Annotated in this window: 54 protein-coding genes and 2 tRNA genes (2 of these 56 running past the window's edge); 23 read left to right on the top strand and 33 right to left on the bottom strand. The window is 40.2% G+C overall.

Annotation, left to right across the window (positions count from 1 at the left end):
* On the top strand, positions 1 to 295 hold the 3' portion of the coding sequence (locus tag BM192_RS04990; protein WP_037443467.1) for a winged helix-turn-helix transcriptional regulator. 92 nt of this gene lie to the left of the window's left edge; only the last 295 of its 387 coding nucleotides appear in the window; its start codon lies off the left edge, out of view; it ends in the stop codon at positions 293 to 295.
* Here the strand turns inward: BM192_RS04990 and BM192_RS04985 are convergent.
* From BM192_RS04985 to BM192_RS04965, 5 genes are all read right to left on the bottom strand, one after another.
* The gene (locus BM192_RS04985; RefSeq protein ID WP_070808224.1) at positions 278 to 2,371 is read right to left on the bottom strand and encodes an ATP-binding protein; all 2,094 of its coding nucleotides are present in this window, start codon (positions 2,369 to 2,371) and stop codon (positions 278 to 280) included. The two genes, BM192_RS04990 and BM192_RS04985, sit on opposite strands and share 18 nt — an antisense overlap.
* A 91-nt stretch (positions 2,372 to 2,462) precedes the next feature.
* Positions 2,463 to 3,059: a cupin domain-containing protein gene (locus tag BM192_RS04980; protein ID WP_037443468.1), complete on the bottom strand. Its 597-nt coding sequence runs from the start codon at positions 3,057 to 3,059 to the stop codon at positions 2,463 to 2,465.
* A complete protein-coding gene (locus tag BM192_RS04975; protein ID WP_051760156.1) occupies positions 3,056 to 3,496 on the bottom strand; it encodes an RNA polymerase sigma factor in 441 nt (146 codons plus the stop codon). Before BM192_RS04975 ends, BM192_RS04980 begins: the two co-directional genes overlap by 4 nt.
* An 85-nt stretch (positions 3,497 to 3,581) precedes the next feature.
* Complete coding sequence (locus BM192_RS04970) at positions 3,582 to 4,100, bottom strand: nuclear transport factor 2 family protein (RefSeq protein ID WP_037443469.1); 519 nt, start codon at positions 4,098 to 4,100, stop codon at positions 3,582 to 3,584.
* 160 nt (positions 4,101 to 4,260) lie between these two features.
* Positions 4,261 to 5,244 carry an aldo/keto reductase gene (locus tag BM192_RS04965; RefSeq protein WP_037443470.1) on the bottom strand — a complete coding sequence of 328 codons (984 nt, stop codon included), beginning with the start codon at positions 5,242 to 5,244 and terminating at the stop codon, positions 4,261 to 4,263.
* 204 nt (positions 5,245 to 5,448) lie between these two features.
* Here BM192_RS04965 and BM192_RS04960 point away from each other — a divergent pair, with 204 nt between their 5' ends.
* Positions 5,449 to 6,345: a helix-turn-helix domain-containing protein gene (locus BM192_RS04960; RefSeq protein WP_037443471.1), complete on the top strand. Its 897-nt coding sequence runs from the start codon at positions 5,449 to 5,451 to the stop codon at positions 6,343 to 6,345.
* Between the two features lie 134 nt (positions 6,346 to 6,479).
* Here BM192_RS04960 and BM192_RS04955 read toward each other — a convergent pair.
* From BM192_RS04955 to BM192_RS04945, 3 genes are all read right to left on the bottom strand, one after another.
* Positions 6,480 to 6,555 (bottom strand) — tRNA-His (locus tag BM192_RS04955).
* A gap of 120 nt (positions 6,556 to 6,675) precedes the next feature.
* Positions 6,676 to 8,196, bottom strand: coding sequence for a glycoside hydrolase family 43 protein (locus BM192_RS04950; RefSeq protein ID WP_037443473.1), 1,521 nt, complete (start codon positions 8,194 to 8,196; stop codon positions 6,676 to 6,678).
* Between the two features lie 170 nt (positions 8,197 to 8,366).
* A tRNA-His gene (locus BM192_RS04945) sits at positions 8,367 to 8,443 on the bottom strand.
* A 436-nt stretch (positions 8,444 to 8,879) separates the two neighbouring features.
* Here BM192_RS04945 and BM192_RS04940 point away from each other — a divergent pair.
* The 4 genes from BM192_RS04940 (at position 8,880) to BM192_RS04925 (ending at position 12,872) form a co-directional block, all read left to right on the top strand.
* On the top strand, positions 8,880 to 9,449 hold the full coding sequence (locus tag BM192_RS04940; RefSeq protein ID WP_037443475.1) for a UbiX family flavin prenyltransferase: 570 nt from the start codon (positions 8,880 to 8,882) through the stop codon (positions 9,447 to 9,449).
* Positions 9,450 to 9,569: 120 nt separating this feature from the next.
* Positions 9,570 to 10,892 (top strand): tRNA (N(6)-L-threonylcarbamoyladenosine(37)-C(2))-methylthiotransferase MtaB, encoded by a 1,323-nt coding sequence (mtaB, locus tag BM192_RS04935; protein WP_037443477.1) that lies wholly within the window; start codon positions 9,570 to 9,572, stop codon positions 10,890 to 10,892.
* A gap of 20 nt (positions 10,893 to 10,912) precedes the next feature.
* On the top strand, positions 10,913 to 12,064 hold the full coding sequence (locus BM192_RS04930) for a prolipoprotein diacylglyceryl transferase (RefSeq protein WP_037443479.1): 1,152 nt from the start codon (positions 10,913 to 10,915) through the stop codon (positions 12,062 to 12,064).
* 10 nt (positions 12,065 to 12,074) lie between these two features.
* Positions 12,075 to 12,872: an inositol monophosphatase family protein gene (locus BM192_RS04925; RefSeq protein ID WP_074591195.1), complete on the top strand. Its 798-nt coding sequence runs from the start codon at positions 12,075 to 12,077 to the stop codon at positions 12,870 to 12,872.
* Between the two features lie 96 nt (positions 12,873 to 12,968).
* On the opposite strand, the gene BM192_RS04920 is transcribed toward BM192_RS04925, so the two are convergent.
* The 3 genes from BM192_RS04920 to BM192_RS04910 form a co-directional block, all read right to left on the bottom strand.
* Positions 12,969 to 13,520 (bottom strand): NifU family protein, encoded by a 552-nt coding sequence (locus tag BM192_RS04920; protein WP_037441610.1) that lies wholly within the window; start codon positions 13,518 to 13,520, stop codon positions 12,969 to 12,971.
* Between the two features lie 87 nt (positions 13,521 to 13,607).
* Entirely contained in the window at positions 13,608 to 14,954 is a 1,347-nt protein-coding gene (gene purB / locus BM192_RS04915) for an adenylosuccinate lyase (protein WP_037441612.1), read from the bottom strand.
* A 98-nt stretch (positions 14,955 to 15,052) separates the two neighbouring features.
* A complete protein-coding gene (locus tag BM192_RS04910; protein WP_037441614.1) occupies positions 15,053 to 15,262 on the bottom strand; it encodes a hypothetical protein in 210 nt (69 codons plus the stop codon).
* 140 nt (positions 15,263 to 15,402) lie between these two features.
* Between BM192_RS04910 and BM192_RS04905 the strand changes: the two genes are divergently transcribed.
* The 4 genes from BM192_RS04905 (at position 15,403) to BM192_RS04890 (ending at position 18,206) form a co-directional block, all read left to right on the top strand.
* On the top strand, positions 15,403 to 15,978 hold the full coding sequence (locus tag BM192_RS04905) for an RNA polymerase sigma factor (protein ID WP_037441616.1): 576 nt from the start codon (positions 15,403 to 15,405) through the stop codon (positions 15,976 to 15,978).
* A complete protein-coding gene (locus tag BM192_RS04900; protein WP_074591191.1) occupies positions 15,975 to 17,069 on the top strand; it encodes a S1C family serine protease in 1,095 nt (364 codons plus the stop codon). The genes BM192_RS04905 and BM192_RS04900 overlap by 4 nt, the downstream gene beginning before the upstream one ends.
* 180 nt (positions 17,070 to 17,249) lie before the next feature.
* Positions 17,250 to 17,885 carry a peroxiredoxin gene (locus BM192_RS04895; protein ID WP_037441619.1) on the top strand — a complete coding sequence of 212 codons (636 nt, stop codon included), beginning with the start codon at positions 17,250 to 17,252 and terminating at the stop codon, positions 17,883 to 17,885.
* Between the two features lie 123 nt (positions 17,886 to 18,008).
* A complete protein-coding gene (locus tag BM192_RS04890) occupies positions 18,009 to 18,206 on the top strand; it encodes a cold-shock protein (protein ID WP_037441620.1) in 198 nt (65 codons plus the stop codon).
* A 64-nt stretch (positions 18,207 to 18,270) separates the two neighbouring features.
* On the opposite strand, the gene BM192_RS04885 is transcribed toward BM192_RS04890, so the two are convergent.
* From BM192_RS04885 to BM192_RS04865, 5 genes are read right to left on the bottom strand one after another with little or no spacing between them, the layout of a single operon-like run.
* Positions 18,271 to 19,452, bottom strand: a complete 1,182-nt coding sequence (locus BM192_RS04885) for a class I SAM-dependent methyltransferase (RefSeq protein ID WP_037441622.1) — start codon at positions 19,450 to 19,452, stop codon at positions 18,271 to 18,273.
* Complete coding sequence (locus tag BM192_RS04880; RefSeq protein ID WP_037441624.1) at positions 19,445 to 20,719, bottom strand: aspartate kinase; 1,275 nt, start codon at positions 20,717 to 20,719, stop codon at positions 19,445 to 19,447. The genes BM192_RS04885 and BM192_RS04880 overlap by 8 nt, the downstream gene beginning before the upstream one ends.
* On the bottom strand, positions 20,719 to 21,546 hold the full coding sequence (locus BM192_RS04875; protein WP_037441627.1) for a DUF3298 and DUF4163 domain-containing protein: 828 nt from the start codon (positions 21,544 to 21,546) through the stop codon (positions 20,719 to 20,721). The genes BM192_RS04880 and BM192_RS04875 overlap by 1 nt, the downstream gene beginning before the upstream one ends.
* Entirely contained in the window at positions 21,536 to 22,003 is a 468-nt protein-coding gene (locus BM192_RS04870; RefSeq protein WP_037441628.1) for a GNAT family N-acetyltransferase, read from the bottom strand. Before BM192_RS04870 ends, BM192_RS04875 begins: the two co-directional genes overlap by 11 nt.
* Positions 22,003 to 22,689: a YggS family pyridoxal phosphate-dependent enzyme gene (locus BM192_RS04865; RefSeq protein ID WP_037441630.1), complete on the bottom strand. Its 687-nt coding sequence runs from the start codon at positions 22,687 to 22,689 to the stop codon at positions 22,003 to 22,005. Before BM192_RS04865 ends, BM192_RS04870 begins: the two co-directional genes overlap by 1 nt.
* Before the next feature lie 127 nt (positions 22,690 to 22,816).
* Here BM192_RS04865 and BM192_RS04860 point away from each other — a divergent pair, with 127 nt between their 5' ends.
* The 5 genes from BM192_RS04860 to BM192_RS04840 are packed head-to-tail and all read left to right on the top strand — an operon-like array spanning position 22,817 to position 28,229.
* A complete protein-coding gene (locus BM192_RS04860) occupies positions 22,817 to 23,278 on the top strand; it encodes a DUF4296 domain-containing protein (protein WP_081857520.1) in 462 nt (153 codons plus the stop codon).
* A complete protein-coding gene (locus BM192_RS04855; protein ID WP_037441635.1) occupies positions 23,275 to 25,650 on the top strand; it encodes an endonuclease MutS2 in 2,376 nt (791 codons plus the stop codon). The genes BM192_RS04860 and BM192_RS04855 overlap by 4 nt, the downstream gene beginning before the upstream one ends.
* Positions 25,651 to 25,702: 52 nt before the next feature.
* Positions 25,703 to 26,800: a PQQ-dependent sugar dehydrogenase gene (locus BM192_RS04850; protein ID WP_037441637.1), complete on the top strand. Its 1,098-nt coding sequence runs from the start codon at positions 25,703 to 25,705 to the stop codon at positions 26,798 to 26,800.
* Positions 26,801 to 26,860: 60 nt separating this feature from the next.
* The gene (locus BM192_RS04845; RefSeq protein WP_037441639.1) at positions 26,861 to 27,580 is read left to right on the top strand and encodes a CoA transferase subunit A; all 720 of its coding nucleotides are present in this window, start codon (positions 26,861 to 26,863) and stop codon (positions 27,578 to 27,580) included.
* Positions 27,570 to 28,229 (top strand): CoA transferase subunit B, encoded by a 660-nt coding sequence (locus BM192_RS04840; RefSeq protein WP_037441641.1) that lies wholly within the window; start codon positions 27,570 to 27,572, stop codon positions 28,227 to 28,229. The genes BM192_RS04845 and BM192_RS04840 overlap by 11 nt, the downstream gene beginning before the upstream one ends.
* Here BM192_RS04840 and BM192_RS04835 read toward each other — a convergent pair.
* Together BM192_RS04835 and BM192_RS04830 are read right to left on the bottom strand one after the other, a co-directional pair.
* Positions 28,226 to 28,873 (bottom strand): uridine kinase family protein, encoded by a 648-nt coding sequence (locus BM192_RS04835; protein ID WP_037441644.1) that lies wholly within the window; start codon positions 28,871 to 28,873, stop codon positions 28,226 to 28,228. The two genes, BM192_RS04840 and BM192_RS04835, sit on opposite strands and share 4 nt — an antisense overlap.
* Positions 28,860 to 30,062, bottom strand: a complete 1,203-nt coding sequence (locus tag BM192_RS04830; protein WP_037441646.1) for a LysM peptidoglycan-binding domain-containing protein — start codon at positions 30,060 to 30,062, stop codon at positions 28,860 to 28,862. Before BM192_RS04830 ends, BM192_RS04835 begins: the two co-directional genes overlap by 14 nt.
* A 178-nt stretch (positions 30,063 to 30,240) precedes the next feature.
* On the opposite strand from BM192_RS04830, the gene BM192_RS04825 reads away from it, so the two are divergent.
* Both BM192_RS04825 and BM192_RS04820 read left to right on the top strand, forming a co-directional pair.
* Positions 30,241 to 30,720 carry a Dps family protein gene (locus tag BM192_RS04825; protein WP_037441648.1) on the top strand — a complete coding sequence of 160 codons (480 nt, stop codon included), beginning with the start codon at positions 30,241 to 30,243 and terminating at the stop codon, positions 30,718 to 30,720.
* A 144-nt stretch (positions 30,721 to 30,864) separates the two neighbouring features.
* Complete coding sequence (locus tag BM192_RS04820; protein ID WP_037441651.1) at positions 30,865 to 32,676, top strand: UbiD family decarboxylase; 1,812 nt, start codon at positions 30,865 to 30,867, stop codon at positions 32,674 to 32,676.
* A 122-nt stretch (positions 32,677 to 32,798) separates the two neighbouring features.
* On the opposite strand, the gene BM192_RS04815 is transcribed toward BM192_RS04820, so the two are convergent.
* Together BM192_RS04815 and BM192_RS20890 are read right to left on the bottom strand one after the other, a co-directional pair.
* Positions 32,799 to 34,355, bottom strand: a complete 1,557-nt coding sequence (locus tag BM192_RS04815; RefSeq protein WP_037438382.1) for an OmpP1/FadL family transporter — start codon at positions 34,353 to 34,355, stop codon at positions 32,799 to 32,801.
* Positions 34,356 to 34,370: 15 nt separating this feature from the next.
* Positions 34,371 to 35,351 (bottom strand): hypothetical protein, encoded by a 981-nt coding sequence (locus tag BM192_RS20890; RefSeq protein ID WP_051759621.1) that lies wholly within the window; start codon positions 35,349 to 35,351, stop codon positions 34,371 to 34,373.
* A gap of 106 nt (positions 35,352 to 35,457) precedes the next feature.
* On the opposite strand from BM192_RS20890, the gene proS reads away from it, so the two are divergent.
* From proS to BM192_RS04790, 4 genes are read left to right on the top strand one after another with little or no spacing between them, the layout of a single operon-like run.
* Positions 35,458 to 36,930: a proline--tRNA ligase gene (proS, locus tag BM192_RS04805; RefSeq protein ID WP_037438381.1), complete on the top strand. Its 1,473-nt coding sequence runs from the start codon at positions 35,458 to 35,460 to the stop codon at positions 36,928 to 36,930.
* Between the two features lie 31 nt (positions 36,931 to 36,961).
* Entirely contained in the window at positions 36,962 to 38,101 is a 1,140-nt protein-coding gene (locus BM192_RS04800) for a cystathionine gamma-synthase (RefSeq protein WP_037438380.1), read from the top strand.
* Positions 38,102 to 38,107: 6 nt separating this feature from the next.
* Complete coding sequence (locus BM192_RS04795) at positions 38,108 to 38,884, top strand: TIGR02757 family protein (protein ID WP_037438379.1); 777 nt, start codon at positions 38,108 to 38,110, stop codon at positions 38,882 to 38,884.
* Complete coding sequence (locus BM192_RS04790; RefSeq protein ID WP_037438378.1) at positions 38,881 to 39,396, top strand: YdeI/OmpD-associated family protein; 516 nt, start codon at positions 38,881 to 38,883, stop codon at positions 39,394 to 39,396. The genes BM192_RS04795 and BM192_RS04790 overlap by 4 nt, the downstream gene beginning before the upstream one ends.
* On the opposite strand, the gene BM192_RS04785 is transcribed toward BM192_RS04790, so the two are convergent.
* From BM192_RS04785 to BM192_RS04740, 10 genes are all read right to left on the bottom strand, one after another.
* Positions 39,381 to 40,109, bottom strand: a complete 729-nt coding sequence (locus BM192_RS04785; protein ID WP_037438420.1) for a polyprenol monophosphomannose synthase — start codon at positions 40,107 to 40,109, stop codon at positions 39,381 to 39,383. The genes BM192_RS04790 and BM192_RS04785 overlap by 16 nt on opposite strands.
* 188 nt (positions 40,110 to 40,297) lie before the next feature.
* Positions 40,298 to 41,833: a peptide MFS transporter gene (locus BM192_RS04780; protein ID WP_037438377.1), complete on the bottom strand. Its 1,536-nt coding sequence runs from the start codon at positions 41,831 to 41,833 to the stop codon at positions 40,298 to 40,300.
* Positions 41,834 to 41,892: 59 nt separating this feature from the next.
* Positions 41,893 to 43,554, bottom strand: a complete 1,662-nt coding sequence (locus tag BM192_RS04775; protein WP_037438376.1) for a peptide MFS transporter — start codon at positions 43,552 to 43,554, stop codon at positions 41,893 to 41,895.
* A gap of 146 nt (positions 43,555 to 43,700) precedes the next feature.
* A complete protein-coding gene (locus tag BM192_RS04770) occupies positions 43,701 to 44,876 on the bottom strand; it encodes an acetyl-CoA C-acyltransferase (protein WP_037438375.1) in 1,176 nt (391 codons plus the stop codon).
* Positions 44,877 to 44,916: 40 nt separating this feature from the next.
* The gene (locus BM192_RS04765; RefSeq protein WP_037438374.1) at positions 44,917 to 45,111 is read right to left on the bottom strand and encodes a type II toxin-antitoxin system antitoxin; all 195 of its coding nucleotides are present in this window, start codon (positions 45,109 to 45,111) and stop codon (positions 44,917 to 44,919) included.
* Between the two features lie 2 nt (positions 45,112 to 45,113).
* The gene (locus BM192_RS04760) at positions 45,114 to 45,971 is read right to left on the bottom strand and encodes an SPFH domain-containing protein (protein WP_037438373.1); all 858 of its coding nucleotides are present in this window, start codon (positions 45,969 to 45,971) and stop codon (positions 45,114 to 45,116) included.
* Between the two features lie 335 nt (positions 45,972 to 46,306).
* Entirely contained in the window at positions 46,307 to 47,374 is a 1,068-nt protein-coding gene (locus BM192_RS04755; RefSeq protein ID WP_037438372.1) for a M56 family metallopeptidase, read from the bottom strand.
* A 3-nt stretch (positions 47,375 to 47,377) separates the two neighbouring features.
* Positions 47,378 to 47,773, bottom strand: a complete 396-nt coding sequence (locus BM192_RS04750) for a BlaI/MecI/CopY family transcriptional regulator (protein ID WP_037438371.1) — start codon at positions 47,771 to 47,773, stop codon at positions 47,378 to 47,380.
* 45 nt (positions 47,774 to 47,818) lie between these two features.
* A complete protein-coding gene (locus BM192_RS04745) occupies positions 47,819 to 50,464 on the bottom strand; it encodes a hypothetical protein (protein WP_037438370.1) in 2,646 nt (881 codons plus the stop codon).
* Positions 50,464 to 51,357 carry a GLPGLI family protein gene (locus BM192_RS04740; RefSeq protein WP_037438369.1) on the bottom strand — a complete coding sequence of 298 codons (894 nt, stop codon included), beginning with the start codon at positions 51,355 to 51,357 and terminating at the stop codon, positions 50,464 to 50,466. Before BM192_RS04740 ends, BM192_RS04745 begins: the two co-directional genes overlap by 1 nt.
* Positions 51,358 to 51,566: 209 nt before the next feature.
* Between BM192_RS04740 and BM192_RS04735 the strand changes: the two genes are divergently transcribed.
* Together BM192_RS04735 and pdxR are read left to right on the top strand one after the other, a co-directional pair.
* Positions 51,567 to 52,019: a carboxymuconolactone decarboxylase family protein gene (locus BM192_RS04735; RefSeq protein WP_316930975.1), complete on the top strand. Its 453-nt coding sequence runs from the start codon at positions 51,567 to 51,569 to the stop codon at positions 52,017 to 52,019.
* A gap of 125 nt (positions 52,020 to 52,144) precedes the next feature.
* Positions 52,145 to 53,605 carry a MocR-like pyridoxine biosynthesis transcription factor PdxR gene (pdxR, locus tag BM192_RS04730; RefSeq protein ID WP_037438368.1) on the top strand — a complete coding sequence of 487 codons (1,461 nt, stop codon included), beginning with the start codon at positions 52,145 to 52,147 and terminating at the stop codon, positions 53,603 to 53,605.
* A 6-nt stretch (positions 53,606 to 53,611) separates the two neighbouring features.
* Here the strand turns inward: pdxR and BM192_RS04725 are convergent, their stop codons facing one another.
* The 3 genes from BM192_RS04725 to BM192_RS04715 form a co-directional block, all read right to left on the bottom strand.
* Positions 53,612 to 54,715: a DNA alkylation repair protein gene (locus BM192_RS04725; protein ID WP_074963906.1), complete on the bottom strand. Its 1,104-nt coding sequence runs from the start codon at positions 54,713 to 54,715 to the stop codon at positions 53,612 to 53,614.
* A 153-nt stretch (positions 54,716 to 54,868) separates the two neighbouring features.
* Complete coding sequence (locus BM192_RS04720) at positions 54,869 to 56,158, bottom strand: TolC family protein (RefSeq protein WP_037438367.1); 1,290 nt, start codon at positions 56,156 to 56,158, stop codon at positions 54,869 to 54,871.
* A 15-nt stretch (positions 56,159 to 56,173) separates the two neighbouring features.
* A protein-coding gene (locus tag BM192_RS04715; RefSeq protein WP_037438418.1) for a DHA2 family efflux MFS transporter permease subunit crosses the window boundary here: on the bottom strand, positions 56,174 to 57,671 show its 3' portion. It continues 83 nt past the right edge of the window; 1,498 of the gene's 1,581 nt are visible here — the last part of the coding sequence; the start codon falls outside the window, past its right edge — the gene reads right to left on this strand; it ends in the stop codon at positions 56,174 to 56,176.

The following is a 57,671-nucleotide window of genomic DNA, read 5'->3' as shown; positions in this document are numbered from 1 at the left end:
CTGGAAGCCAGCTATTCTTTGCCGGCTTGCTTACGGGACTATGCGTTATGGTGAGCTTAAAAAAGCTATAGATGGCATTTCGGAACGGATGCTTGTCGCACAGCTCAGAGAGATGGAAAAGGACAGGATTGTTCAAAGAATTGTCTACCCGGAAGTTCCACCAAGAGTCGAATACCAACTGACTGATCTTGGAAGAACTATGAAGCCTATGCTGGATGCCATGTCAGAATGGGGAAATAAATACCGCGATCAGATTGATGCCGGGTCTATCGAATTGTTAAGTGTTGGGGAATAAAGGTAAAGTAAACCAGAAAGTGCTGCCAGCTCCTATTTCACTTTCGACACCTATTTCTCCATCATGTCTTTTAATAATCTCTGAACAGATATATAATCCCAACCCTAGTCCAGTGTAATTCTGGCTGTCGTGGTTTACCCGGTAATACCGGTCAAATAGATGGGGTAAGACATGAGCTGGGATGCCGGGCCCTTGATCTTTCACTGAAATCCTTGCATATTGATCTATTTTATCTATTTTCAGATAGATTTTTTCGGAATCTGCGGCATACTTCACTGCATTATTCACAAAATTCACCACCACCTGGTCTATCCGGTGTTCATCGGCGTACACCTGCAGATCCTTGTCTCCTTCGACGATCAGTTCGAACTTTCCTTCCATACGCACATGGTTACAGCAAAGGTTTAACATCTCGGAGATAGTAAATGTGCTTTTCTGCAGTTTAAGGTTCCCTTCTGTCAAGCGGTTCATATTCAGTAGGTCGTCTACAAGAACACTCATTTTATCCATACTTCTGTTGGCCTGCTCAATGAGTTTGATATGCATTGGGGTAAAAGGTTTTTCCTTTATTCTGTCAAGTAATTGCAGTGCTCCTTTTAAACTGGTTACAGGTGTTTTTAGTTCGTGGCTGGCTATACTCAGGAAATCATCTTTACGTTGTTCAAATAATTTACTTTCGGTGATATCTGCTGTCATTCCGACCATACGGTTCGCTTTTCCATTTATATCATAACGGGCGCGTCCACGTGCGCTGATCCAGTGAATAGACCCATCCCGCCATTTGACTGGATATTCGGCACTGTAAACGGAATTATTATCGATTGCTTCCTGGACTAGTTTTTTTACCCCATCGCGATATTCCGGTATCATTGTATTAAAAAGGTCAGGGTAATTAAAAGATTCCTCCTTCGTATAACCGTAATTTGCCTTAAACTGATCGGTGCTCTGCATAATCCCGGTTGCCAGGTCAACCTCGGTTGAGCCTAATTTACTGGCGTCGAGTGCAATTTTAAGGCGTTCACTGAGATCTTCAGCAGCTTTTCTTGCAATAACCTGCTCTGTCACTTCATTGGCTACAATCATTAGGTCTCTGCCCCCTGCAACGCCCTTTATTGGCTGATAGGTAAAGTTTACGTATACTTCTTTAAGCGTTTCTCCATGTGGAAGGGAAAGTCTGGCTTCATTTCCGTAATGTGGTTCGCCGCTCAGATATACCTGGTCCAGAAAATTATAAATCGTCTGCTCCTGAATTGAGGGGAGGGCTAGGTGTAATGGTTTTCCAAGAACAGCAGTATCTTTGTCCCACATCTTAAGGATAGTGTCGTTCGCACAGTCGATAATCAATTCCCGGCCTTTCAGAATGGCGATAGCAGTAGGGGATTCTTTAATCAGGTTTCTGAATCTGGATTCACTCTCAGCTAGGTTCTTGTTGAGTACTATTAACTCTTCTTGTGATAACCGGAGTTCTTCATTGGAGGAGGTTAGTTCTTCATTCATAACCTGTAATTCTTCCTGTTGTTCAGAAAGCAGCAGATTTGTTTCCCTATGATTCTGAATTTCGTCAAGTGCAGAGATGCGCAGTTCGATCTGATCCATTACGGCAGTAGCAAGACCAGAGAGTATTTCTTCTTCCTGTTTGGAAAATGACCTGGGCTGTTTATCTATGATGCAAAGTGTCCCAATCAAAAATCCATCATGTGTGATCAAAGGTGCACCGGCATAAAAACGTAAACCGAAATTTCCTGCGACGTTTGGATTAGCAATCAGGCATGGTTCCTTCAATGCATCCTGGAAAACAGTTATGTCGGTGTTCAACACAGCCAGCGCACAAAGGCTCTTACCCCGGTTTGCTTCCTTAGCGGTACCCATGCCGATATTTGCTTTAAAAAATACACGTTCGGCATCTACAAGGGAAATTAAAGAAATCGGGACGTTAAATATTTTAGCACACAATTTTGCCAGATTGTCAAAGGATGCTTCTGAGGGCGTATCCATGATTCTGTACCTTTGCAATGCAGCTAATCTTTCTATATCATTCTCAGGAATGATATTCATCCCAAAGGTATTTTCGATCATAAAAACGGAGATAATATCGTGCAGTATAAAGATATAAATCGTTTAATTGTTTGCACAGTTGTTTATACAGAATGGGATTATTATGTTTTTATTAGGATAATGCAGATCTGTACTGTACAATAGCCATAACCGGGCCATCAATAATCTCAACGCGATGATTTGTTTTCAGCGGTATTTGAGTGTATCCGCCTGGCTCAAGATAAAACACATGATTATCTACAGTACATCTGCAACGCCCTTTTAAAATCAGAAAACTCTCGTATTCATCGGCATGACTTTCCTCTTCTATATCAAATGAGGAAACAACGAGCAGTTGCTTCAATTCATCGTTTTCAGCAATTAATTCGGCAAAATTCTCTGCTTGTAAAGCGTGTGGGAAATGTGCGGTAACCAGATCATACCATTTATGATAATCGGACAGTTCACTGATCGGGATGATTTCATTCTTACTTAAAATTTCATCTGACCCGAACAGCTTTTGTTCAATCTTTCTCTTAAGATCTGCTGAAGGTTCTATTGCATTTTGCAGGGCATAATTCTCGAGAGCTTTCTCGATAGATACTGTTTCTTCGGCCAATTCAGGGAATCTCAAGATCATTTCCTGTACCTCTGCATTAGTGGTCTCATCCAGCATGTTAAGCACATACAGCTCTAGAATACCACTTTCGATATAGGTTTGCAGGTTCACAGTTGTTTAGTTTTTATCTTAATTTCTTTCCTTAACTCTATTTTGCACGCTGTATTTGTCATCGAGAATAACTTAGCAATGGCTTCAATAGAAACGCCTTGGTTAATTACAAGGTCGAAAACACTTTCATGGCAATGGTCTTTATTAGACTTACCGTCGGCAAAGATATAATCTTTCGCTGTAGATCTGGCTACCTTTATGACCCAGGTGAAAAATGTAGAGAATTCAGGTTTATAGTCTCCTATACGAATATAAATGCTGATCAGGGTATCTGACAATAGCTTTTCAGCTATTATTTTGTCGTCAACTAGACGAATAATAACACCGTAAATAGCTGCACCATAAGTGTCAAAAAGTAATACTACTCCCGACAAATGTCTTTGTCTGAGGAGAGCCTCGATCTTGTCTTCTTCTTCTTTTCTGTCCGGGGGATGCATGGTATTAAAGATATATATTTAATCTTGTAGAGGAGATGCCGGCCTAAAAATGAACAAAAAGACAAGTTATCAGTTTCTTTTGCCTTTACAGGTCAACTTGTTCCCTATGTACAAAATTGGATGTACGATGCTTAATCCACCATTTTCCATTCTCCTTCACAAACGAATCTTTATAAATGGTATATAGCGTTGTTTTCGATTCCTTCCCGTTTTGATTGCCCACCAATATCACGCGGCAATAACTTGTTGCTTCGGCTTTGTCTCCCTGTAGATCGATAGTCTGTTGTGCATTCTGATGGTAGACAGTATGAAAATTGGAGAGGAATGCAGAAAAAGCCTGTTGCAATTGTTTTCTGCCCTTTAACGGCGTTGAGGGCTTTCCACCAGAGATTGATACAACCTCGCCATCTTCGGTAAAGAGCATTACCTGCTTTTCTATTTCTTTTGTATCGGCCAGGTTCGAGAACTCATCTACCACATACTTAATCGCCATTTTGTCCTCGATGGCCGCAACTCTTTGTTCTAAATTTTTCTTTCCCATTTTTTGGGCAAATGTTAAAGTTGATAGAAAAATCAACACTGTAAATAATATTCTTGATTTCATAATTCTAATTTAATACTGGATTCCCAACCTTTATTACTGGCTACCTCGGCAACTGCCTTTGTATTGTTTGTTCGGGAAAGATAAACGATAAGGAAGATCAATATTGCGAAAACTAAAGCCGTATTTTAGATAGAACAGATTCATAATCTATGGTTTTAATCTATTTTCCAACCCTGCTCATCAGATGTTGTGGATACCTGGCACCTACAATCTCAATATGCGATATTGCTTCTTCAATCTTATTAAGATCATCCGCCGAAAGGTTGATTTCCGCACCACCAACGTTTTCCTGCAAACGATGCAGTTTTGTGGTACCTGGGATAGGGGCAATAAAGGGTTTTTTGGCCAAGAGCCATGCAAGGGCAAGCTGTGCGGGAGAAGCTTGTTTCTCATCTGCAATAATTTTCAAAAGATCGACCAGGGCTTGATTGGCCTTTCTGTTTTCTTCTGAAAAACGGGGCACTATATTACGGAAATCGCTGGCGTCAAATTTAGTTTGTTCATTGATCGCTCCTGTAAGGAATCCCTTTCCAAGCGGACTGAACGTAACGAAACCTATACCCAGTTCTTCGAGTGCAGGGATAATTTCCTTCTCGGTATCGCGGAAGAACAAAGAATATTCACTCTGCAAGGCTGTAACAGGTTCAACAGCATGTGCTTTGCGGATCGTATCAACGCCAGCCTCTGAAAGTCCCCAATGCCTGATCTTTCCTTCCTTGATAAGCTCCTGTATTGTTCCGGCTACCTCTTCAATGGGAACGTTAACATCCACACGATGCTGATAAAAAAGATCAATGTAATCGGTCTGCAGATAGCGCAGCGAATTTTCAGCCACCTGTCTGATCCTTTCCGGACGGCTATCCTGTCCTTTTGATGGATCGCCATCCACAAATCCAAATTTGGTAGCGATCACGACTTTTTCACGGAAAGGTTTGACCTCTTTCCCCAAAAGTGTTTCGTTCGCTCCCTGTCCATACGCTTCTGCCGTATCAAAGAAAGTGATACCCATTTCATAGGCGGACCTGATCAGGTCAATCGCCTGCTTTTCGTCGGTTGCCGGGCCGTATCCGTAACTTAGTCCCATACAACCAAGTCCAAGTGAGGATACTTCAAGACTGTCGTTTCCCAATTTTCTTGTTTTCATAATTCTACTATATTTAAAATATTGTTGCTACAGATTTTAAGATGATCCTTTTTCTTTTCGCTTCGATGGTACAAATTTCACCAACTTTCTAACCTTAATTGTTATATGGATTACTGCATGTTATACCATAATTACTGATTCGCATTGCATTAGGTCGCAGACACCGATTGAGGGTGTATATTTGGTGAAGAAATTAGAAATGATATGGAAAAAGTGATCAGGATCGATAGTGTTGGACAGTTCAGCGCAATGAACAATAATGAAACGCTTCATCCATTAGTGAATATTGTTGACCTCTCCAAGGCCGATGAAAGGCAGAACCGTAAATCAAATTATGGGTTCTATGCAGTCTTTCTTAAGGAGGTCAAATGCGGAGACCTCCAGTATGGTTGCAACTATTATGATTATGAAGAGGGAACCTTAGTGTTTGTAGGACCTGGTCAGGTCATAGGCGTAGAGAACAACGGTGAACTTTATCAGCCCAAAGGGACTGCGCTTGTGTTCCACCAAGATCTGATCAAAGGCACTTCCCTTGGCAGAAATATTGGTGAATACAATTTCTTTTCATATGAGGTGCACGAAGCCCTCCATCTTTCTGAAAGCGAGAGAAGATTAATTTACGATTGTTATAGTAAGATCCGAAGAGAGCTTCAAAGCAATATAGACAAGCACAGCAAGACACTAATTGTAAGTAATATTGAACTTCTGTTGAACTATTGTGTGCGGTTCTATGACCGGCAGTTCATTACAAGGGAAAACGTTAATAAGGGCATACTGCATAAATTTGAAGAGCTGCTCAATGGTTACTTTAGTTCTGAAAGACCAAAAGAAATAGGATTGCCATCAGTGGCGTATTGTGCAGAACAGTTGAATCTATCGCCCAATTATTTCGGCGACCTGATCAAAAAGGAAACGGGAAAATCTGCACAAGAATATATCCAGATGAAAGTAATGGATATTGCAAAGGAAAAGGTATTTGATGTGAGCAAAACCGTCAGCGAAATTGCTTATGAATTGGACTACAGATACCCACAACATTTTAGCCGTTCCTTTAAGCAGCACGTTGGCGTTTCCCCGAATGAATATAGATTGTTGAATTAACCCTGATACCGAAGTTTATGTAGCTATAAAACTTGGCTGCATCGAACCAAAAATAGGCCTTAGCGGGTCGTATACAATGATTTGAAAATTCCCTAAAAACAAATTAGCCCTTTAAGATATCTTAAAGGGCTAATGGGTGGAATATGGGGCTCGAACCCACGACCCTCGGTACCACAAACCGATGCTCTAACCAACTGAGCTAAAACCACCGTTTATTAATAAGGCAAAAATACAATTTTGACGGATCATTTTAAATTTTTTTACAAAAAAATTTGATTTAAACCCGTTTAAAGGCTGTTGTATGGTTAAGTGTTTGGTGAACAGTAGTTTTTAATTCTGCTGAGGCATATATTTTAAATCAAATGAAGAGAATACTGCTTCTTCTGCAGGTTTGCCTTTGAAATGAAGCCCGATACGTGGGCTTCTGTCCCATTGGGTTAAAGATTCGGCTTTAGGTTCTTCTGTAACTTTAAGTTCTTGCCATTCTTGATTTCCTTGTTTGAAAAATGCTGTAATTCTAAGGTCAGCTGTAGTTTTCAATTTAAGTTGTACCTGTTCATTAGTTGGCAGGTGTGCCGAGGCTAATATTTTATTTGCTTTATTTTGGACAGACCAGAACTGGACTGTATTTCCAGTCACACCTACACCGACTGCGGCAGTTGCATCTCCATAATAGGTTAATCCTTTTAATGCGTTATTGGAATTTACTACTGTTGTTAGGGCTTCAAATACGCCGGAAACCGGTCTCCTTGTTAACGCAATACCGGCTAAATTATCGTCATTTACTTTGCCTGATAAATGGAGGTTTTCAGCGTTTTGTGAAACAAGAGTGCCTGAATTTCGGAAATCCCATTGCCAGCCCAAATCTAGAGACGAATTTTTAAAGGACAGTTTTATATCTGGATTTAACTCCGGACCGGATTGTTCTTTTAACAAAGGCCATTCATTTTGTCCAGGCCATATCAGCTCAGCCAGCATTCCTTGTCTACCGGAAAATAGGGCTGTTTGTTTGTTGTAAGCATGATATAGATAGTATAATTTTCCATTTGCTCCTTCTGCAAATGTGCCATGGCCTGAACATTTCCAGGACGCATTTTCAGCCAATAGTGGATTTCCAGCGTATTTTTCATAAGGTCCTTCAAACGACTTTGATCTGGCAACCCCGACATTATAGTCGCATTGTATACCGCAGCAATTTCCGGCAGAATAAAAAAGGTAATAATAGTTGTCCTTTTTTAAAATACTCTGACCTTCCAAGCCCTTCCGCTGATCATCTTTTAACATAGAAAAGGGTTCACCTTCGGAACGTAATCCATCTTTTGATAGTTTTACTCCTAAGATCTCAATTGGTCTGTCATCCAGCCCATAAGCTTTATAAGTCATATACCTTGTTCCTTTATCCAGGAAAACAAAGGCATCTATTGCTTCTTTTCCGTGATCTATAATGACACCATGGTCGACGAATCCTTTATCTGGATATTTCGAAGTGGCTACTCCAATGCAGGAAATCTGATCTTTCTTTCTTCTGGCTGTATAGTAGATATAATAAGTTCCATCGTGATAATCATATTCTGGTGCCCAGAAAGACCCCATTGTCCATGCTGGCGCTTTGTCAAAAAGGTAACCCGTTTGTTTCCAGTTAATCAAATCTGAAGAGGTGTATATCGGAAAGTGGGGTGCCCACTCCGAGGAAGTGCCTATCGCGTAATATTTGTTATCTGCGCGAATAATTGAAGGATCGGCAAAGTCTCCGGGAATTACTGGATGTATGGCGTTCTGTGCAGACACGACATTTGATAGAAGAATTAAGTGAACTGCAGCAAGCAGTAATAGGCGTTGGCGTATTCTCATTTAGCTAAACTAATTTTAATTAATACAAATCCCTAGCTAAATTTCTAAACGTGATAATGATAAATCCGAATATTACAGACTGCTCGTGGATATGCTTTGTTAAGCGCTGAGGATAAATTGGGAATTATAGACAAAAAAAAAGCAGTCTGTGAAGACTGCTTTTGAAAATTTGGGGTGGAATATGGGGCTCGAACCCACGACCCTCGGTACCACAAACCGATGCTCTAACCAACTGAGCTAAAACCACCATGTTTTTCTGTTGACAAAAGTACGGTTTTAAATGAGCTTGTCAAATATTTAGGAGAATATATTTGAAATGAGTTTTAATTTATTCAGTACCAGTATATTAATTTTTGTAGGTTTCAATAGCTGCTGCGCATAATTTAGTTGTTCAAAAGGAATTATTACAGCCATAGCTTATTACCCGATCGTTTATCTGCGTATTTAGTGTCCTGTGTATTGTTGTGTTTGCTAGTTAAACAATATTTTATCTTCTGGTATTCTTGTTTAACATTTTTACGCTTTTACATCTAAAAAACTGTTCAATCTTTCTTTTTATATACAAAAGAATATTACATTTGAACTTACCCTTTTTAAGGGTATGTTTTTCATAGGTAGATGTAGGGCTGGAAATTTATTTCCAGCCCTTTTTTTTGTACCGCTTTCCGTATCTTTAGCACGCTATGCAAAAGAAAAAAATCATTGTTGCTGTAACCGGTGCGAGCGGATCTGTGTATGCCAAACTCCTTTTTGATAATTTGTTAACACTAACTGACCAGATTGCTAAGGTAGGTGTGGTGATGTCAGACAATGCAAAAGAAGTCTGGCGCTTCGAACTAGGCAACTCAGATTACGATAACTATCCTTTCGATTTTTATCATAAAATGGATTTTAATGCACCATTTGCATCAGGATCGGCCAAATTCGATACAATGATTATTGTACCATGCTCAATGGGAACATTAGGCAGGATCGCTCATGGAATTTCCAATGATTTGATTTCCAGGGCTGCCGATGTGATCTTAAAAGAACGACGTAAACTAATTGCCGTCGTACGCGACACGCCATTTAGCTTGATTCATATTAATAACATGAAGACAGTAACCGAGGCTGGTGGTATTATTTGCCCGGCCAATCCTAGTTTTTACCATATTCCAAAGACAATTGAAGAAGTTGCTCAGTCGGTCGTCAGCAGGGTTATAGATCTGGCAGGTCTGGAGATGGATAGTTTTCGCTGGAATGAGGAAAACTAATTTGACAATCCACCCAGCTATTGTATTCTGTAAGCCCGTGTAAAAGGTTATCTTTGCAGCTTTAAAACCCGTGGGGTTCGGTACTGTTCCATCAGGAAAAGCCCCAGCAGACGAATACGAATGAAGAAAGTAGCATTTTATACATTAGGTTGTAAGTTAAACTTTTCGGAGACTTCAACTATAGGCCGTCTATTTACTGATGCAGGTTATACTGTAGTCGACTTTACAGACGGTGCAGATGTGTATGTAATAAATACATGTTCTGTTACGGAGCATGCAGATAAAAAGTGCCGTAAGGTTGTTAAAGAGGCTTTAAAGTATGCACCTCATGCCTATGTGACTATTGTGGGTTGCTATGCACAACTTAAGCCTACAGAAATCGCAGAGATAGAAGGTGTAGATATGGTATTGGGGGCGGCAGAAAAGTTTCGTATTGTAGAATATATATCAGACCTGACCAAAAATCCAAAAGCAGTTATTCATCAGCAGGATATTGAAAAGGTAAATCATAATTTTATTGCAGCCTACTCCATTGGAGACCGTACACGTACTTTTTTAAAAGTTCAAGACGGCTGCGATTATCCATGTACTTACTGCACTATTCCACTGGCAAGAGGTGGAAGCAGGAGTGATACAATAGAAAATGTATTAAACCGTGCGCGTCAGATTGCCGAAAGCGGTGTAAAAGAGATTGTTTTAACGGGTGTGAATCTCGGAGATTTTGGTATCCGTGAAGGGCAGCGTGAAGATAAATTCTTTGATCTGGTCCGGGCGCTGGAAGAAGTGGAAGGGATTGACCGGTTTAGGATTTCCTCTATCGAGCCAAATCTGCTCAGTAATGAAATTATAAGCTTTGTCGCTAATTCAAAAAAGTTTGTTCCACATTTCCATATTCCTTTGCAATCGGGATCGGATAAAATCCTCGGGCTAATGAAGCGACGTTACCGTCGGGATTTATATACAGAAAGGGTAGCTGCCATTAAAAAGCAAATGCCAGATTGCTGTATTGGTGTAGATGTTATCGTTGGATTCCCAGGTGAGACCCAAGAAGATTTTCTGGAAACTTATGAGTTTTTGAATGGATTGGATGTTTCTTATCTCCATGTCTTTACTTACTCTGAGCGAGAGCAGACAGAAGCCGCCGCAATGCAGGGTAGCGTTACTGGTAGCACACGTGCCGACAGAAATAAAATGCTCCACATCCTTTCTGAGAAAAAGAGACGTGCTTTCTACGCTGCACAAGTTGGCAAAACAGGAGAGGTGTTGTTTGAGGATGATCAGAAAAGTGGTTACATGCACGGTTTCACCAGAAATTATGTTAAAGTAAAAGCTAAGTATGATCCTGTAATGGTAAACGAAGTTAAAACCGTTAAATTAGTGGGGTTAGCCGCTGATGGTGAGATGGAGGTTATGGAACTGGAAACTGTTTACAGCCACTCTTAATAAAGTATAAAACCTGAACTATGTTCCCTACCGTTTCTCATTTCTTATCATATGCATTTGGGATTGATATCCCCCTGCCCTTTAATACTTTCGGTGTATTTGTAGCGCTCGCATTTATTGCTGGTTATTGGGCATTTACTAAAGAATTACAAAGAAAAGAAGCGCTTGGTATACTACATCCGGTTACCCGTGTAGAAACTATAGGGCAGCCTGCGACATTAACTGAAATGATTTCTAATGGATTGTTCGGTTTTCTAATAGGGTATAAACTGATTTATGCATTGCTGAATTACAGACTGTTTGTAAATGATGCACAGTCGGTTTTACTTTCTCTGAAAGGCAATATCATCGGGGGTATCTTATTGGCAGCGTTATTCGTATACTGGGATTACAAAGAAAAGGGAAAATATAAGCTCGCTCAGCCTAAACAGGTAAAAATTACTGTTCATCCGCACGAACTCATGGGGCATATGATTGTCTGGGCTGCGGTATGGGGGTTTTTAGGTGCGAAGATTTTTGATAACCTTGAGCATTGGGATACTTTTGTTCAGGATCCGATTGGCGGACTTTTGTCTTTCAGTGGCCTTACCTTTTATGGCGGACTGATCTGTGGTGGTGCTGCTGTATTGTATATTGCCAGGAAAAATGGAATTAAACCGTTGCATATGCTGGACGTCGGCGGGCCCGGTATGATGCTTGCCTATAGCGTCGGCAGGATTGGCTGTCACCTTTCCGGTGATGGCGACTGGGGGATCGTAAATACACACGCCAAACCATTTAACTGGCTTCCTGATTGGCTGTGGGCATATACTTATCCTAATAACGTTGCGATGGAAGGTGTGCAGATTCCCGGTTGTACTGGACGTTTCTGTATGGAACTTCCTTTACCTGTTTATCCGACGCCTTTATACGAAGTTATAGTTTGTTTTATCTTATTTCTGGTGCTCTGGAGAATCCGTGAGCGCATCAAATTACCCGGAATGTTGTTTGGTATTTATCTGATGATGAATGGTATGGAAAGGTTCTTTGTAGAACTGATCCGTGTCAATACCAAGTATCATGTCGCTGGAATTGCATTTACACAGGCCGAATTGATTTCTGCTTTATTGTTTATCAGTGGTTTACTGATGGTGGTATCGGCAGTCCGGAAAGGAAATAAAGAAACATCTTAATCTAAGCGAATTGAATTACGAATTATTAAGCACCAAGGTGATCGCGATTACGCGTCTTGTCGGAAACTTTATCAGAAAAGAGTCTATGAATTTCAGCGCGAGTAGCATTGAAACGAAGGGATTAAATGATCTAGTTTCTTACGTGGATAAAACTGCGGAGCAACATCTGGTAGATAATCTGTCTACTTTAATACCTGAAGCCGGTTTCGTGACAGAAGAGGGTACGAGTCAAAAGAAGGGTGCTACATTTAACTGGATAATTGATCCTCTGGATGGTACCACTAACTTTATTCACGGTGTACCCGTTTATTCTATCAGCATTGCGCTTTATGAAGGGGAGGAGCCTGTACTCGGTGTGGTATATGAAATTAACCGCGGAGAGATGTTCTACAGCTATCAGGGTGCTCCGGCTTTTTTAAATAATAAAGTGATACGTGTTTCTCAACGTAACAGGCTAAGTGATACTTTGCTTGCGACTGGATTTCCTTACTATCAGTTTGATCAGCAACAGGAATATATGAAGTTACTCGCTGAACTAATGCAGCAAACACATGGTTTGAGAAGAATGGGCTCTGCTGCGGTAGATCTCGCCTATGTAGCATGTGGACGTTTTGATGCTTTTTTTGAATATAATCTGAATTCATACGATGTGGCTGGCGGTGCTTTTCTCGTTAAACAGGCAGGCGGACAGGTAATGAATTTTAGCGGTGGACCTGAATTTATTCAAAAAAGGGAAATACTCGCTACGAATGGTCTGATTGATCAGGAAATTTTATCGGCAATTGGAAAGCATTTTAATAAAGCCTGATCTGTTTATTAAATGAGATCTGTGCTATAGAAAGAGTATAAAAAAAGCGTGTTATCGTTCGATAACACGCTTTTTTTATACTCCTTAAGATGGATTTTACATTGCGTTGGATACAACTTCTTTGACCTCAGGCACCATACGTTGTAATAAGTTCTGGATACCGGATTTTAAAGTGATCGTAGACGACGGACATCCACTGCATGATCCACGTAGTTCTACTGTAACTACGCCTTCATCAAAAGATTTATAGCTGATCGCGCCGCCATCCTGCTCTACTGCCGGACGGACATAATCAAATAGAATCTGCTGAATTTTCTTTTCCAGATCAGTTCCTTCAAATGCTGGAGCTTCTTCGGCTGTAACCTCTTTGATTTTATATTCTGATTCCACAGCACCTTTTACGAATTCTTTGAGAATCGGTTCGATATCTGCCCATTCTGCATCTTCAGTTTTGGTAATCGTCACGAAATTACTTGCGAAAAACACGCCGTTAACGAAATTAAACTTGAATAATTCAGAAGCAAATGGAGAGATTGCCGCGCTTTCCTTTGTTGCAAAATCCTCGCTGCCGTTAATTAGAAGCTTATTTACCATGAACTTCATGGTAGCAGGATTTGGTGTTTGTTCTGTATATACGTTAATAGTCATGGTCTGTTTTTTCTTACAAAAATATATAATTCGTCATTCAAACGCAGATATCGGTGTCTGTTTTAGGTCATTATCTTTAAAATGATTCTAAAATACTCCGGTATAGTTAAATGGCGTGATTTGTTTCAGCTCTGCTTTCAGATCCTCATTAATTTGAAGTCCGTCAATAAATTCTGCCATAGTGTGTGCTGTTATCTTCTGGTTGGTACGTGTAAGGTCTTTTAAGGCCTCGTAAGGATTTGGATAAGCTTCTCTGCGCAATACAGTTTGAATAGCTTCCGCCACCACTGCCCAGTTATTTTCCAGGTCGGCCGCAATAGCTTCTTCATTCAGCAATAATTTATTCAATCCTTTAATTGTAGAAGCTATGGTAATCATAGTATGGGCTAATGGAACACCTACGTTTCTTAAAACTGTAGAATCCGTTAGATCTCTTTGTAATCTGGAAACTGGAAGTTTAGCAGCAAAAAATTCAAAAAGCGCATTCGCTAATCCGGCATTACCTTCTGCATTTTCAAAGTCAATCGGGTTAACTTTATGCGGCATTGCTGAAGATCCAACTTCTCCTTCTTTAATCTTCTGTTTGAAATAGTTTTTGGAGATATACGCCCAGATATCGCGGTCCATATCTACTATAATCGTATTAATTCTTTTCAGCGCATCGCATTGTGCGGCAAACTGATCGTAATGTTCAATTTGCGTGGTGTGCTGCGCACGGCTCAGCCCCAGTGTTTCATTGACGAACTGGTTACTGAATTCTACCCAGCTGATTTGTGGGTACGCAATGTGGTGTGCATTGAAATTTCCGGTAGCTCCGCCAAATTTTGCACTGTTTGGAATTTGCTTAAGGCTTGCCAGTTGTATTTCAAGTCTCTCTGCAAAAACCAGAAATTCCTTACCCAATTTAGTAGGGGAAGCAGGCTGTCCATGAGTATGGGCTAAAAGTGGTACATCTTTCCAGTCAGCAGCGAGTTCTTTGATCCTTTCAATCAGTTTGGTAATCTGCGGATAATATACTTCAGCTAAAGCAAGTTTAAAAGTATAAGGGATGGCCGTATTATTGATATCTTGAGATGTCAGGCCAAAATGAATAAATTCTTTGAATTCCTGAAGACCCAGGTTATCAAAACGTTTTTTAATAAAATATTCTACTGCCTTAACATCATGGTTTGTTACTTTTTCAGTATCCTTTACTTCCTGCGCATCTGCATCGCTAAACCCTGTGAAGATTTCACGAAGTTTACCATAGTTCGAACGGTCGAAACTGCTTAAACCAGCAAGTCCTGTTTCACAAAGAGCGATGAAATATTCAATCTCTACATAAATTCTGTATTTGATCAGTGCAGACTCTGAAAAGTACTTTGCCAGATCCTGAGTGGTGCTTCTGTAGCGTCCGTCGACCGGGGAGATGGCCTGAAGTGAAGATAAATTCATGAATGGGTTTGTTTTTTACTGCCCAAAGATACCCAAATCTATGTCAAAAAAAAAGGCTTTGGATTGATCCAAAGCCTTTTTATAAGGGTAATTCTAGCTTAGTGAGCTGGTTTAACTTCAGTAGTAGTAGTTTTAACAGCAGTATCTTGAACTGTAGAATCTTTAACTGTAGTATCAACGTCAGTAACGATAGTTGAAGAATCAGTTACAGTTGTATCTACTGCTTCAGCTTTGTTTTCTGAGTTACATGCTGCTACTGATAAAGAGATTGCTAAAGCTAAAAAGCCGAATTTAAATAAGTTTTTCATTTGAATACTGTTTAAAATAATTAATTAATTTTACAGATTAATACCCCAAAGGCCAAAAGGTAACCCAGCTTTTTAAAAAAAAGATTAAAGTTTTTTTTTGTCTAATATTGGGTTACCATTTACATATAAATGTATTAATAGTGAGTAATAAGTTAAGCAGTTCAGTTCCAACAGATAGAGAGGTAGTTTTAGGTATACTGAATAACTCGGAAGATGTGCTCAACAGGTTGTACATCGGATATTTTCCGATGATTTTGCAACTGATCTTGAATAATAATGGGGATGAAGACGACGCGAAGGATGTGTATCAGGAAGCTATTATTATATTATATAACAAGATAAAGAGCGGAGATTTCGAATTAAGCAGTAAACTGAAAACATATATTTATTCCGTATGCAGAAGAATCTGGTTGAAAAAACTTGCACAGCAAAGTAAAACAACCGGTAATGTTTCGGATTTTGAAGATGTAATCGCAGTTGATGTTGATGTAGAGGAGCACGAAGAAAAAGATCTTCAATTTGAGAAAATGGGTTCAGCATTGAAAAATCTGGGCGAACCCTGCAAAACAATTATTCAGGATTTTTATATTAACAATCTCAGCATGCAGGATATTTGCGAGAAGTTTGGCTATACCAATACGGATAATGCCAAGACTCAAAAATATAAATGCTTGCAAAGATTAAAGAAGTTATTTTTCAAACCTGACACGGCATGAGGAACGAGATAGAATTAGAAGCAATTATTGAAGATTACCTATTGGGTAAATTATCCCCGGAAGAAAAAGAAGGCTTTGAGCTGCTGCGGGTAAATGATCCTGCTGTGGATCATAAAGTAGTTGCACATAAATTCTTCTTAGACTCTCTGAAGCAATATGGAGATATGCATTCCTTAATTCAGAAAATGGATAAGGCGCATGCAGAAATGGATATGGAAAGCCTTATAGAGGAATACAAACCGCATCCTTCTTATATAGTGAACATGTGGCGTAAAAATAAATCTGCTTTTGCTATTGCGGCTTCTTTTCTGCTTATCAGTATATTTTCGATCTATTCTATACAACATAATACCAAACAGAACGGTACTTATGAGGTAATGCGCAGGGAAATTACAAATATTAAAAACAGTCAGAATAAACTCGTCCGGTCATTAAATGCTCCTGCCAAACAGGAAAAAGGTCATTTGAACGCGGCTAAGTTTGGCGGTACCGGTTTTGCTTTAACTGCAAATGGTTATTTATGTACTAACTTCCATGTGATCCGGGATGCTGATTCAATCTATGTACAAAATAATAAAGGTGATTCTTATAAAGTAAAGGTTGTTTATCGTGATCCACAGTATGATATTGCGATTCTTAAAATTATTGATGAATCATTCAGCCCACTTGCAACTTTGCCTTACAAACTTAAAAAGAATGCAATTGGCATGGGAGAAAATGTATATACATTAGGTTTCCCTAAAGATGATGCGGTTCTTGGCGAAGGTTACGTAAGTTCCAGAACCGGACATGGCGGAGATACTACACAATACCAGGTTTCTATTCCTATTAATCCAGGAAACAGCGGAGGTCCATTACTTGATAATCAGGGTAATATCATTGGTGTAATTACAGCTAAAGAGAATCAGGTTGAAGGTGCCGCTTTTGCGATCAAATCTAAATATATTCTGGAGGCATTAAATGCGATTCCACAAGACTCCTTGGGTAAAAAGGTAGCTTTTTCTAAAAAGAATCCTTTGCAAGGTCTTAATAGAACCAGACAGATTGAAAAGATCGAAGACTATGTTTATATGATTAAGGTCTATAATTAATTTTAATTTTTTTATTGGAAAGCCCGGTGCATTTGTGCCGGGCTTTTTTTTGTCTTTTATATCAGGAAAGTCATAGTCAGCGGACAAATGTAAAATCCAGTTGTATTTCTTTGTTTTTCCATTCAATATCTACTACATTAGTAGTAATTAAAATGATCATATTCAATTAAATTATATATTATGAGTATCAGAATAGGAGATATAGCTCCCAATTTTAACGCTAAAACATCAATTGGTGACATTGATTTTTATGAATTTCTGGGTGATAACTGGGGTGTCATTTTTTCTCATCCTGCAGATTATACTCCGGTATGTACTACAGAACTTGGACGTACAGCTTCTTTAAAAGGAGAGTTTGAAAAAAGAGGGGTCAAGGTCATCGCCCTGAGTGTAGATTCAGTTGAGTCGCATCAAGGCTGGATCAACGATATTAATGAAACACAAAATACGGAGGTTGAATTTCCAATTATCGCAGATGAAGAGAAAGAAGTGGCCAACCTATACGACATGATTCATCCAAATGCATCTGAGACACTTACAGTGCGTTCTTTGTTTATCATCTCACCAGATAAGAAAATAAAACTTATGTTAACTTATCCGGCTTCCACAGGTAGAAATTTTGATGAGGTATTAAGGGTAATTGACTCTCTGCAATTAACGGCAAAGTATAGTGTAGCTACTCCTGCAGACTGGAAAGATGGTGACGATGTAGTCGTAATGAACAGTATCAAAACTGAAGATATTCCTGCTAAATTTCCGAAAGGCCATAAAGTGATCAAACCTTATCTGCGTACTACTCCGCAACCTAATAAATAATTTTTCAAAACTTATTGGTTTTTTTTAAATTTAATATAACGGAATTTTAAAATTCAAAAGAGTTTAAAATCTGCCTGATGAACAGGTTAAGGCAAGAAATTATTAATTTTTACAATTAGCATTATGAGTACCGGAAGAGTAAAATGGTTCGACACGCAAAAGGGTTATGGATTTATAGTTTATGAAGGTAATAAAGACATTTTCGTTCACTTCAAAGACGTCGCCGGGGGCATAGAAAGTCTGAAAGAAAATGATGAGGTAGAATTCGAAGTTGCCGAAGGTAAAAAAGGGCTGCAGGCAGTGCATGTTAAAAAAGTCTGATCCATGCCATACACAAAAGCCTCACCTTAATATAAATAAGGTGAGGCTTTTGTGATTATTTTTTCTAATAGTGCTGAATGATCCGTGCTTTAATGATTATTTTTCCTTTTTTAGTACTCTGTGTAAAAAGATAGAAAATATGATCTTCCGGCTGAATACGATACTTAGAAACTAAAGCAGCTGCCTTATCCGGGTAATTTCTAACTATTACATTTCCCATTAATCCTTTTTCTTTCTTGAGTTCACCTGCGGTTTTAATAGAATCGATCTTGAATATCCGTCCTGGAAACTGAGATTGTAATTCAACGGAGTGATAGAGCTGAGTCTGGGGATGAATTCTATATAAGCCATATCGTTCTGCTATTAGCTGAAATGCGCCGCTTTTAAGTAACGCAACATCCGGTTCGTAGAGATAGTGGCCCTGAACTGGTTCTTCTTCAGGAGCAACGATCTTTTCCTCACCTCTACGAAAGCTGAAATGTTTAATCTGATCGTTAATGGTATGTGCTACAATCTCTGGACTGCCTTGGAAATCTCTTTTCAGAATCCAGATCAGTTCTTTGCACTCATTTTTTACACTGATAATATGCACTTCAGCGACATTTGTCAGTTCCTTTAGTCCGGCTGAAATATCCAGAAGCGGCGCAGTTTTAATCATCACCTGATTACTTCTGCTCAATAATAAACCGAGGTGCTGAACTACATCAGGACTGCAGTCTTTTAACTGAAATACTTTACTGCCTGCAGCTCTTCTTGCAGGGTCCAGATAGATACAGTCAAACTGGGCATTTGATGCTTTTAGATATTCAATCCCATCGCCATTTATAAACTGAATGTTTTTTTCCTGAAGCGGGTGTGCATTCGATGCGGCAATATCAGACAATGCTGCATTATACTCGCAGTGTATTACTGTACTAAATTTTCTAGCGAAGTAATAACAATCAACCCCAAATCCACCTGTAAGGTCTATTAAGCTTTCGCCCTTAACTAAGGTCGCTTTAAATTCAGCTGTAGTCTCCGAAGAACATTGTTCCATGGACAGTAGCGGGGGATAGTACACTCCTTTAGTCTTGAACCAGTCAGGAAGCTTTTTTTCTGCCTTTTTACGAGAAGCTAGCTGCATGGATAGTTCCTGTCCGCTGATACCCGGAAAGGAACTTTTTGACAAAGCAACTTGGTTTACATCCAGGGATGAATTCTCAAATAAAAAGTCCTGCACCTGCGGCTGAAGAATGGCTTTATTCACTGGCTGATTTATCTTTCATTACCATCTGACAGGTATTTCTGCTTTTTACTTCCAGTAGGATGTTTTTATTTGTGCTAACGCGGTTTATAGTGTCCTGATTGTAATAACGAATAGTGACGAGCTCAAGGCCTTCGTTATATTTCACTTTGTAATCTGCGGACAATGCCTGGATCAGCTGGCTTATTTTGTCTTTATCCTGATCTACGCTTACGGAAAAGCTTAAAGCAGAATTCAGCATGGTATTTACTTTAACCTTATGCTGATGAAAAAGGTTAAATATATGACTCAGGTTTTCTTCTATAATAAAAGAGAAATCTTTAGGTAAAATTGAAATCAAAACCTGATCGACCTTAAATATAAAAGACGGAACAGGTAAAGGACTGGTTTGCTGGTCAATGACAGTACCTGCCCCTTCAGGCTCAATAAACGATCTGACGTATAGTGGTATATTTTTGTTCTGCAGCGGTTTAATGGTTTTTGGATGGATTACCGTGGCACCATAATACGTTAGTTCAATCGCATCATGATAGGAAAGCTGCGGGATCATTTGTGTCTGGTCAAACCATTTCGGATCGGCATTTAAGACGCCGGGTACATCTTTCCATATAGTTAGCGCCCTGGCATCTAGGCAAGAGCAAAAGATGGCTGCGGAATAATCTGAACCTTCTCTGCCCAGTGTAGTCGTGAAATTCTCACTTGTACCGCCAATGAAGCCTTGCGTGACTACAACGGATGTCTGTAAAAGCGGGGCAAGATCCTGTACAATTCCGGACTTGGTTTCTTCCCAGTCCACTATGCCTTCTCTATAACTGTTATCTGTCTTAATGTAGTTTCTCGCGTCTACCCATACCGCTTTAACGCCATCTTGTTGAAGATAGGCTGCCACAATCCGTGTCGATAAGAGTTCTCCTACAGATACAATCTGATCGTAAATATATTCTGCTGAATCGTTGGCTTCTTCTTCCAGCAACCATTCAATCTCCACAAAAGTATTGGCTATCTCATTGATAACGGGTTGTGTAGGATTGTCAAAAAGCTCCTCGATAATTTGAAAATGAGCAGTTTTTACTTCTTCCAGAATTGTTGTTGCGCGCTCTTCTCCGTTGATATAGGCATAGGCAAGTTCTTCCAGTTTATTAGTGGTTTTGCCAATTGCAGAAACTACGACCAGTAATTTCTCAGGAGCAGTAGCCCTGATAATTCCCGCCATATTTTTTATCGCAGCGGCATTGAATACTGAGGCACCGCCGAATTTGTATACTTCCATTAGTGGATGAAATTGTTTAAGACTGAAGCAGGTTTTAGAAACTCTTTAATCTGTGAATAAGGGATAATTAATTCTGTGACACCAGCTGCATAGGGCTTAATCTCATAGGGGTTGTAAAGGAACATAAGGCCGTCAGGAGTGAGTGTAAATGTTTGTGCTAAAGCGAACTTTCCCCCATCAAAAAAGTATCCGTCAGATAGGCTGGCTGTAGTACTTAATTTTTCATTCTTCCTAAATATCTTCTCCGCAACTGCAACCAATTGTGTTTTGGAATCTGTCTTAACCAATGAGTCCAGTGTGATAACTTTACCAGATTGGGGATTGTAATTTAAATAGGAGAATAACGTATTTGGATGTGCACCACCTTTATATTCGGAATAAGTGAATTTAAGAGACAGATAATTCGGATAGTTTGCTGCTACTTTTAAATCGATATATTCAAACCAGGAGTTGCCGTTTGGATTGTTATCCTTGGTGTTAAAGACATCGAATTCTTTAATGAACCCTGCCGTTAACTCATTGTAAGTCTTAAATTGTAATTTTTTTCCGCTTAAGGACAGAACTTCGTTAGTGACATACTGATTTACACTTTCCGTATTAAATACAGGAAATATGACTTTTGCCGTTGTTGGTTCCTGATTTGCTCCTTCACCAAGTAATTTACTGGTACTGACAACCTTAACCGAGTCGAATTTATACTTTAAGGTATCTGTCAGGCTAACGGTCTCAGTGGATTGATCGGCTGTATTTTTTCCTTTAGGTGTATTGGATGTGCAGGCATACAGGCCTGTCAATAAAATTAATCCGGCAATGCTTTTAGTTTTCATAAAGTTTGGATTTTGTAAATGAAGCATTTAACCAGTCTGCCTCAAGGTCAGCCTGGTATTTTTTATAGAAACGGATTGCTGGTTCATTCCAGTCGAGGACCTGCCAGTTCATTCCGTTAAATTTTTGGGTTCTGGCTTCCTCAATTACCCGTTCGAACAATAATTTTCCAATTCCTGTGCCACGTTTGGATTCGGTAACTAAAAAATCTTCGAGATATAGTCTTTTACCTTTCCACGTCGAATACCTCACGTAATATAAAGCCATACCATGAATGCCATCTTCATCTTCAGCAACAAAAGCTTTCCAGACAGGATCTTTACCGAAGCCTGCATCTTGAAACTCTTCTAAAGTTACAGTCACTTCTTGAGGAGCTTTCTCAAATAAGGCAAGCTCATGTATTAACTCTAATAAACGAGGACAATCGGCCTTCTCGGCAAATCTTAAGTTTATTTCCATTAGGCTTTAGGGGCTTTAATTTTACGTGTTCCGAAAATACTGCTTCCCACGCGGATCATAGTTGAACCCTCTTCTATGGCTAGTTTATAATCGCCTGACATACCCATAGATAACTCTTTGAAAGTGTCAATTTTACGAAAAAAACTAACTTTGATACCATCGAAGAGAACTTTTAATTCCTGAAACTCATCCTTAGTCTGCTTATCACTAGCCTGATTACTAGCAATGCCCATCAGACCTGTTATTCTTATATTCTCCATAGCAAGATATTCTTCGCTCATTAATAACTCCACAGCCTCAGCATGATCCAGTCCGAATTTGGTTTCCTCATCTGCGATATAGATCTGCAGCAGGCAGTCAATTACCCGTTTATTTTTTAAAGCTTGTTTATTGATCTCGATAAGTAGTTTTAGGCTATCTACTGATTGTATCAGACTGATGAACGGCGCAATATATTTCACCTTATTGGTTTGCAGGTGACCGATCATATGCCACTGGATATCTTTCGGAAGTGTCTCTTGTTTCTCAACCAATTCCTGAACGATATTTTCGCCGAAAATACGCTGTCCGGCGTCATAGGCCTCTTGTACGGCCGTTGCGTTATTGAATTTAGATACAGCTATTAATTCTACGCCCTCACCTTCTAATTCTTTTTTATATTTCAATAAGTTGTCTGCTATGCTCATTTATCAGTATTTTTGGTAAAATTAACAACCTTAGCCCAAATAGCTAAGAAAAATTAATGTTTTACCTGAGCGTATGTATGCTTCCCGGCCCGCTGCTCCACAATTTTTATAGAAAATAAGCCATAACATGAAATATTTGTGCTACGCCTGTTTGATGGCTGTCATTCTGGCCGCCTGTGAATCTTCGAAGGTTCCAAAAGAATTTATTCAACCCGACCAGATGTCTGATATATTATATGATATGCATCTTGCAGATGGTTATATTTCTTCTGTTCCCGGACAGGATTCTGCAAGAAAAGTCAGTGCTGCCTGGTATAATGGAATTTACAAGAAGTACCATGTAGACTCTGCGTTGTATTCCATAAGTCTGGATTACTATTATAAGGAACCTGAATTGCTGAGTGGTGTTTATAATAAGGTTTCTGAGAGACTTAAAAAGGTAAAAGAAGTGGAAGATAAAGCCGAGGAAAAACGGAAGAAGATTCGTGAAGACAAGGTTAAAAAATTAAAACAAGACAGCCTGGACAGGGTTAAAAAAAGATTGAAACCTTTGAAAACCGACAGTGCTAAAAAGGTACGATTAAGATGATATATCCCGAGAATTGTTTAGACAGATTAGGATTTAGTGAAGTCCGGGAATTGCTGTATAAGCATTGCCTGAGCCCGATGGGCCAATATATGGTTAGCAAAATGCAGGTCATGACCAAATATGACCAGATTAACAAATTTTTGAGGCAAACCAAAGAATTTAAAAGTATCCTGGAAAATCAGGAACCGTTACAGATCAGTTCCTTTTATGATATTAAATCGCTCGCGGATAAGATCCGTGTAGAAGGAAGTTATTTAATGGAGGAAGAATTGTTTCAGATCTACCTCTCTTTACAGACGGTTTTTTCTGTATTGCGTTTTTTTGAAGAAAGAAAAGAAGTATATCCTAATCTGGAAGCACTTTTCGAACATCTTCCTGTAGAAAAAACTATACTTAGGAAAATCGAGGCTGTATTGGATCCGAAAGGAAAAATCAAACCTAATGCATCTGCAAAGCTCCAGGAAATCACTGCTGAAATATCTAAAGCTGAACAGGAAGTCCGTAAGCGGATGGATAGTATTTACAAGCAGGCAGTATCCAGTAACTGGGTAGCCGATGGTAGTCTGACTGTAAGGGACGGCAGAATATGTATTCCTATATTGGCCGAGAATAAAAGGAAACTTAAGGGGTTTATTCACGATGAGTCTGCCAGCGGCCAGACAGTTTATCTCGAGCCGGAAGAGGTTTTTACACTGAATAATAAGATCAGAGACCTGGAGTTCGATAAGAGGAGGGAAATTATACGGATATTGATTGCATTGACCGATGAATTAAGACCTTATCAGCCGTTACTTATCTCTTACCACGGTTTCCTGACTAAACTGGATTTTGTAAGGGCCAAAGCTTTGTTTGCCATTGAGGTAGAAGCGGATATGCCGGTACTGGTTACTGAACCAAGAATCAAGCTAATTAATGCCAGACATCCATTACTTTACCTTTCTTTTAAAGAAGATAAAAAGACGGTGGTTCCGCTGAATATGCATATGAATGCAGATATGCGTATTATTCTTGTATCGGGACCAAATGCAGGTGGAAAGTCGGTCTGTATGAAAACGGTTGGACTGCTGCAGCTTATGGTGCAGACAGGCTTGTTAATTCCCGTACATGAATCCAGTGAAGTGGGAGTATTTGAAAATATTTTTGCGGATATCGGTGACGATCAAAGTATTGAGAGTGACTTGAGTACTTACAGTGCCCATCTAACTAAAATGCGTTACTTTGTTGCACATGCTACGCCGAAAACACTGGTAATGATCGACGAATTTGGTACCGGAACTGATCCGCAGTTTGGTGGTCCAATGGCTGAGGCGGTTCTGGAAGTTCTGAATAAAAGAAAAGTTAGAGGCGTAATTACAACTCACTATTCCAATCTGAAACTCTTTGCGGGTAATACACCGGGTCTGGAAAATGCATCGATGTTATTTGATAATGATCGAATGAAACCCATGTATGTTCTGGAAATCGGTAAGCCAGGTAGTTCATATGCATTTGAAATAGCGCAGAATATTGGTTTGCAGCCCGAAGTCCTGGCATTAGCTCGTGAGAAAACTGGAACGAATCAGAATAGAATTGACAGCTTATTAGTCGACTTGGAGCGGGAGAAAAAGCAGATCTATGATACTAAAATTCAACTGTCTACGCAACAGAATAAAGTGAAAAACTTGGTTTCTGAAAATGAGAAATTACAGGAATTCCTCGAAGAAAATCGCAGAACTCTAATTCGGGAAGCAAAACTTGAAGCACAGACAATCATTAAGAACGCTAATAAACTTGTTGAAAATACCATTGCAGGTATAAAGGAGAACCAGGCTGATAAAGAAGCAACACGCCAATTGCGACAGAATTTACATAAAGAACTCGTTCAGCATCAGGTGAAGGAAGAAAAAAAGGTGGTTAAAGTAGCCGAACCTTTAAACACTCCTATCGAAGTAGGAGATTGGGTACAATTGCTTAATAGTGATACGACTGGCCAGGTTCTGGAGATTAACAGAGGAAACCTTGTTCTTGCTTTGGGAGATCTGCGTTCAGTAGTTAAGAAAGACAGAGTTCAGAAAATAAGTAATAAGCAGATTAAAAAACTCGTGCAGTCCAATTCTTTCTCCGGTAGAATCTCTGATGCTATTGGTAATTTCAGTGCAGAATTAGATCTGCGGGGAATGCGTGCGGAAGCAGCGATTCAGGAGGTAGAAAAGTATATGGATAAATCAATCATGATGGGCTTTCCATTTATTAAGTTGATTCATGGAAAAGGGGATGGCATACTGCGTAAAATGATTAGGGAATACTTGCGTAAGTACAAGCAAGTCAATCGTATGGAGGATGAGCATGCCGATCGTGGCGGCGATGGGATCACCTACGTATATTTTAATTAATGTTTTAAACATAATTTCAGCACAGGTGTTTGTGTGTTAAACACCTGTGCAAATGAAAATTATTTTTACTTTTCTGTTTTTGTTTTTACTGCTGCAGTCCTGCGAGAAAAGCAAAGACAACGAAGGTCTCCCTACACCACCTGCCTTAGAACTCCAGTCTGAGATTCTAGCTCAATCTTTACAACATCCCTGGGAAATTGTATATGGACCGGATGAAATGATCTGGTTAACAGAAAGATCGGGGAAAATCAGCCGGCTAAATCCTAATAATGGTGTCGTCAGCCTGCTACACACAATTCCTGAAGTAAATAGCATTGGTGAAGGTGGCTTGTTAGGTATGGTACTCCATCCGAATTTTGAAAGCAATCCATATGTCTATGTAGTATATGACTATGGCTCTGGAAATAACTATCAGGGGAAGGTTGTCCGTTTCTCTTATAAAAATTCGACACTGAGCGACCCCAAAATTTTGTTGGATCATATCCCCGCTGCTGCGAATCATAATGGCTCCAGGTTGTTGATTACTGCCGACGAGAAATTGCTGATTACTACAGGCGATGCGGGCGTACCTTCTAATGCACAGCAAAACAATAGTCTTTCTGGCAAAATTCTGCGTATTAATCTTGATGGATCTATACCTGCTGATAATCCTTTTCCCGGCAATGCAGTTTGGTCTACAGGACATAGAAATGCACAAGGGTTAGCTTTAACCAACGATAAATTATATTCTTCTGAACACGGCCCGGATACAGATGATGAGATTAATTTGATTCGAAAAGGAATGAACTATGGCTGGCCAGATGTTACAGGTTTTTGTAATACATCACAAGAAAAAGTATTCTGTACCAGTAAGGCCATTGTAGAACCGCTATATACGTGGACACCTACCATAGCGCCTTCTGGTCTAATTTACTATCATCACGATTTAATACCGCAGTGGAAGAATTCTTTGTTAGTGGTAGCTTTGAAAGGCACCTCGATGTTGCAGTTAAAGCTAGATGATACAGGTACACGTATAGAATCGGTTAAATCATATTTTCAGGGCGAATTCGGAAGATTACGGGCTATTTGTCAGTCTCCTGATGGAAAAGTTTATTTGGCAACAAGCAATGGGAATAGAGATATGGTTATTCGTGTATCCCCACTTTAATAGGCTTTTTTATTTGTTCTCCCTATTAATTATCTATATTTTAGCGATTAAACCAAATATATGATCAATAAGCAAGTGTCGGGTGCCGATGAAGCAATCCGTGATATTAAAGATGGAAATACACTGATGCTGGGTGGATTTGGGTTATGTGGTATTCCTGAAAACTGTATTGCCGCCCTGGTACGTAAAGGAACCGCTCAGCTGACCTGTATTTCCAATAATGCCGGTGTCGATGATTTCGGTATCGGATTATTATTAAAGTCCAGGCAGGTGAAAAAAATGATATCTTCTTATGTCGGTGAAAATGCAGAATTTGAGCGTCAGCTACTTAGCGGCGAACTTGAGGTCGAACTGATTCCGCAGGGAACACTGGCGACAAGGTGCATGGCCGCAGGATATGGTATGCCGGCCATTTATACACCTGCCGGAGTAGGTACAGAAGTGGCTGATGGAAAAGAAACCAGAAATTTTAATGGGAAGGATTACTTAATGGAATATGCTTTTGAAGCAGATTTCGCACTGGTGAAGGCATGGAAGGGTGATACTGCGGGAAACCTTATTTTTAGATCTACAAGCCGTAATTTTAATCCTGTGATGGCTATGGCAGGCAAGATTACAATTGCGGAAGTCGAAGAACTTGTACAGCCCGGAGAACTGGACCCAGACCACATTCATACACCTGGAGTATATGTACACCGCATTTTTCAGGGTGAGGATTATGAAAAGAGAATTGAACAGCGGACCGTTAGATCAAAAAGCGAAACAAAATATGTTGGATAAAAATGGAATAGCGAGAAGAATCGCTAAAGAAATCAAGGATGGTTACTACGTGAACCTAGGAATTGGAATTCCTACGCTTGTTGCCAACTATATCCCAGAGGGAATGAATATCGTTTTGCAGTCTGAGAACGGTTTACTTGGAATGGGACCATTTCCAATAGAAGGTGAAGAAGATGCGGATCTGATCAATGCAGGAAAACAAACAATTACCACGCTACCCGGGTCTTCCATTTTTGACTCTGCCATGAGTTTTGGAATGATCCGCAGTCAGAAAATAGATCTGACGATACTTGGAGCAATGGAAGTGTCTGAACAGGGAGATATTGCAAACTGGAAAATACCGGGGAAAATGGTGAAGGGGATGGGTGGTGCGATGGATCTGGTCGCTTCGGCTAAGAATATTATCGTTGCGATGCAACATATCAATAAAGCGGGGGAGAGCAAGCTTCTTCCCAAATGTACATTGCCATTAACAGGTGTGAGGTGTATTCGGAAGATTGTAACTGAACTCGCCGTAATTGATGTAATGGAGGGTGGTGGATTCCGTTTGATAGAAAGGGCACCCGGCGTAAGTGTAGATTTTATCAAGCAATCCACCTCAGGGAAATTATTCGCTGAGGCGGATGTTAAAGAGATGGATCTGAATTAGATCTTATCTTTTAATATTGTTTCTTTGAGTTCTATAGAGATTTCCCTGGAGATCTCTATAATATCATCTGCAACATGTGAATTGTTGATAATTACCTTATTACAAGAGCCTTTATAAGGCAAAAGGTATTTATTATAAGCTGGTACAACATGATTAGCCCATTGGTACATGATCATATCTCTGGAGTAACCTCGTTCTAGCTCATCCCTTGTGATTCTCCTGTTTAACGTGATCTCCTCATCTGCATCCAGGAAGATTTTCATGTCAAAAAGATGAGCAAGTTCCTTGTAATGGAAAACAAATAAGCCCTCTACAATAATAATAGGCGCGCTGCAGATATTAAGCATGCGCGCATTTTCTTTATTAATGTTAAATGTATATTCTTTTTTTGTAATGGCCTCTCCTGAAATTAGGGTTTTAAGGTCATTCAATAACTTCTGGTCATCAATTCCCTCAGGCAAATCGAAGTTAATCCAGCCGTTTTCATCCACCGCCTGCTCCTCCATTGGGTGGTAATAGTCATCCTGAGAAATTAAAGAAACTTCTTCTGCCGCAAAGTGATGAAGAAAACATTTAAGAAAAAAAGTTTTACCTGATCCACTACCTCCAGCAACACCTATTATATAGGGTTTATTGTTGTTCATTCGCTTGTCCACTGTATGTTAAATTGCAAAAAAACCTCTTGTCTAACGCTCCTAAAGCATCAGCAACAGCTTTTGTCATTACAATGATAACATCTTTTGTCGACTCATTCTCTGTAAATTTACCAACAACCTTTGCGAATGTTGAGCGGTTACTCATCGGATTAGTGATTTTTATTACCGTTCCGATAGGTGCCGTACGGTGTAAAACCAACATTTTCGAAGAGTCCAGATCCGGGTCCTGAATCCAGGCAGCAGTCCCTTTTTCCTCCATTTGGCTTAATCCATATCGGCTGGCAGGCAGACGCAAGGACGGGTCTTTAACTGATTCCAACGTATCTGTATTTACATTATCTCGCTGGCTAACAATTTCATTTCCAGTTGGGTATTGTCCGTTTATCAACAGTTTCTGACCCACGTAAAGTGAATTAGTAGTCAAGTTGTTTTTAGCCTTCAGCTGATCCAGTGTAAGGTTGTATTTTGTTGCAATGGAATACATAGTCTCATTAGACGCGACAGTGTGAACAATAAGCTGGTTTTTAGCGGGGATCTCTCTTCTGTCTTGTACAGGTGGCTGTTGTACGGGAACTGTTACTTCTGTTTTTTTTACAGTTTCCTGTCTTTTAGAAGTATCTTGTCTTTTGAAAATCGGATCAATATTAGGCTTCGGGTCTGTTTGTATAGTTGTCTTCACAGGTACTTCCGGATAAGCAGTATTCTTGTCGTTATCTGCCGATTCCTGCTGGGGGATAATTAAGACCTGTCCGATTTTTAAGTTTATAGTATGCAGATCATTCAGCCGTTTTAATTCGTTGACCGTAGTGCCGTATTTTCTAGCCAGCATATTTAAATTGTCTTTCGGTTCAACCGTGTGAGTTGTCGTCGCGCTAGAGCTAACATTGTCAATGCTGTTTGAAGACTGCTGTGCTTCGGTGAATGGAATTTGTGTCGGAATTTTAATGATCGCACCTAAGGAAAGGTATTTATTGTCATTAAAAGTCATGATTTCTTTGGGAGCCACATTATATCTCCGGGATATCGAATAATAGGTATCCTTGGCTACGACCTGGTGTACGATCAGTTTTTTGCCTTTAAGGTTCTCAACCCCGATTGAATCTCTCAGGGTGTCCGCTTTTGTTTCCGAAACGCCTATAATACTGGCGAATAAAAAAACTATATAATATTTTTGCATTAATGTTTTTTTTCAAATTAGAGAGAGGCAATAATACGAATAATAAATAAAAGCCTCAATTGTTGACTAGTAAACGGAAATTAAGCATTGCTATTGTATTATGGATCATTTTTTGGAAACATAAGCTTTTTATATTTGTTATAACACTAGTTGTTTTAAACAATCAATTTTAATTAATATGGACGCTAAAGAAATCAGTTTACAAGAGAAAGAAGTTAAAGCAGTTGTTGATCTGTTAAATGAATACCTTGCCAATTATCATGTGCATTATCAAAAGCTAAGAGGTTGTCACTGGAACATTAAAGGACAGAACTTTTTTACACTTCATTTAAAGTTTGAAGAACTATATACTAATGCTCAGTTGACGATAGATGAAATTGCTGAGCGGGTACTCACACTTGGGAAACCGCCACACAGTCGTTTCTCTGACTATATCAAAGAGTCGGAAATTAAAGAGATCAATACCATCGGTTTACAGGACATGGCTATGGTTGACGCAGTTTTACAGGATATGGCACAATTAATTGAATTGGAACGTAATCTGTTGGAAGCATCAGCAAATGCGGGTGATGATGGAACCAATGACATGGTTAATCGATTCATGCAGTTCAAAGAAAAAAATACATGGATGCTACGCTCTTTTGCGGGTAAGAAATAACATTCTTTACAATTATAGAGAAGCCACTTTAACAAGTGGCTTTTTTTTTGAGTCAATTTTTATGTACAGGCAAATTCATCAATTATAACCGCTTAAATCCAATTATAGCGGACTAAACACGAAAAACTTGATAACTTTGACGCGATGGGATATACAAGTTTAGCAGCATGCATAGAGGACCTGGAAAAACATGGTCATCTATTAAGGATTAAAGAAGAAGTTGATCCTTATCTTGAAATGGCAGCAATTCACCTTAAGGTGTTTGAGGCAGGTGGGCCTGCAATTTATTTCGAGAAAATTAAAGGAAGTCCATTTCCTGCAGTTTCTAATTTGTTCGGCACCCTGGAGCGTTCGAAATTTATGTTCCGGGATACGCTTAAAAAGGTAGGACAGCTTGTCGATCTGCGATCTGACCCTATGAAAGCGCTTAAAAATCCATTACGTTATGCAGGAGCCGGTTTAAATGCTGTATCTGCATTGCCGATGCAACAACATCTGTTTAAATCAATATTTCAAAAAACAACTATCAGCCAGTTGCCCCAAATTGTTAACTGGCCTATGGATGGAGGACCCTTTGTCACCATGCCACAGGTTTATACTGAAGATGTAGACAAACCGGGGATTATGAATTCAAATCTGGGAATGTACAGGATTCAGCTGGCAGGCAATGATTATTTAAAAGATCAGGAAGTTGGATTGCATTATCAGATACACAGAGGTATTGGAGTGCATCAATCCAAAGCAAATGCAGCAGGCAAGCCTTTAAAGGTTAGTATATTCGTCGGCGGACCTCCGGCACATCCGCTTGCGGCAGTTATGCCACTTCCAGAAGGGCTTTCGGAGTTGACTTTTGCAGGGGTATTGGGCGACAGAAGATTTCGTTATTTCTATGATGATGAAGGATTTTGTATTTCTGCAGATGCAGATTTTGTCATCACGGGAACAGTCTATCCCGATTCTAATAAACCAGAAGGGCCATTTGGCGACCACTTAGGATATTATAGTCTTGCACATCCCTTTCCTGTGATGAAAGTGCATCAGGTATATCATAAGAAAGATGCGATATGGTCATTTACTGTAGTGGGTCGCCCTCCACAGGAAGACACCAGTTTTGGCGCACTTATACATGAAATTACCGGGTCTGCGATCCCGCAGGAAATTCATGGTTTAAAGGAAGTAAATGCGGTAGATGCTGCAGGCGTGCATCCACTGCTTTTTGCTATTGGTAGTGAACGTTATACGCCTTACCTGGCCGAACGCCGACCGCAGGAAATCTTAACTATTGCTAATCATATTCTGGGTAAGAATCAGTTGAGTCTGGCTAAATACCTTTTTATCGCGGCCAGAGAAGATAATGAGAAATTGAATACCAATAATATAGAGCAATTCCTGATTCATATGTTGTCTCGTTTAGATCCCGCGCGAGATTTACATTTCCATACTAATACGACTATAGATACACTGGATTATAGCGGTACCGGATTAAATGCGGGTTCAAAAGTAGTTTTTGCAGCAGCGGGAGAGGAGAAGCGTAAGCTTGCGGCAACTTTACCGGAAATATCCTTTCCGGAAGGATTTACCGCTGCTCAATTGTCAATGCCCGGGGTTATTGTAGTGAATGCACCAGAATATGTCAATGAAATGCAGACGGCAGAAACAGTGATGTTATTTGAAAAGCATTTCAGGGACGAAAAGCTTGCCGAAATTGCTTTGATTGTATGGTGTGATGATGCGAATTTTGCAGCTGCTGATATTAACAACTTCGTCTGGGTAACTTTTACCCGTAGTAACCCAGCTGTTGATATACATGGCGTAAACTCATTTATAAAAGATAAACATTGGGGCTGTAGAGGCCCGCTCATTATTGACGCGAGAAAGAAACCGCACCATGCACCGGAATTAATAGCAGATTCGGCTACGGAGCAGAATATCGGGCGGTTTAATCTTAAACTGTAAATAATCTTAGACTTTTAATACTGGTTGAAGCCTAACAAGCTTTGTGCAGTTTCGATTTGACTGAATACAAAAATGCCCTGCTTTAATTTAAAGCAGGGCATTTTTGTATTATGGTTTAAAGCTTAGAACCTTACACCTACAGTAAGAAATACATTGTTCTTAGACAATTTAGAAGTAGCAACCGGCTCAGAAAAATCGGCCAGTTCATAAGGACTTAATGTGTTATGAGTCTCAGTGCGTTGGTAAGCAAGATCCACATAATATTCATTTACCCTGTAACCAATACCACCTGAGTAATATTTGACATCAAATCTGTTTTTAGGATCTTCTTTATAAGGACTTCCATTTATGCCGTAACCAGCTCTCAAACTGAACTGATCGATTCTGTATTCACCACCAACACGGTAGTTAAAAGCATGGGTATAATTATCCTTGATAAACTGATTTTCAGACCTGATTAGATCTCTGTAACCATCACTAACTGTAAGTTTTGTAGAAGAATAATCAACATAATCCACGTCTGCAGTTAACAACGCATTTTGACCTATAATTACGGATGCACCAAATGAACCTTTATAAGGAGTTCTCAGGTTATAATTCATGTTAGAATTAGCAACGTCATTAAAGATATTGATTGTTGGTGAACCACCACCAGAAAAACGTGTATCGATTACCTCAGCAAAATCCTCTTCCATATGCATCCAGGTAGGTGTTTGGAAAGTAGCACCTAAACGGATAGTATTTACAGGTTTGTAAATCAAACCTATACGACCGTTAACTCCGGCGCCTGTAGTATTTTGGTTAGACCTGTAAGTTAAATCATAATTTTGTCCTATATGTGGATTTGGTTTTTCATTTGGATTACTAGGATCCGGTGCGGGATCATTCGGGCCCACTGTGTTGATCACGGTACCGCTCTCTGTATATAGACGGTCTGTTACATAACGCACATTTACGAAACCGATACTTGCACCCAGATAGAACTTATTAGAAAAGTTCAGGCCTGCAGCGAAGTTCATTTCAGAAGTAGAGCCTTCACGGACTTCACTTTGATTCTGTACATTAGTTTGAGAAGTCGCAGGGAAATAGTTACTCGGAGATCCAACCTGTTTGTCAATTAAATAGCTGTCAAAGGCCATTTTCTCCACTGAACCACGTTGGAAATTAGCTGGAGTCTGTCCATTAGCACGCTGTGCCCATGAATCTGCAATAGAACTATTACTGTTTACACCGCTGAAATTGTTTTCTACACTGAAATCATTATTTCTATTGTAACCAACCCCCCATACGATACTAATTAAACCTTTATTCAGATCAGAACCTGGTGCTTTTACAATAGGATTGTACCATACTGCTGCTACCTGATTCAGGTTCAGCATATTTTTTGTCGACTTGGTTTGCTGACCTAGATAATTAATATTAGCTCTTGTGTTATTGAATTCTGGAGAAATAGTGAATTCCGAACGTGTAAACATACCAAGACCCGCTGGGTTACCGCCGATAGAACTGATGTCGCCACCTAAACTGATTTGGGCATTTCCCAAACCTTTAAAACGTGCCGAACTTCCGTAATCAGTTCTTGAGAAACGTAGTGCATCGCCTGCGTAAATACCTTGCGCATAAATATTGCCTGTCGTAGCTACTGTAGCTACGATCAGGAGTTGTATGAATTTTTTCATTTAGATTCTGGAATATTAATTACCTCTGCCACCACGGCCACCACCGCCACCGCCTGATACTCTGCCACCGCTTCCACCGCTAAAGCCACCGGAAGATCTGCCACTGCTTGCAGGAGGAGAATAAGACCGTTCGCTTCTTTGTGGAGTGTACGAAGAACGATCTGGTCTGCTCGAAGTATTATTTGAACGGTTATAGTCAGCTCGGGTTCTTGAATTTCCCTGGTATCTATTACCCTGACCAGAGTTTACATCAGAACCTCTTCCACTAACTCGTCCGCCAGAAGAAACTCTGTTGCCAGAACCGTCATACGCTCTTGCACCGGTTCCGTTATAATTGCCTCTGCCGTTATAGTTATTTGAATTACCACGGCCGTAACCGTTGTTATCTAAGCCTCTTCCAGTTCTAGGACGGTATACGCTGTTCGATCTGTAATTTCCATACAAACCGCCGTAATAGCCACCACCCCAGCCGCCGCCCCAGCCGCCGTAATAGCCGCCACCCCAGCCCCATGGAGAATAGAATGGAGAGTAAAGGCCGCCCCAGCCGTAGTTATTCCATCCGAAGCCACCGCCCCATCCGAAACCACCACCCCAGCCACCGCCGAACCCACCACCAAATCCAAAGCCAAGGCCAAAACCGCCACCATAAAGACCGGAATAATATGGAGAGTAGCCTCCATAAAAACCGTCATAATAAAAAGGATCAAAATAACTTCTGTATGGGCTGCCGTAATAAAATCTGTTGATACGTGAAGAATAGTTCATGTCAGCATACTGATCGCTGCTGCCATAATACTCATCATCGTCATAATAATCGTCTCCGACTGTCTGTGAAGACTGTGCTCTGACAGGTTGGCTGTATTCAACTGCTGTTGCAGTAGAACCATACACGTCGTCCTGATGACGCGATTGCTGAGCCATTTGCGGAGCAGAACAGGAAGTAACTGCAAGCGCAGCTAAAACCAGCATGCTGGAAAATAAATGGTTAGGTTTCATATGTGTGAATTCTTTGTGTGTGTAAACAATTTTTTTGTAGGCATAAATTTATAAATTTGTAGCCTATCATGCAAGTTATTTAACACAATAAACGTTCCAAACAGTTATGAGCAAAGGTATTACAAGTAAAAACGAAGACTATTCCCAGTGGTATAATGATATTGTCATTAAAGCAGATCTCGCTGAACACTCAGCGGTGAAGGGTTGCATGGTGATAAAGCCGTATGGCTATTCAATTTGGGAGAAAATGCAAGCTGTTTTGGATCAAAAATTCAAAGATACGGGGCATAGTAATGCCTATTTTCCATTATTCATTCCGAAGTCATTTTTTTCTAAGGAGGCTGCACACGTGGAAGGATTTGCGACAGAATGTGCTGTTGTGACACATTACCGCCTTAAAAATGACGGCGAAGGAAATATAATAGTTGATCCCGATGCGAAACTAGAGGAAGAATTGATCGTCAGGCCGACTTCAGAAACCATCATCTGGAATACTTTCAGAGGATGGGTACAGTCTTACCGCGATCTACCTTTGCTAATTAATCAATGGGCAAACGTTGTACGCTGGGAGATGAGAACAAGACTTTTTCTGAGAACTGCAGAGTTTTTGTGGCAGGAAGGGCATACCGCTCACGCAACTTCGGCGGAAGCAATTGAAGAAACTGAAAAGATGCTTAATGTTTATGCAGACTTTGCTGAGAACTGGATGGCATTGCCGGTTGTTAAAGGTAAGAAAACGGCTAATGAAAGATTTGCAGGAGCGTTGGATACTTATTGTATTGAGGCATTAATGCAGGATGGTAAAGCCTTACAAGCCGGTACTTCACACTTTCTGGGACAGAATTTCGCCAAAGCATTTGACGTGAAATTTACCAGTAAAGAAGGTAAGCAGGAGCATGTATGGGCAAGTTCCTGGGGAGTTTCAACACGGATGATTGGTGCGTTAATTATGGCACATAGTGATGATCAGGGTTTGGTACTTCCACCAAAACTGGCTCCAATCCAGGTTGTTATTGTACCTATTTATAAGAATGACGAAGAGCTTAAAAGAATCAGCAATTTCGCCGATGATCTGATGCCAAAGCTGAAAGCGTTAGGTATTTCTGTTAAATATGATGACAGGGATTCTCAACGTCCTGGATTTAAGTTTGCAGAATATGAACTTAAGGGAGTACCAGTAAGATTGGCGATAGGTGGACGTGACATGGAGAATGGAACGGTCGAACTGGCCCGTAGAGATACCCGTGAAAAGTCGACTATAAGTCAGCAGGGGCTGGATACTTACTTGTCAGAATTGTTGGATGATATTCAGGCTAATATCTACAAAAAAGCTGCAGATTTCCGCGCTACACACATTACTCCGGCCAATTCTTATGAAGAGTTTCAGCAATTGCTGGAAGATAAAGGCGGATTTATTTCAGCACACTGGGATGGCACACCAGAAACGGAACAAAAGATTAAAGAAGAAACAAAAGCCACTATCAGATGTATACCTTTAGATAATGAGCTGGAAGACGGTATCTGTATCTACTCCGGTAAACCATCTGTACAAAGAGTATTATTTGCCCGTGCTTACTAAGCAGGCTTAACCAAAAAATTATAACAAAGCGATGAAATTTGCAACTAAAGCGATACACGCAGGTCAGGAACCTGATCCTTCGACGGGAGCGGTAATGACTCCTATATATCAGACTTCGACCTACTGGCAGAAATCTCCTGGAGAACACCAGGGATTTGAGTATTCAAGAGGAACTAATCCAACTAGATTGGCGCTTGAAAACTGTCTGGCAGCACTGGAGAATGCGAAATATGGATTAGCCTTTTCTTCGGGAATGGGCGCAACTGATACCGTTTTACGTATACTGAAGCCGGGTGATGAAGTTATCACAGGTAATGATCTATATGGCGGTTCTTACCGTATTTTCACGAAAGTGTATGAGAAATATGGTATTAAATTCCACTTTTTGGACTTGTCTAAACCGGAGAATATTCTGCCATACCTAAACGATAAAACTAGAATGGTGTGGATTGAAACTCCAACAAATCCAACGATGCAAATTATCGATATCGAAGGCGTAGCAAAGTTGACTAAAGAAAATGGACTTATTTTAACTGTAGACAATACTTTTGCGTCACCATACCTTCAAAACCCGTTAGACCTGGGGGCAGATATTGTCATGCATTCGGTTACTAAGTACATCGGCGGACACTCTGATGTTGTCATGGGAGCTTTATTACTGAATGATGACGACTTGTATAAAGAATTGTGGTTCATTTACAATGCATGCGGAGCTACTCCGGGTCCGCAGGATGCGTTTTTAGTACTTCGAGGAATTAAGACATTGCACTTGCGGATGAAGGCACATTGCGAAAATGGCGAGAAGGTAGCACGTTACCTGAAGAACCATCCAAAAATCGATAAGATTTACTGGCCTGGTTTCGAAGACCATCCTAACCACGATATAGCTAAAAAGCAGATGAGAGGATTCGGTGGTATGGTTTCCATCACACTTAAAGATGCAGATCTGGCCGAGACATTCCGTGTAGCTTCTTCATTTAAAGTATTTACTCTAGCAGAATCTTTGGGAGGTGTAGAATCGCTGATTAATCACCCTACTTCAATGACTCACGGGTCTATTCCGAAAGCTGAACGTGAAAAAGTTGGTGTTACTGACAACCTGCTTCGATTAAGCGTAGGTGTAGAAGATATAGATGATTTGCTAGCAGATTTAGAACAAGCACTTAAATAAAGACGATTGGAATTTTTAGCATTAAAGGATTTCCTGGAGGTAAAGGTTGCGCAATATAACCGGCCCGATTTTATTTCCAGCGACCCAATTTGTATACCCCATCGTTTTAATAAAAAACAAGATATCGAAATTGCCGCATTTTTTGCGGCAATTTTGGCTTGGGGCCAACGGAAGACTATTATTAATAAATGTACTGAACTGATGGCCAGGATGGATAATTCTCCATATCAGTTTATGCTTGGACATTCCGATCAGGATTTGAAAGGTTTACTCGGATTCAAACACCGGACATTTAATGACACAGATCTATTATATTTTGTAGCTTTTTTTCAGCAGCATTATATGCAGTCAGAATCTCTGGAAACTGCCTTCCTTCCTGCATCATTGGGGCAGTTTGACGCGGAAACAGCACTTAATCATTTCAGAACTTATTTTTTTAGCTTACCAGATTCGCCACGCCGTACAGTAAAGCATATTTCCTCGCCTTCTCAGAAGTCCACCTGTAAAAGGCTGAATATGTTTTTACGCTGGATGGTCCGGAGTGATAAAGCCGGCGTAGATTTTGGTCTCTGGTCACGAATTTCTACTGCATCGCTGATCTGCCCGTGTGATGTGCATGTGGATAGAGTAGGAAGGAGCCTGGGTTTGATTACCCGTAAACAAACGGATTGGAAAACAGCAATAGAGCTTACTGCGGAATTAAGTAAATTTGATCCTGACGACCCTGTTAAGTATGATTTTGCCTTATTTGGTATGGGAGTTGAAGAAAAGCTTAAATTATGATCAAATTCAACGCAATTATAGCGCGTTTTGAACAGAAAGGAGAAAAGACTGGCTGGACCTACGTGACGGTTCCCGCTGCAGTCGCGTGCCTGATTAAGCCGGGAGTTAAAAAAAGCTTTCGTGTACGGGGCTTACTGGATCAGCATAAAATATCTGGACTGGCGTTATTGCCGATGGGAGAAGGGGATTTCATTCTGACCCTGAAAAGCAGTCTGAAAAAAGTCCTTGAAAAGAAAGAAGGTGATCCATTATATCTGGAGCTGGAAGAGGATATTGATTTTGAGATTTTAATGCCCCCGGATCTCGAATTATGCCTTTCAGAAGAACAAAAGCTGATGGATTCCTTTTTAATTCAGCCCAAGTCACATCAAAACTACTTTATCAATTGGCTTAACGCCGCGAAAACAGAACCGACACGGGTTAAGAGATTGACATTAATTGTTATGGCTATGGAAAAGAGATTAAATTATGGCGAAATGATCCGTGCCGCTTCTGCTCAGGAACGTTTATAACTTCTGAACCAGCTATTTATTTTCATTTGAATTACACCCAGGAACGCCTCTCTGAAGATCCGTGTACTCATTTTTGACGTTCCTTCAGTACGATCTGTAAATATAATTGGAACTTCCACGACATTAAAGCCGTACTTAATAGCGGTAAATTTCATTTCTATCTGAAATGCGTAACCAACAAACTTTATCTTATCAAGCGGAATAGTTTCCAACACAATTCTTTGATAACACTTAAATCCTGCTGTCGCATCCTGAATATTTATTCTCGTAATCAGCCTGACATACATCGAAGCGAAATAAGACATTAATACCCTGCTCATCGGCCAGTTTACAACGTTTACCCCACGGACATAACGTGAGCCAATAGAGACTTCGGCACCTTTTACACAGGCATTCCGCAGTTTAATGAGGTCATCCGGATTATGAGAGAAATCGGCATCCATTTCAAAAATATATTGGTATGGACGCTCAAGAGCCCATTTGAAGCCATGAATATAGGCTGTACCTAATCCAAGTTTACCTGTTCTTTGTAACATGTGCAGTCCGGCAAACTCTGTCTGTAATAATTTGACAATATCCGCTGTGCCATCCGGAGAGCCGTCGTCAATAATCAGTACCTCAAAAGGAAAACTAAGGCTAAAAACCTTGCGGATAATCCTTTCAATGTTTTCTTTTTCATTATAAGTAGGGATGATTACTAAACTGTCTGACACAATAATGGGGTATAATATAAAACTCTGGCGAAAATATGGTTTAAAACTGAGAAGATGCAGCGAATTAAGAAATTTTAACAATCATGAGACCTATGTCCATAAGCTATAAATACGAAATCCCACCTTTTTTAGAAAGTGGGATTTCGTATTTACAGTTCTGAAAATAAGCTTCTGTAGGTAAATTGAGATTAAGAAGTTGCCGTCATCGTTTTTTGTAACCATTTAGTTAGCACGAATAAGATGATAGAAGCAACACCAGCCATACCAACGAATAACATGAAGAATTCGTTTAAATTATTCATTTCATAACCGGCAAAATTAGTAGAATGCCCACCATCCGGATATAATGAACTGAGCTTTCCGCTTAATACATTCGCACCTGCGTTTGCAAGGAACCATACAGCCATTAATAAGGAAGCGAATTTAAGAGGAGCCAGTTTATTAACTAGTGATAATCCGATCGGAGAAAGACAAAGCTCACCCCAGGTATGGAATGCATACATACCGATCAGCCACATCATACTCACTTTTATACCAGCGCCAACATCCTTTACTCCAACTGCAATGACAAAATAGCCAACAGCCAGAAGCATTAGGCCAATAGCCATTTTCGTCGGTGCTGAAGGTTCTCTTCTGCCTAATTTGATCCATAACCAGGCGAAAATAGGGGCAAAGACCACAACAAACACTGAATTTAAAGATTGGAACCAACTGGCTGGAATGGTAAAAAAGCCAAGATCACGCTGTGTCGTTTCTTCAGCAAAGAAGGTTAGAGAAGCACCGGCCTGCTCAAAGGCACTCCAGAAGAATACGACGAAGAAAGCAAGGATGAAAATTACAGAGATTTTCTTTTTCTCAACTTTAGTTAATTTTTTGTCACTGAAGATCATATAAGCGATACCGAGTACAGCCGCCAGCAGTAGGTAACTCAAATAACTGTATACATTTGCATCTATATAAAGCAGACCGACACATACAGCGGAGAAAAGTAATAAAGACAGGTAAACTAATACCGGATTCATCTCTTTCCCTTCCTGGACAGGTTTCATGCCTAGTGGAGCTCCTTCTGGTCCGCGGACATATTTGTCTTTTAAATTAATGAAGACGACTACGCCGATCATCATCGCAACAGCTGCTGCAAGGAAAGCCCATTTATAATCTGCCGGGTTTCCGGTGTCTCCAAAATAACCACAGATAAATGGTCCTAAAGCCCCACCGACATTGATACCCATATAAAATATCGTATAGGCAGAATCCAATCGGCGGTCACCAGGTTTGTAAAGCTGACCCACCATGGATGAAATGTTTGGTTTAAAGAAACCATTACCAGCAATCATAAATCCAAGGCCGGAGAAAAATAGGAACGAAGATACGTCAAGATTCGTCTGATAGAGCGACGCACAGGCGAACATTAACAATTCACCAAGAGCCATGAGTATACCACCTGTGATAATAGAGCGGCGGTTTCCCCAATAACGATCGGCAACAAAACCACCGATTAGTGGTGTCAGATAGACAAGTCCGGTATAACTCCCGTAAAGATTGGAGGCGAAAGCTTTATCAAAAAGTAGCGCTTTAGTCATAAAAAGCACCAGGATAGCCCGCATACCGTAGTAATTGAAACGTTCCCACATTTCGGTAGCGAACAGAACATATAATCCTTTTGGATGGCCTTTCGACGCATCGTCCAGTTGTTCTGGCTTAAGGATTTCAGATTGATCCATAATGAATATTAAATTTATATAAAGTTTGCAAATTACAGATTTAGCAGGTTTCTACCCGACTATTTTATTCCTTTTTCCCTCATGATGCCATTAAGCCATTTTAACAACATAAAAGCTACCAGAGCCGAGAATAATAATAAGAAGAAGTTAATCCAGAAGAAGTTGGCCTTATTCTCATAAGTATCCCATAACGTTGCCAGTACACCTGATAGTTTATTCCCGATTGATGTAGCCAGGAACCAGCCGCCCATCATCAGTGAGGTAATTCTTACCGGACTTAGCTTGGAAACCAGGGAAAGACCCATAGGACTCAGAAATAGTTCACCGATTGTGATGACACCATAACTTGCCATTAACCAAAATACCGAAACTTTTTCAGCTCCGTTTCCGCCTGAGTATACTGCCCCGATCATAACCAGCACAGATAAAGCCGAAATCAGTAAACCAAATGCAATTTTTGTAGCTGTAGTAGGTTCTTGATTTCTTTTACGAAGCCAGGTAAAGAAAGCTACTATTAGGGGGGTAAGCAAGATTACCCAGCCCGGATTAATTGACTGACTTATATTTGTTGCCCAGACCTCGATCTGCGTACCTTCAGCGAGACGTTTTTCGGGGGCAACATTTTTGAAATAGGTAGGGTAATTATATTCCTGTAATACTTTGCCATCAGCTTTCTGTAACCGGAAAGCTTCGTCATATAAAGGAACTGAGTCTTTGGCCATTGTAAGCTGTTGTGATAAACTCAGACCGGAGAATATTTTAGCAGCCATCGGGTTCTCCACGTGACGATCTGTGTAACGGTCCGCCCAGGTGTTTAACGCAGAACCATTCTGTTTGAAAACTGCCCAAAACAGAATTACTACAGCAAATATGGTGAGCAGTGCGGCGATAGGCCTCTTTTCTGACTTATCTGCTTTAGCGAGTAATGAACCATAGAAATAGATAACCGGAATGCAGGCGAATATAAATGCGTCCGTAGATGGAGAGCCAATTAACGCGTGCCCAAGAACCTGCGTAGGAACCACCCATCCGATTACACCTGCAATTACAGCAGGGAAAAGAATAACCATCACAATTTTAAGGAATGACATATCACCCTGCTGCATTCCTTTCTTCACGTCAAAAGCACGATAATGCTTCATTCCGTAGAGAAAGATACCTACACCCAGGAACATTCCGATACCGGCTGCAAGAAATGCATAACCCCAGCCAAGAAGAATGTATAGTGCGGCACCAAAGAAATTACAGATAAATGCACCAACGTTGATACCCATGTAAAAAATATTATACCCTTCATCTTTTTTATCTTCATATTCTGGTGTAGAATATATATTTCCGAGTAAGGTTGAAATATTTGGTTTGAAAAAGCCATTACCTATAATAACGAGTGTCATAGAAAGGTACAGGATTGGCAGGCTGTGAATTGCCATCATACAGTATCCGACTCCCATCATCAGGCCTCCGATAATAATTGATTTGGTATAGCCGAAATATCTGTCGGCGATTAAACCACCCAGAAAGGGAGTTAAGAATACCAGTGCAATAAAAGTACCGTATAAATCAGCAGCTTCTGCTTCTGTCATGGCAAATCCGGCTTTCACATCTTTGAGGTATAATGTGAAAATACCGATCATCAGGTAGTAGCCGAAACGTTCCCACATCTCGGATAAAAAAAGAAAAGTCAGGCCCTTCGGGTGCTTTACCTTATTGTTTTGATTCATTAATTTCAGATATTATTTGTGTGTGTAGCGAACGAACGCATCGCGCAATATAGGCACATGAGCGCATACTCGCAAATCCGGGCCCGTTCGATAGTTCCCGGATTTGGGTTTTTCCACTTGTATAAATATCTTTTTTCAAACGAGCTTTATACAGCTTCGATTACTAGTGCGCTTGCACCACCGCCGCCATTACATATCCCTGCCACACCTATTTTACCGTTGTTTTGTGCCAGGACTGTCAGTAGCGTCACAACGATTCTTGCTCCGGATGCACCTAGCGGATGTCCTAAGGCAACTGCACCACCGTTAATATTTACCTGAGAGGATTCGATATTTAGTTTTTGATTATTTGCCAGAGAAACGACAGAGAATGCCTCGTTTATTTCAAAGAAATCTACATCACTAATAGTTTTTCCAGCTTTTTCTAATGCCAGTGGAATAGCCTTTGCCGGGGCAGTGGTAAACCATTCTGGCGCTTGTTGTGCATCAGCGAAACCCAGTATACGTGCCAATGGTTTTAACCCCATTGCCAGTGCTTTTTCAGCACTCATTAAAACCAGCGCTGCTGCACCATCATTTAACGTAGACGCATTGGCAGCCGTAACTGTACCTTCCTTTTTGAAAACTGGTTTTAAACCCGGTATTTTGTCAAACTGGACCATTTGAGGCTCCTCGTCTGTATCAATAATGGTTTGTTTACCTTTTTTGTCAGTTATGATTACGGGAACAATTTCATTCTTGAATTTTCCGGCAGCCTGCGCCGCTTGTGCGCGCTGATAAGAACTGATTGCAAAAGCATCCTGATCTTCACGGCTTATATTGCAGTTATCTGCGCATAATTCTGCGGCAGAACCCATATGGTAGTCATTATAAACATCCCAGAGACCATCCTTCATCAATCCATCTGTCAACTGGCCGTGTCCAAGCCTGTAACCTGTTCTGGCTTTTTCCAGATAGTAGGGAACGTTACTCATACTTTCCATGCCACCAGCAATTACAATGTCATTTGCACCTGATGCTATACTTTGGGCAGCGAGCATAATAGCTTTAGTGCCTGAAGCACAAACCTTGTTGATTGTGGTTGCGGGAACATCGGGGAGACCTGCAAATTTAGCTGCCTGAGTGGCGGGTGCCTGACCTAAATTTGCAGAAAGAACATTACCCATATAGACCTCTTGTACATCTTCCGGTCGAATTCCGGCCCTTTCTACTGCTGCCTGAATAGCGAATCCACCAAGCTGGGTTGCAGAAAAGGAAGATAATGAACCTGTGAAACTTCCTATAGGTGTCCTGACTGCCGATACAATAACTACTTCTCTCATCTGTTTATATTAAATTTGGTTATGGGCAAATCTAATAATTTTAAATTTGCCCATCGAGATCTTTTTTGCTTGTTTTGGGAAGTTTCTTCCTTTTGCTGGCTTGAACAGCCTGGTGCAGTAAGAATTCTATCTGACCATTGGTACTGCGAAATTCATCCTGGGCCCAGTGTTCCAGCTCTGTGAGTAGCTGCGGATTAATCCGCAGTACAAATGCCTTTTTATCCTGAGCACTCATGTTTAACTATATAAAGTGCCTGTGTTTACAACTGGCTGAACATTTCTGTCTCCGCATAGTACCACAAGAAGATTGCTGACCATTGCGGCCTTGCGTTCCTCATCCAATTCTACGATATTTTTAGCAGACAAACGTTCCAAAGCCATTTCTACCATACCAACAGCTCCTTCCACGATTAATTTTCTGGCTGCAATTACAGCCGTTGCTTGTTGGCGTTGTAACATTGCGCTTGCAATTTCCTGTGCATATGCTAAATGTGAAATACGCGCTTCGATTACCTCAATACCTGCTCTGGAGAGTCGCTCACTTAGTTCACCCTCTAAAAGGGAGCTTACTTTTTCGGCTCCGTCTTTCAGTGTGATTGTAGCTTCTTCGTCTTCAAAGTTATCGTATGGAAAAATATTTGCCAGATGGCGTACTGCGGCCTCACTTTGGATAGTCACATATTGCAAATAGTCCTCAACCGCGAACATGGCCATTGCTGTTTCTTTAATCTGCCACACGACTACAGCAGCAATCTCAATTGGATTACCAAGTTTGTCATTCACTTTAATCTGGTGCCCGTTTAGGTTCCTTGCTTTTAATGAGACCTTCTTTTTTGTGGTCAATGGATTCACCCAGAAGAAACCGTCAGTTTTAACCGTACCAACATATTTACCAAATAAAGTTAGGACTTTAGCCTCATTTGGATTGTTAATAATCAGCCCTGGAAGAACCAGGAACAGATTGATGAGCATAACGATGCCGGCTGCCACAAAATTTTCTGTAGCAAAGCCATAAAAACTGCCGCCTAATAACGCTAGAAAAAGGACAAGAGTCAAATAGCCCGAAGGGGGAGTGATAATTTTTTCCTGATACATAATGATATTAATTTGATATCATAAATGAACAGAAAAAAAAGAATAAATCAAAATTAAATTTTAAGTCCGATGAATTTATTACCGCTGTAAGTCAGTCTATTTCAGTATGGAATCTGAAAATTCGGCATTTATTTAAAAAAAGAATAGGCTTTGTTATTTTTTAAAAACGTTTTTGCAGTTTCAGATGTTTAGATGATGCCTGGAGGGTCTTGATTACCAAAAATATACTGGTTATTATTGACCTCGTTTTACCGTCAGCACTAATCGCTGATAGTATGTTTAGGTAATAATAGTTAATGAAAAACCGGCGACTGTGGATGCATCTCCGGTTTTTTTTATGGCTTCGTTTTTAAGGTAACGGCAATTACCCCATATTTGCCTTTTTCGCCAAAGCGGGCGATTGCAGATTCGCCTTTAAAGACATTTATAGATTTGATTTCGTTGGTGTCCAAATTTTCAATGGAGCTCGTCTCTACACCGTTCACCACATAAATCGGAAGGTGGGCCTTTGCTTTAACCGCCGTCCCCGGGTTTACCTTATTTTTGGACGTCTGGTAATCTGGTGTTGCAAATGCAAAAAAGATCAAAGAGAAACAGGGAACCAATAATAATATACTCCACTTCTTTGTTTCTCGAGATGTCCGTTTTTTCATCATATCAATTCTGCTGAATGGATTGTCGCCGGCAAAAGAACTACTGAAATTGAATACCCGGCTTTGCAGGCTATGGTTTAATAGCGTGGCGCGGTAGGTTGCTCCTGAATTTCCGGCTTGCAATACCGTCTGGTCTGCCAGATACTCATGATTTTGTCTCACCGCTTTCAAGTACAGCCATGCAATTGGATTAAACCATTGGAAAATTCTTACCAACTGTGCGATTTGCATATCTATCCAGTGTTTCTGAATTACATGTGCCTTTTCATGTTCCAGGATCAGGCGTTGTTCTACCACAGAACTAGCGATATCAGTATCCAGAAAAATATAGTTAAATATAGAGAATGAAGTGTTAAACTGATTAGTATAGATGATTTTACAGCGATCTACAACCTCGAAATAATGCTGGGAAACCAATTGTCTTGCCTTTCTCAATGACAGCAGGTAATTAAATATAAAGCCAAAAGTGACCACAAAATAAACTAGCAGTCCGAACTGCAGGTAACTAAGTATAGCAGGCGTTGTTTTCGCTGGATTAAGAACTGAATTTTTGTTAAATATTGGATCAGTTACCTGTACTGTATAAGTGAAGTTGAATAAAGGAATGATAATAGAAAGGAAGATTCCTGCAAGGAGAAAGTATCTGTTGAATTTAAAAAAGGTCTCGTTTTTCAGGAAGATATAATAAATACCGTAACACAGAGACAGGCATATGCCTGATTTAAAGAGATATAAAGCAATTTCTTCCATATCTTATTTTTTTTGTTCTTCTGTTAATTCTTTCCGTGTCTGTTCAATCATTTGATCCAATTCCTCTATTGAATAATTGTTGTCTTTGGCAAAAAATGAAGCCATTGTTGCGAACGAGCCGTTGAAATAGTTATGTAGAAATCCCGAAAGCATAGATCTGGAATACTGTTCCTTTTTAATTAAAGGCAGGTAAGTATTTACACGACCGGCTGTTGTATGACTGACAAAACCTTTATTTTCCAGAATAGTTAGTACTGTGGATACAGTTGTTCTGGCAGGTTTTGGTGCTTCCAGCACTTCCAAAATATCCTGAACAGTAGCCTGCTTAAGGGTCCACAGCGCTTGCATGATCTGCTCTTCAGCTTTGGTCAATTGTACCGGTGTAGGAGATTTCTTCATACTTTAAAGTTAGGACTAATTTTATAGACGATCAAATGATTTTGATTATTCATTGTTGCGGGTTTTGCCGCGCAGATTAAATTTGACCTTTAGCATAAGCTGCGCCGGCCTTAATAGGTAACCAACTATACGGTAACCGATAGCATCATAGTTTGCCGTTACATAGTCTTTTGTATTAAATAAATTAGTGTAGTCCATATTGAAGTCAATAGATTTAAACCGGTACTGCATTCCCGTGTTAGCGAAATGTACTGTTTTGCTTCCTGTATAGATATTTTGAACGTAATATCTCTCATGTGAAACGTAAATTGTTAGTTTTTTAGATGGAAAGAAATTCAGCCGTGAGGATTGTAATTGCATGCGCACTGGTTTGAATATATCTGGTATTCCATAAACTTTATTGCTGCTGCTACTAAATAAGAGACTTCCTGCCACACTAATCCAGGGTCGAAAACGGGTTGAAAAAGCGGGTTTGAAGCTAATGGTCTCGTAAATGGACTTATAGAATTCCTCCTGGCTTATTTGTTCACCCTTATCCGCACTATAACCCGCTTCCATTGTAAAAGTGCCTTTAATTGCATCTATGCCTTTGCTTATCCGCGTGGAAAGCCGGTTGGAGAAACTTTGGTTTGGCAGCATATAAGCGGTCAGTACCTGAAACCCGCCGTTAAAGGCATAACTGTAAATTAAGTTACTCATTTTCCAGTTTGCAGTATTACTGATGTTTATGAAAAGAGATTTTACAGGGTTGTTATAGTTCCATCCTGCCGAAATTCCTTTCAATTCAATCTCTTGCAGTTCGCTGCTACTGCGCATCAGCATGCGATAATTTTGCATAATAATTCCGGGAATAATCTGATCTGCTTCGCCCAGAGTGCTTTTCCGATATAGATTGAGATTTAAATTCATCATAGGGTTGACCTCATAATTTAGATAAATTGAAGGGTTAATAAAGAGCCGGTTTTTAACCTGGTCCAGATGATTGTATTTTTCCCGTATCTGCAGGCTGGCTATCTTTACCGGGACGCTGAAATTGAACCTGAACTTGCCAGTCAGAAAGATGAAATCCGGATTGAAATATACTTCAGCTGCGTTCCACTTCAACTGGTTTTTTAAAGAATCGCCCGAAACGAAGCTCCGGTTATTTTCCTGCAAATCTGAATAAATAAGGCGTTCCTTCAATTCGATACCGGCAGTGTAATTATGTTTGAATTTATTTTGGTTCCATCCGAAGCTCATTTTATTCTTCGTACTCCATTGCTGATCAGTTAAATCCTGATTCCATATACCCGAACCCGAATGAGCTGACAGAAGCGGGAAACTCACCGGGGATACAATTAGTTCCTGTGTCGAACGTTCAAGTCTTGTAACTGAGGACAACTTAAATAAACCCGTACCATATTGTTTTACGAGATCGAATCTGTTTTCTAATACATAATTTGGTTGACTCAGATCTTGAATAACGCTATCACGTTGCACTGCAATGCCCTTGGAAGTTCCCCAGTTTCCCAGAAAACTAAGTTCCTGATTCAGGTAATACTTTTTACTGTTGATATTGTACTTTAATGCACCTTCAAACTGATTGATGCGCCTGGTAGAGCTGAGTTTTTCACTAATTTCCAATAGTTGTTCCTGTGTCAGATAATAACCGGTGTTTGCTAAGCTGTTCCGCTGTTGTACATCCTTCAGATAGTTTAAATTCAGATTAAGTTGTTTATCATTTTCAAATGCCCATAGATTATTTACCGAAATTGCATGAGCTCGATTGAACAGATATCTATTTTGATTAACCGGAGGATCTCCAGGTTCCTGTATGCTCAGTTTCAAATCCTGCTGATTCTGGTTTCCAGTATATAAATGTCTAAATTCAGCTCCTGGGTCCTGACCGGTATTATTTCCCTTATAGGTATTTATCATCTGCCTCCCTGATTTGAAAAACATTCCAAATAATTCATTGTCCCATAAAAATGGTTTTATACCAATCCCTAACTGGGCATTGGCCACTACGACCCCTTTTGCAGCATCCTTTAATTTTATGTTTATGGCAGCTTCATTGGTAAATTCGCTATTTGTAAGTGCTTTTACGGGCTGATGATTTTCCATTACCTGTACCGTAGCCACATCTGCGGCAGTAATATTATTTGTTGCAATTCCATACCGTCCTTGTAACAGGTCTTTCTGTTCGATATAGAATTTATTGATTGGCTTATTGTTATACAGGATACTCCCGTTTTCTTTCACTTCAATACCGGGCATTTTTTTGAGTACGTCTCCAATTGTGCGGTCATTCTGATCCGTAAATTCGTCTACCAAATAGTTTAATGTATCTTTTATCCGGCTTATTCTTGGAGGTTTAACTTTTAACTCCTTTAACTGGATGGCATTTGGGCTTAGTGTGATATTGACCTTTTGACTATGGTTAGCCAGATAAATCACCTTATTTTCCATACCGATTCCACTTATGAAAATTCCTAATGTATCAGCAGCAGATGTAAACTGAACCCGATATGCACCCGAAGTTTCAGTACGTGAATAGGTAAGAATAGAATCAGCAGTTTTAGTTCTAACAGTTATCTGGATTCCGGCAACGCCCTTCATATCGGGTGCAGCAATAATGGAACCGCTCCATATAGTTTGACTTTTAGTCTGCTGCCATTGAAAAAGGAGAAGAAAAAAATATAAATACCTCATTATTTCAGCTCCATAGGGATATAGTTAGTCTCGCCTGGAAATTCTGCGAGGATCAGATTACCGAAACTGAAATTAACCTGCATACCGGGTGCCTGCTTTATCTTCATTTTTTCGAAGTCGGCTCTGCTACATTTTATGCTGCCGGCAGGAATGTGAATCGGAAGTGGCATTTTAGTTTGTTCAAGACCAACCAGCGAGAAACTGAATAGCTGGTGACTGTCTTCCACCTTGACAATCAAGCCAGGCAACCCCATAAATTTCCACGGTCCATCATTTATTGGAACCTCAGGGCTAAACCATGCGGTATATTCCCTTCCGCGAAAGTTTAACCTGGCTTGTTTACAGCTATACGAATTGATGATAGTATCTGGTACTTGCTGTATTTTCCAGTCCATCGGGCCTGCCTGGTCTTCATATTCGAAAGATTTACCATTAACAGCAGTATAGTCTACAACTTTAATTTTACCGGTATTCAGGTCTTTGAATATCTGATAACTTTCGCCTTCATCTGTCCTGGAACTCACTGTACCCTGCATAGTGGATAGATCCTTTCCATTTTCGCTTTTAAAGACTGAGATGGATTTTATAGTTTCCGGATTAGGAATATTCATACTTGCACGGACCATGGAATCTCTGTACTGTCTGGAGGGATCATAAAACCTGGACTTTTCCGCTCCGGTTTCCAAAACCAGCGTATCGCGGCGGGAAGAGGAGGTTGTAGAAGACCGGGTAAATTCGTAATAACATTTGATCTTGGATTCCCCAAACGGGGCTTTATGTTTCGTGTTTTCCTCTGCCTGACTTTGGTCTTGTGTAGTTTTTACGTTTTGCTGTGCGGAAGCTGAGATGAATACGAAGCAGCTTAAAACTGCGATAATACTGGATTTGATCATAAAGATTGATTTTAAGGTTAGAAATCTTTATGCAATCTTAAGTCTATAAATTTAGACAAACAAATTATTTGTGAATTTAGTCTAAAAAAATAGACAAATAAATCTTTGAGGAGAATACTGGGAGGTCTGGACCATGGAGTATGGTTAAACTGGGGTAGTAAAGGCAGTTAGAATACAGGTAGTTTTGTATCGCAAAAAAAAACATATTTATGGAAGATTCATTTAAAATGGAAACACGTATTAAAATTGACCAGGTAGAACAAGCTGGTTACAAAGAAATTCTGAATCTGGAAAAATTTATTGAAAGTACCCCCTTAACCAGAATTCATAAAGATTTAATAAAAATCAGAGCGTCGCAGGTGAATGGATGTGCTTTTTGTATTGATATGCATACCAGGGATGCACGTAATTCAGGAGAAACGGAACAACGTATTTATAGCCTAAATGCCTGGCGTGATACCCCCTTTTTTACTGACGAAGAACGTGCAATTCTAGCTTTAACAGAGGAAGTTACTTTGATAAGTAATCATGTTAAAGACAAAACTTACCAGAATGTCCTGGACCTATTGGGAGAAAGTTATTTGGCTCAGGTTATCCTGGCCATAATCACTATAAATGCCTGGAATAGGATCGGAATAGCTACACAGCTAATGCCGAAGTAGGAATGTATTCTATTGATATTGGGAGGGAAGCTGTTTCAGAATTGAGACGGCTTTTTTTGTTTCTGATTTTGCAATGAGAACCTTGTTATATAAGTTATATTGTGAATGAGAAAAGTATAGTTAGTATGTTACCATATAAATCATTAATACAGCTCAAACGGAATTCTGCCATAGCGCTTCATATTCAAATATGTAATAATTTTATAACACTGATTACGAATGGTACGCTGCAACCAACAGGCATACTCCCAAGTTCCCGTGTACTCGCGGACTTAATTAGTGTAAACAGGAAGACAGTTAAATTGGCCTATGAAGAGTTAATTAGTCAGGGCTGGGCAGAATCCGTTGAACGTAAAGGTATCTTTGTGTTTTCCAGCCTACCTGTTCTTCCTGAAATCGAATCCATTCCTGTTACAGGGGATTCTGAACCGAAAGAATCATTCCTGTGGACTAATCATTTTCAAAATACACACAGAAGCGAAAGTTATCAAAAATTGATACTGACCATCGACGATGGTTTTCCAGATGTACGTTTGACTCCGGTAGATCAGTTAATGCGTGAATACAGGAGTATATCGAAAAGATTTTACGGGAAAAACTTTTTAAAATACGGCGACTCTAAAGGTTCTGAACATCTTCGGACGGCCCTGGCCTTTTATCTTGGTAACACCAGAGGTTTGGTAGTTAGTCCGGAAAATATACTGATCACAAAAGGCAGTCAGATGGGAATTTATTTGTCAGCACAACTTTTACTTCAATCATCAGATAATATCGCCGTGGGTGTTTCAAATTATGCCTCAGCAGACGAAATTTTTAAATACTCAGGTGCTAATCTCCTAAGAATTCCTATAGATGACAGGGGAATGGATGTTGATCACCTAGAGCAGATGCTGGAGCATAAGAAAATTAAAGCTGTATATATTATTCCGCATCATCATTTTCCGACAACTGTAACCATGAGTATGGAAAGGCGGTTAAAGTTACTCAAGCTTGCCAGAGAATATCGTTTTGCGATTATTGAGGACGACTACGATTTTGACTTTCACTATAATAACAAGCCGTACGTCCCGCTGGCAAGTATTGATCATAATCATAATGTTATTTATATCGGCTCTATTACAAAAACCTTTGCTCCGGCTTTGCGGATAGGATTTATGATCGGGCCGTCTGCCTTTGTCGAGGCGGCTTCATCGTTGAGGCAGCTGATCGACAGACAAGGAGACTCTCTGCTTGAAGAGGCCTTTGCTTCTTTATTTGAAAATGGGGAAATGGAGCGGCATTTTCGTAAATCATTGAAGATTTACGAAAAGCGCAGAAATTTATTTTGTGAAATCCTGCAATCAAATTTCAGCGATGTTATCGCATTCAAGGTTCCCGAAGGAGGGCTCGCGGTTTGGGCGGTATTTGATGACAAAGTTAATTTAGCACAGCTGTCCGAAAATGCATCAAAACAGGGATTACATATTCTAGACGGATCATTTTACAAAAATGAAGTGTTCAGTCCAAATGCGTTGAGAATGGGATTTGCTTCTCTCAACGAATCTGAAATACAGCAGGCGCTGGAGGTTTTGAGAAGAAATCTTTAGCCCTCTCTATTCAGCTAATTCAAAGGCAACTTTGATTTGCTCCTGGCCATTAATTATAACCGCTATATGATGCGTACCTGCATTGAAATTTCTGGTAGTAATCAGAATGAATTTCTGTTTTCTCCTAATCTGGGCAGTTTGATTAGAGAGGTAATTCTTTTCACTGATCTTGTATACCTTTCTGGAGAGCTGTCCATTTTTTAGCTTGTAATAGATAGCATATTCCAACCGGACTGTCTGGCTCGCCTTGTGCCTGTTGCTTATTGAAAACGTAAATTCCAGACTTTCACCTATCCTGACTTCAGGATTAATGATTTTAAAGGAGTTGAATTCCATGTCCTTTGCAGTCAGACCATAATGGATTAATATTTCAGGATGTCCTTGTTTCAGTAGAGTTCTGCTGCCATGTTTGATGATAGCATCTGTTTCTTTACTTAATCTGGTCCAGCGCGCAGCGATTTTCAGTACCTCTCCCGGATGATCTTTTGCAATATCATTAAGACTATTCGCTACACTCCGTCTGACCCATTCAGCGGGATCCGATTTTAGATTTTCAAGAATAGGGAGAATTAATGCGGGTTCTTTTTTTAGTATTGGAACGGCCATTGCCCAGGGCAGTCGGGGTCTGCTGCCCTCACTTGCCAGGCGTCTGACCTTGTAGTTTTTATGGGTTGACCAGACCAGCATCTGACTGATCATTTTTTTACCATAAATTAGTAAGAATGGCCGTACCGCAAATTCACAACTTACAAATTGAGTAATAAATTCTAGTGCATCAACTGAGGTTTCATAATCTTCTTTTCCGTAAACTTCTATATAATCAGCAAGGAAAATAAAAGGTAATCCGTCCTCCTGAATACCATTTTTCCTGAATAGCTCAATTGCTTCCTTGATCATCGGTGTGGCCTCTGGATAAGCTGCGGGCAGAAAGTGATGTAAGGTTACCGTAGTATGGCGCATTCTTTCTTTCAGTTCCTTAACCTCGAAATCGGGGCTATAGATCATTTTGATAAAAAGATCTGAGTCGAATTCAGGGATGGTCTGCTCGAATACATTTGCGATACGCTGATAGAAAACAGGGGAATAGAGGTCTTTTAATAGGCTGGCCATTCAATTTAGGTTAGGTATCTGCGAATATCGCGGAAAATTTCACCATTCCACCTGACGACCTTCAAATCAGATATCTCTGACCGGGCTAAACACATCTTTGCATTGAAGTTCTGCGGTGACGACCCGCAGAACTTTTTCACCTTTTTTGTTTTATTACCAATAGGTAATACCAGTTAATCTGGCCATTTCAATCTGAGCGGTGCAGAGCTGATATTCATATTGTAACCTGGTCAACTCAGCCCTTTGTACATTTGTGCTGGCGTTAATTAACTCCAGATTGGTACCAATGCCGTTTTTATAACGGCTTTGTGCAAGTTTTTGAGCTTCCTTTGCCTGATCTATCTGGCCTAAGGCATTCACCAGGCTTGAGCGGTTACTTGCAATGTCTGTAAGTGTTTGTCGTATGTTTTTATCGAAAGAATTGTTTAAAGTCTGCACCCCCATCTTGGCATGTTCTAACTGACTTTGTGAAATACGGCTCTGTTTTTTTATCTGACCACCCCGGTAAATAGGTATCGACAGCGTAGCACCTGCAGTATAATTATATCTAAATTGGTCAATATCTGGTGCGTAACCATTTGAATAACCAGTTCCCGCATTTAAAGTCAGGGATGGTTTACCCCCGGTTTTGCTGATGGCAACTTCCATTTCCGCTTCTTTAATTTTAGAATTCAGTAATTTATATTCCGGATTGTATTGCCTTGCGTTTTCCAGAGCACGGGCTGCATCGGCTGTGATTTCTACACCAGGAAGCAGAAAACCGCGGACATTTACTTCAACCTTTTTTCCAGTTGCATATTCCATTAAGATGTATTGCTTGTTTAAGGTATTCTGAAGATCAATTTTCCGGTTATTTTCCTGATCAATGCTGGATTGTATCGACAAAACATCATACTTTAAAGCATCTCCGTTTTTATATTTGATTTCAGTATCCTTACGGTTGGTCTCTAGAAAAGAAATTACACTATTTTGAATTTCAATCGCCGATTTAAGATAAGCGATCTGATAATAAATGTTAGCAACTTGTGCCGCCATCTGATTCTTATTGTAATCCAGGTCGTTTTTCGCTGACTGGAGAGCCGCTTTGGCCCGGTCAACCTTTGCTTTCACTACACCAAAATCCAGCAGTGTGTAACTTCCATTTACTGCCGCTTTGTAGTTGTTTTTAGGCATAATCTGAAAATTGGGTGACTGTCCGCCGGGGATGGAGATCTCAGAGACAGGGTTAATATAATTATAGCTGCCATTTACCCCTAAGACCGGTAGTCCGGAGGCTTTTGCCAGCCCGATTTTCTGCTGCTCAATATCAATCCCTTGTTCCATTTCCCGGAATTGAGGGAAGTAAGAAAAAGACTCATTGATTAATTCAGAAAGCTCACCCGTTTTTTGTTGTGCGTAAAGGGATGGGGAGCATATAAATAATAGTAAAAATAGACGTTTCATGTGATTGATATTTGATTAATGTGCTTCTGCAGCAATTTTTGCCCTGGTCTCAGCATCCATGGTCTGATTTTTCAGAAGCAGCATAAAAGGGATTGTGCATACAAAAAATATGGAGATCAGCAGGAATCCATCCAGATAAGCCTGCATTTGTGCCTGATTGGATAGGGTGTGATCCAGAACTCCATGGGCAGCCTGTCGTGCAGCCATCGGGTTAATACCTTTTGCTATTAATCCTTGGCTGATTCCTTCAATTCGCTCGGTTAGTAATGGGTTGTTTTCCTGTAGATTGGAAACCAGATCCGACCGGTGTGTTGCGAATCGATTGGTTGCATATGTGTTCATAATTGCGATGCCAAATGCACCTCCCAGCTGACGGAACATATTATTCAGCGAGATTCCATAAGCCATGTCCTGCACTTTTAGGCCTACCACGGCCTGACTGAGTAAAGGGACGGTCAGGCAACCTGTACCAACGCCTCTAAATATTTGTGTCATGGCGAACCATCCTTTACTGGCATCGGGGGAGGCCATTGAGCTGGTATAGCCGTGGAGTATAAAAAGGGTAAATCCAAGGATGACGAAATAAATAGGTTTAACACCTTTTCCCAGGGCCGTTCCGATAAAAGGCATGGCGAAAATAGTAACCAGCGCCCCCGGAACCATCGCCAGCCCGGATTCGGTAGGGGTATAACCCATTACCCGCTGTACCATAACAGGAAACAGGTAGACCGAACCAAACAAGCCAAACCCGCATACGAAAGTTAGTACATTACTCCCAACGAGATTTCGGTTTTTAAGTACTCTTAGGTTAATGGCCGGCGTTTTGGTATGTAATTCCCACCAGATAAAAAATGCAAGACTCACTACTGCCAGTGCGGTCAGGTATCTAATGTGTTCGGTTTGGAACCAATCTTCGGATTGTCCTTTTTCCAGAATATATTGCAGGGCGCCTATTCCAATAGCCAGAGATAGAATACCCATGTAATCTATTGAGATAGCATTCCTGTCGATGTTATACTCATCCTCTTTCCGGTCTATAAATTTCCAGGTCAACAGCGCTGCAACAATTCCGATTGGAATATTAATATCAAAGATCAGTGCCCAATGATAGTTGTCTATAATATACCCACCTAATATCGGTCCGATGGTTGGACCGATTACGATCCCCATTCCAAAAATACCACCGGCAATACCTTTTTCTTCAGGTTTAAACTGGTCGAATAAAATACCCTGCGATACCGAAAGCAATGCTCCGCCGCCTATACCCTGGACAAAACGCCAGAAAACAAGCATCCATAACGAGGTTGAGGCTCCACACATATAAGAAGCGATAGTGAAAATGATAATAGAAGTCAGGTAATAGTTTTTTCTCCCAAAATATCGACTCAAAAAACCGGTCAGCGGGATAATGATGACATTGGCGATAGCATAGGACGTTACAACCCAGGATGCATCTTCCAGCGTCGCGCCTAAAGTGCCGCTAATATTATTTAATGCGACGTTGATAATGGAC

Source organism: Pedobacter antarcticus, assembly GCF_900112985.1.
Classification (GTDB): domain Bacteria; phylum Bacteroidota; class Bacteroidia; order Sphingobacteriales; family Sphingobacteriaceae; genus Pedobacter; species Pedobacter antarcticus.
Note: the sequence above shows the minus strand (reverse complement) of the source record. Positions and strands in the feature narration are given on the sequence as shown.

Coding starts and splice junctions, on each gene's coding strand:
- BM192_RS04985 (WP_070808224.1), bottom strand. CDS start 2,371: ATGATCGAAAATACCTTTGGGATGAATATCATTCCTGAGAATGATATA.
- BM192_RS04975 (WP_051760156.1), bottom strand. CDS start 3,496: ATGCATCCCCCGGACAGAAAAGAAGAAGAAGACAAGATCGAGGCTCTC.
- BM192_RS04970 (WP_037443469.1), bottom strand. CDS start 4,100: ATGAAATCAAGAATATTATTTACAGTGTTGATTTTTCTATCAACTTTA.
- BM192_RS04965 (WP_037443470.1), bottom strand. CDS start 5,244: ATGAAAACAAGAAAATTGGGAAACGACAGTCTTGAAGTATCCTCACTT.
- BM192_RS04960 (WP_037443471.1), top strand. CDS start 5,449: ATGGAAAAAGTGATCAGGATCGATAGTGTTGGACAGTTCAGCGCAATG.
- BM192_RS04950 (WP_037443473.1), bottom strand. CDS start 8,196: ATGAGAATACGCCAACGCCTATTACTGCTTGCTGCAGTTCACTTAATT.
- BM192_RS04940 (WP_037443475.1), top strand. CDS start 8,880: ATGCAAAAGAAAAAAATCATTGTTGCTGTAACCGGTGCGAGCGGATCT.
- mtaB (WP_037443477.1), top strand. CDS start 9,570: ATGAAGAAAGTAGCATTTTATACATTAGGTTGTAAGTTAAACTTTTCG.
- BM192_RS04930 (WP_037443479.1), top strand. CDS start 10,913: ATGTTCCCTACCGTTTCTCATTTCTTATCATATGCATTTGGGATTGAT.
- BM192_RS04920 (WP_037441610.1), bottom strand. CDS start 13,520: ATGACTATTAACGTATATACAGAACAAACACCAAATCCTGCTACCATG.
- purB (WP_037441612.1), bottom strand. CDS start 14,954: ATGAATTTATCTTCACTTCAGGCCATCTCCCCGGTCGACGGACGCTAC.
- BM192_RS04910 (WP_037441614.1), bottom strand. CDS start 15,262: ATGAAAAACTTATTTAAATTCGGCTTTTTAGCTTTAGCAATCTCTTTA.
- BM192_RS04900 (WP_074591191.1), top strand. CDS start 15,975: ATGAGGAACGAGATAGAATTAGAAGCAATTATTGAAGATTACCTATTG.
- BM192_RS04895 (WP_037441619.1), top strand. CDS start 17,250: ATGAGTATCAGAATAGGAGATATAGCTCCCAATTTTAACGCTAAAACA.
- BM192_RS04890 (WP_037441620.1), top strand. CDS start 18,009: ATGAGTACCGGAAGAGTAAAATGGTTCGACACGCAAAAGGGTTATGGA.
- BM192_RS04880 (WP_037441624.1), bottom strand. CDS start 20,719: ATGGAAGTATACAAATTCGGCGGTGCCTCAGTATTCAATGCCGCTGCG.
- BM192_RS04875 (WP_037441627.1), bottom strand. CDS start 21,546: ATGAAAACTAAAAGCATTGCCGGATTAATTTTATTGACAGGCCTGTAT.
- BM192_RS04870 (WP_037441628.1), bottom strand. CDS start 22,003: ATGGAAATAAACTTAAGATTTGCCGAGAAGGCCGATTGTCCTCGTTTA.
- BM192_RS04865 (WP_037441630.1), bottom strand. CDS start 22,689: ATGAGCATAGCAGACAACTTATTGAAATATAAAAAAGAATTAGAAGGT.
- BM192_RS04860 (WP_081857520.1), top strand. CDS start 22,817: ATGAAATATTTGTGCTACGCCTGTTTGATGGCTGTCATTCTGGCCGCC.
- BM192_RS04855 (WP_037441635.1), top strand. CDS start 23,275: ATGATATATCCCGAGAATTGTTTAGACAGATTAGGATTTAGTGAAGTC.
- BM192_RS04850 (WP_037441637.1), top strand. CDS start 25,703: ATGAAAATTATTTTTACTTTTCTGTTTTTGTTTTTACTGCTGCAGTCC.
- BM192_RS04845 (WP_037441639.1), top strand. CDS start 26,861: ATGATCAATAAGCAAGTGTCGGGTGCCGATGAAGCAATCCGTGATATT.
- BM192_RS04840 (WP_037441641.1), top strand. CDS start 27,570: ATGTTGGATAAAAATGGAATAGCGAGAAGAATCGCTAAAGAAATCAAG.
- BM192_RS04835 (WP_037441644.1), bottom strand. CDS start 28,873: ATGAACAACAATAAACCCTATATAATAGGTGTTGCTGGAGGTAGTGGA.
- BM192_RS04830 (WP_037441646.1), bottom strand. CDS start 30,062: ATGCAAAAATATTATATAGTTTTTTTATTCGCCAGTATTATAGGCGTT.
- BM192_RS04825 (WP_037441648.1), top strand. CDS start 30,241: ATGGACGCTAAAGAAATCAGTTTACAAGAGAAAGAAGTTAAAGCAGTT.
- BM192_RS04820 (WP_037441651.1), top strand. CDS start 30,865: ATGGGATATACAAGTTTAGCAGCATGCATAGAGGACCTGGAAAAACAT.
- BM192_RS04815 (WP_037438382.1), bottom strand. CDS start 34,355: ATGAAAAAATTCATACAACTCCTGATCGTAGCTACAGTAGCTACGACA.
- BM192_RS20890 (WP_051759621.1), bottom strand. CDS start 35,351: ATGAAACCTAACCATTTATTTTCCAGCATGCTGGTTTTAGCTGCGCTT.
- proS (WP_037438381.1), top strand. CDS start 35,458: ATGAGCAAAGGTATTACAAGTAAAAACGAAGACTATTCCCAGTGGTAT.
- BM192_RS04800 (WP_037438380.1), top strand. CDS start 36,962: ATGAAATTTGCAACTAAAGCGATACACGCAGGTCAGGAACCTGATCCT.
- BM192_RS04790 (WP_037438378.1), top strand. CDS start 38,881: ATGATCAAATTCAACGCAATTATAGCGCGTTTTGAACAGAAAGGAGAA.
- BM192_RS04780 (WP_037438377.1), bottom strand. CDS start 41,833: ATGGATCAATCTGAAATCCTTAAGCCAGAACAACTGGACGATGCGTCG.
- BM192_RS04775 (WP_037438376.1), bottom strand. CDS start 43,554: ATGAATCAAAACAATAAGGTAAAGCACCCGAAGGGCCTGACTTTTCTT.
- BM192_RS04770 (WP_037438375.1), bottom strand. CDS start 44,876: ATGAGAGAAGTAGTTATTGTATCGGCAGTCAGGACACCTATAGGAAGT.
- BM192_RS04765 (WP_037438374.1), bottom strand. CDS start 45,111: ATGAGTGCTCAGGATAAAAAGGCATTTGTACTGCGGATTAATCCGCAG.
- BM192_RS04760 (WP_037438373.1), bottom strand. CDS start 45,971: ATGTATCAGGAAAAAATTATCACTCCCCCTTCGGGCTATTTGACTCTT.
- BM192_RS04755 (WP_037438372.1), bottom strand. CDS start 47,374: ATGGAAGAAATTGCTTTATATCTCTTTAAATCAGGCATATGCCTGTCT.
- BM192_RS04750 (WP_037438371.1), bottom strand. CDS start 47,773: ATGAAGAAATCTCCTACACCGGTACAATTGACCAAAGCTGAAGAGCAG.
- BM192_RS04745 (WP_037438370.1), bottom strand. CDS start 50,464: ATGAGGTATTTATATTTTTTTCTTCTCCTTTTTCAATGGCAGCAGACT.
- BM192_RS04740 (WP_037438369.1), bottom strand. CDS start 51,357: ATGATCAAATCCAGTATTATCGCAGTTTTAAGCTGCTTCGTATTCATC.
- BM192_RS04735 (WP_316930975.1), top strand. CDS start 51,567: ATGGAAGATTCATTTAAAATGGAAACACGTATTAAAATTGACCAGGTA.
- pdxR (WP_037438368.1), top strand. CDS start 52,145: ATGTTACCATATAAATCATTAATACAGCTCAAACGGAATTCTGCCATA.
- BM192_RS04725 (WP_074963906.1), bottom strand. CDS start 54,715: ATGGCCAGCCTATTAAAAGACCTCTATTCCCCTGTTTTCTATCAGCGT.
- BM192_RS04720 (WP_037438367.1), bottom strand. CDS start 56,158: ATGAAACGTCTATTTTTACTATTATTTATATGCTCCCCATCCCTTTAC.